We start from the raw sequence: 57671 nt of genomic DNA, 5'->3' as shown, positions 1-57671 counted from the left end.
CGGTCAAACGGCAGTTGGGTGCCGACAGTCACGAAGATCACAGCACACTCCCCCAGAAACGCGGACCGTTTTCCGATTCAAGGTGCTGCCACTGTGTCAGCCAGACATGGGCGATACGCTTGGCCTTGCGACCGGAGTTGGACAGGGCTTCGGAATTGGCGATGCTGTCGACCCATATCGTCTTGGCGCCGATCATCCGCCCGAACAGCAGCGCGGCAAATCCAGGCGCGGCGCCCGTTGAAATCACGACATCCGGTCGCACCCGCAGCACGACCCATGCGACCTGGGCGAACATCTTCAGCAGTTTGATTTTTTCCCAAAGGTTCGCGTCGGCCACCGCATATAATGGGCCGTCCACTTCCCGAGCGTAGTCCGAATTGGTGGTCACGTAACTGACCTCGCATCCGTCAAACGCCGGCCTCATGCGCAGCAGTTGCACCCAGTGTCCGCCTCCCGAGGCGACCGCAAGTATTCGTTTCTTTCCCACGTTTTCTTCGCTCCCTGTCATATGTCGGCGCCGGCCCCCGCGGCGCGCCCCCGATTTCGCTGAACTGCAGCGTTAAGTTAAGTTTAATCAAGTGTGTAGCATGGCAACATTATGTTGTTACTTTTGAGCGATCATTCCGTAAGAAAACAACACTTCCGGTAGCAATGGTTTACGTCCGCCGGTAGTCATCCTCGAAGCGCACGATGTCGTCCTCCCCCAGATAACTGCCCGACTGCACCTCGATCAGATGCAGCGGCAGCTTGCCGGGGTTTTCCAGCCGATGAGTGACCCCGATCGGGATGTACGTCGATTCGTTCTCGGTAAGCAGCTTGACCTCGTCGCCACGGGTGACCAGCGCGGTGCCGGAGACGACGATCCAGTGCTCTGCACGGTGATGGTGCATCTGGCTCGACAGCTTGGCGCCCGGTTTGACGACAATGCGCTTGACCTGATAGCGGTGGCCGGCATCGATGCTTTCGTAGCATCCCCATGGACGATGCACGACGGTATGGCTCTCGTGCTCGACCCGTCCGCGCGACTTCAGATCATCGACCACCTGCTTGATGCGCTGGGACTCGTTCTTGTGCGCCACCAGCACCGCGTCCCGCGTCTCCACGATGACCAGGTCCTGCACGCCGACGGCCGCGACCAGGCGGCTTTCCGAGCGAATCATGGAGCCGCTCACGTCCACCGTGTGGACGTCGCCGCGTACCACGTTACCGCTGCCGTCGGCCTGCCCCGCCTGGGCCAGGGACTGCCAGGAGCCGACGTCGCTCCAGCCGAGATCGGCGGGCACCACGACGGCCTTGGTCGTGCGTTCCATGACCGCGTAGTCGATCGAATCCGACGGACATTGCGCAAAAGCCTGCGCATCCAGGCGGCAGAAATCCAGATCGCGGGCCGCCGCGGCCAGCGCAGCCTCGCAAGCCTGGGCGATGTCGGGTCTGAACTGCCGTATCTCGGCCAGAAACGCGTCAGCCCGGAACATGAACATCCCGCTGTTCCACAGGTAGTCTCCGGCGTCGAGCATGCGCCTGGCTTCCTCGCGCACAGGCTTTTCAACGAAGCGGTCCACCAGGAAGCAACCGTCGGCCGCCCGCGCGGACTTCCCTTTGCGGATGTAGCCGTAACCGGTCTCCGGCGTATCCGGCTGGATTCCGAACAGCGCGAGCGCACCGTTGCGGGCGGCCTCAAAGGCGACCGCCACCGCCTGCTCGAAGGCCCGCAGGTTGCCGACCACGTGGTCAGCTGGCATCACGAGCATCACCGCATCGGGGTCGCGTGAGAGCAGATACTGCGCCGCCACGGTGACCGCCGGGGCCGTGTTCTTCCCCTGAGGCTCGAGAATGATGTCCAGCGGGGTCACACCGGCACGGCTCAACTGGTCAGCGGCGAGGAAACGATGCTCATTGGCGCAAACGAGCAGCGGCGCGCCCACCCCGGCAATGCCGGCGGTTCGCAGCACGGTCTCCTGGAGCATGGTCTTGTCCGATACCAGCGGCTGATACTGCTTGGGAAGCGCCGCGCGCGACAGCGGCCACAAACGGGTGCCGGAGCCGCCGGAGAGAATGACGGGATAGAGGGTAGTCATGGTGTCGAGGTCCTCTCGTGCTGTATTTCGGGCCTCAGAACGGGCCAAGGTTAAGGCGGCGCAACAGCGGTCGTCCGCGTGTCTGCAACCAGTGATCCCGCATCTCCGTACCGAACTTGTCGATCTCGGCGGCCAGTTCCTCCCGGCGCTCAAGGACTTGCGTGAAACCGGCCGCGATATCTTCCGCCCGGTCGGTGTCGACGAACACGGTCCCCTTCGGGAACAGACGGCGCAGCGTGGCCGTATTGGAGATCAGCATCGGCTTGCCGGCGCCGACGGCCTCGCCGCAGACGCTGAGCTGGATGCCGTCAAAACGCGTGAACGCGATCACCGCGTCGCACCCGATCATCAGTGCATCGAAATCCTGCCGCGACAGAAAGCCGACGAAGCGCACGTTGGCCGGAGCACGGCGGATCAGTTCCTGGTCCTTGCAGTTGGCGACATTGCCGGTGATGAGAACGGTGACGCCCGGTTGCATGCGGGCCGCCTCGAGCAGTTCGGCGATTGGCTCATCCTTGGCGAACGATGCGGGGAAGACGAACCAGGGACGTGGCACACCGGCACCCGGGTCGAACGAACCGGTGCCAAGGAAACTGGCCGGCGGGTCCTCGACCACCATCAGCCGCTCCGGATCGACCCCCAGGTCCAGCGCGGACTGGGCCACGTCGGCGTTATGGGCGAGCACCACGTCGCAGCGGGACAGCAGCGACAGTCCCAGCGGCACCCTGCTCCAGGGCGGGCGAAACATCGCATTGTGACAATCGGCTACCACCACCGCGTCGCGGCGCACGAGCGCGCGGTACAGCAGCGCCCACCAGAGAAGTGGCACCTGCGGCAACTGGACCCATACCGCCTGCGGCCGCTGGCGCAGCATCATCGACATCATGGCCAGGCTGTTGCGCAGGTAGTTACGCAACTTGGCGATCCTGCCCGCGCGGCGCTCAACCGGCAGAAATACCGTCTCGAACCCGCAGTGCGGCGCCATCGAGATCTGCCTGCGCTGGAACCCGATCCACGCAAAATACAACTGTCCACCCTGTTTTTTCATCGAACTCTCCCTGTTTGCCGCAGCATGCGACGGGCCTGTCGGCGTCATTCGAACATCTCGGCCGTCGCGAACGGCGTGCCGGCCGCGTCCTTGGCCGACAGTACCGGCGCGTCGGCCAGCGGCCAGTCGATCGCCAGTTGCGGATCATTCCACGCGATGCAGCGCTCGTGCTCGGGCGCGTAGTAATCGGTGGTCTTGTAAAGGAACTCGGCAACATCCGACAGCACCAGGAAGCCGTGCGCGAATCCCTCGGGCACCCACATCTGCCGCTTGTTGTCCGCACTGAGCACTGCGCTGACCCACTGACCAAACGTGGGCGAAGCGCGGCGCAGATCGACGGCGACATCCAGCACCTCGCCGGCCGTCACGCGTACCAATTTGCCCTGCGGTTGCGCGATCTGATAGTGCAGGCCGCGCAGGACGTTGCGCGCGGAGCGCGAATGGTTATCCTGCACGAACGCGACCTTGCGGCCGATCGCCTCTTCAAAGCGGCGCTGGTTGAAGCTCTCGAAAAAGAATCCGCGCTCGTCGCCGAAGACCTTGGGCTCAAGCAGCACCACATCGGGCACCGCCAGTCGTGTCGCCTCCATCAGAACACCCTTTCCCGCAGCACCTGCTGCAGATAGCGGCCATAGCCGTTCTTCGCCAGCGGCGCGATCAGACGCTCAAGCTGTCCGGCGTCGATCCATTTCTGGATGAACGCGATCTCTTCCGGGCACGCGACCTTCAGGCCCTGCCGCGCCTCCAGCGTGGCGATGAACTGGCTGGCGTCGAGCAGCGACTCGTGCGTACCGGTATCGAGCCATGCGTAGCCACGCCCCATGATCTCCACCGACAATGAACCCTGATCGAGGTAACGCTGGTTCAGGTCGGTGATTTCGAGCTCGCCGCGGGGCGACGGCTTCAGGCTGCGGGCGAAGTCGGCGACCTGGGCGTCATAGAAATACAGGCCGGTGACCGCGTAGTTGGATTTGGGCTGCGCCGGCTTTTCCTCGATCGACAGCGCGCGCCCGCCGCTGTCGAAGTCGACCACGCCGTAGCGCTGCGGGTCCTGTACGTGATACGCGAACACGGTGGCGCCTTCCTCCCTGGCCATCGCGCCGGCCAGCAGCGCGGGCAGGTCATTGCCATGGAAGATGTTGTCGCCGAGGATAAGGGCCGACGGGTCGCCGCCCACGAAGGACTCGCCGATCAGGAAGGCCTGCGCCAGCCCGTCCGGCGACGGTTGCACCGCGTAGGAGAGCGAAATGCCCCACTGACTGCCGTCCCCCAGCAGCTGCGCAAAACGCGGCGTATCCTGCGGCGTCGAAATCACGAGGATGTCGCGGATGCCGGCCAGCATGAACACGCTGAGCGGGTAGTAGATCATCGGCTTGTCAAAGACCGGCAGCAGCTGCTTGGAGACGGCCATCGTCGCCGGATACAGGCGCGTGCCGGAGCCGCCGGCCAGGATGATGCCTTTACGTTTCATAGGACTCCTTGTGAGGCGAGTTCATCGACCATGCGGTCCACATGGATTTGCCACGCGGGCATGACCACCCCGAACGCCTGCTCGATCTTGCCGCAGGCAAGGCGCGAATTGCGCGGCCGCACGGCGGCGGTCGGATACTCGGCGGACGGCACCGGAATCACCGCGTCGGCGCCTGCCCGCAAGACCGCGCCTTGCCGGGCAGCGCGGCTCAGCACGTGCCGGGCATAGCCATGCCAGGTAGTCTCGCCGGCCGCCGCCAGGTGGTAGACGCCGGCAAAACCTGCATCGGGCATTCGCAGCACCCGGTGCAGGGCCAGTGCCGTGATGTCGGCAATGAGCTCGGCACCGGTGGGCGCGCCGACCTGGTCGGCCACCACCTTGAGCACGTCGCGCTCGCGGGCCAGGCGCAGCATCGTCTTGGCGAAATTCGCACCCCGCGCCGCATGGACCCAGCTGGTGCGAAACACCAGGTGCCGGCTCGCCAGTTCGCGCACCGCGATCTCGCCGTCGAGTTTGGAGGCGCCGTACACCGACAGCGGGTTGGGCACGTCCTCCTCGGTATAGGGGCCTTGCGCGGTGCCGTCAAAAACGTAATCGGTCGAGTAGTGGACCAGCCAGGCGCCGATTTCCTGCGCCAGTACCGCCAGCGCCGCCGGCGTCTCCGCGTTCACGCGGCGCGCGCGCGCCTCATCGGTCTGCGCGCGGTCCACTGCGGTATAGCCGGCCGCATTAACAATCGCGTGCGGCATGACCTGGCGCACCAGCGCGAGCACCTGGTCGGGCTGCTCGAAGTCGGCCTGCCCGCGTCCGGCGGATACGACCTGCCCCAACGGCGCCAGCGCGCGTTGCAGCTCCCATCCGACCTGGCCATCCTTGCCCAGCAGCAGAATGCGCATCATGCGTACTGCTCCGCCACCCAGTTGCGGTAGGCACCGGAGGTCACGCTGCGCACCCACGCCTGATTGTCCAGGTACCAGCGCACGGTCTTCGCAATCCCGGTCTCGAACGTCTCCGCCGGACGCCACCCCAGTTCGCGTTCGATCTTGGAAGCATCGATTGCGTAGCGGCGGTCGTGCCCCGGGCGGTCCTTCACAAAGGTGATCTGCTCGGCATAGCTGCGGCCGTCGGCGCGAGGGCTTTCGCGGTCGAGCACCGCGCACAACGTCTGCACCACGGACAGGTTCGTCTTTTCGTTCCAGCCGCCGATGTTGTACGTTTCCCCCGGCACGCCGGCCTCCAGCACCCGGCGGATCGCCGCACAATGGTCGGTCACGTACAGCCAGTCGCGCACCTGGGCGCCGTCGCCGTAGATCGGCAGCGGCAGCCCGCCCAGCGCGTTGTGGATGACCAGCGGGATCAGTTTTTCGGGGAAATGTCGCGGCCCGTAATTGTTCGAGCAGTTCGTCGTCAGTACCGGCAAGCCATAGGTGTGGTGATAGGCGCGCACCAGGTGATCCGACGCGGCCTTGGTCGCCGAATAGGGACTATTGGGCAAATACCGGTGGGTTTCGCTAAAGGCCGGATCATTCTTCTCCAGCGTGCCGTACACCTCGTCGGTCGACACATGGAGAAAGCGGAAGGCGTCGCGCTCCGTACCGGCCAACTGGCCCCAGTATGCGCGCGCAGCCTCCAGCAACTCGAACGTACCGACAACATTGGTCTGCACAAACACGCCTGGCGAACCGATCGAGCGGTCCACGTGGCTCTCGGCGGCGAAGTTCACAATTGCGCGTATCCGGTGCCGCTGCAGCAGGTCCGACATCGTCGCGCGGTCGCCGATATCGGCCTGCACGAACACATGGCGCGCGTCGCCTTCCAGTGCGGCCAGGTTGCCCCGGTTGCCCGCATAGGTGAGCTTGTCGACGTTGACCACGGGGCCACAACCCTGGGCGATCCACTCGAGCACGAAATTGGAGCCGATAAATCCCGCTCCGCCTGTAACCAGTATCATCCTGTCGTCCATTTCAATTCGTTGCCGCACTCGCGGGCGCGGCGCCGCCCGCCCGTACGACGAAGTCCGCGAACTCGATCGTGGTGTCCACCGACGGTGCCCAGGTATCGTCGTTGCCGCCGTAGAAGACATCAAAGAACATGCCGTCCACCTTCAACGCATCGTCGGTGCGCACCACCAGTCCGGTCGCCTCGCCCACCGCGACGCCGTCAAACCACATCCGCACGACCCCATTGGCCTGCCCGGGGTCGTTGAGCACGACCTCCTGCACAACGCGGTGCCACACACCCTTCTTGAAGTGAAAACGGTGTCGCACCAGGGACGTGCCGTACTTCACGCTGGTGGGCAGGTATGCGTAGACGGAGCCGCGCCCGCCTTCGCCCCACATCAGGCGGAAACTGAACCCGTCGCGACCGTCAGGAATCTTGCCGCCGGAGTTGCCGGATCCGCCATACAGACCGGGCAACTTGCCGCCCCGCGCGAAATCGACGTTGTCGGCGAACCGCACCGAGTAGGACAGCAGCGCGTGGCGCTCGCCCGCGGGGAAGACCTGCGTCTTGAATCCTGCGCCGCCCGGCGGCAGGCCGCGCTTGCGCATGGACCCGGGGTCGATCGCTCCCTGAGGCACGAACACCCGCATGATCTTTCCCCGGCCATCGGGCCTGGGCACGAAGGTCAGGTTTTGCGCGCCCCACAGGTTCTTTATGCGCGGGAAGCTCTCGATGCCCGCCTCCAGGTCGCCAAACCGTTCCACGGGCGCCGCCGTTGCGCCGGGCACGATGGCGGTCATGCACAAAAACGCGCAGGCAAACCGTATCAATGGGCTGCGCATGCTTACCTCCCCGCCCCGAACGGACGCCCCAGCAACGCGCGGGCGCCCACCCGCGCGCGAGCGACATCGCGGCGCGCGAGCGCCTGCAGCATTTTCGCGACAGTAAACGCCAGCACCGTTGGTACAAACCACGGATAGAACCGGGCGGTAAACAGCAAGCGGCTGCGAGTCAGGTAATACTCCGAGAGCAGGCTGCGCTGCCCCTTCTTGGCGCTGGAGCCGATGGTGCCACCCTCCTTGTGATAGACGACCGCGTCCGGCGCGTACGCCAGCGTCAGGCCCGCGCGTCGCGCGCGGGTGGCCCAGTCGACTTCTTCGTAGTACAGGAAATACCGGTCTTCCATCAGGCCGATGCGATCGATGCACTCGCGGCTTACCATCAGTGCAGCACCGAGGATGTAGTCCAGTTCGGGCTCGACATCGCTCGGACCGCACGGCTGCCCGATCGGCGCGCCCGCGCCTAGATGACGCGCGCGTCCCAGCGCCGGCGAGTACCGTGCGCCACCCCATGCCTGCACCGTGTCGGGCGTGTGGTAGTAGACGACCTTGCAGCCCGCCATGCCGGCGCCGGTCTCGCTCATGCGGCGGGCCAGGGCGGCGATCGCGCCGGGCGTGAGCAGCGCATCATTGTTGAGAAGGAAGAGGTAATCGAAATCGGTATGGCGGCGCGCATACTCGATTCCGACATTGTTGCCTCCGGCAAAACCGAGGTTTGCGCCGGTATGGATCAGGCAGAAGGCCGGATGCGACGCCGTCGCACTGGCGCAGTGAATATCCGGCTCGCAACGACCGTCGCGCCAGTGCATTTCCGGCAGCGCGACGCCACGGCCGGCCGCCCATTGACGGATGACCGGCACCGAGTCGTCGCCGGAGGCGTTGTCGCAGACGACCACGCCCGCCACCTGCCCGCCGCCGTGCGCCAGGATCGACTCCAGACAGTCGACCGTGTCGCGGCCGTTGCGCCAGTTCAGCACGACAATCCAGACCGACTTATCCATGGCGCACCTCCACCGGTACCCCTGATGCGCCACCGGTCGTCCGGTCGCGGCGCGCATACTCGGCCAGGAAGATCGCCAGCGCGATCGAGCCGACGCCGTTGGCGGCCGCCATGTTCGGCTGCGTCATGGCGGTGACCACCATCGTGGCGAACGCGATCCAGAACGCGGCAAAACCGAGCGCGCGATCGCCGGCGCGGTCGCGCGCCGCACTCCACGTGCGGCGCAGCACGCTCACCACGAGCCACAGCAGCGCGGCCAGGCCCGGCAGACCCAGCTTGGTCGTGATGTTCACGTACGAATTGTGGATATAACGGGTATCGGCGATGAAATTCGCGTATTCCGCTTCTGGCGGCTTGTACGCGCCGCCCAGGCCCACCCCCAGCACCGGGTGCTGCGCGATCTTGGCCATTGCGTAGGCATTCTCCACCTTGCGCCTGCCGTAGGAGGCGCCGTGCTCGACCTCGTCTCCGACGCTCAGCAGACGATCCGATGCGGCGATCAGGTACTCCGGCTTGGCCACGGCGACCAGCCCACCCAGGACCAGCGCGCCGACCGACAGCACCATCAGCAACCGGATATACCGCTCGCCGCGTGTCTGCAGCGCCAGCAGGCCGACGCCGGCAATGACCGCAATCCACAGGCCGCGGCCGAAACCAACCAGCGTGCCGCCGGCGGCAAGGCCACCGAACACCATCATCCAGACGCCGAAGCGATGCCGCCCGTGTGCGTAAGCCGCCAGCAGGTAGATCAGTCCGCCCGCCATCAGAAACATGCCGGGGGTAGTGCTGCGCAGGACCTCGCCGCTGACACCGATACTCGACCAGACCCTGCCCTTGCCGAACAGTGCCACACCGGTCAGCGACTGCAGCACCATGCCGGCTGCCAGCACCACGGCCAGCGCAAACAGCCACTTCTTGAAACGTCGGGCGCGAACATCGTTATCGACCGCCAGGCAAAGTACCGGCAACAGCAGCCAGGTGAAATACGGCCGGGCCTCGTTGAGCACGTCCTTCGGGGCGGCCGTCTTGTAGAAAATGGCGATCACCGCCGAGACAACCGCCACGCCCAGAAACGCGACCAGCGCCGGCAAATGGCCGCCCACCGGCGCGATCAGCTCGCGCACCCGCCCGGAGCGCCTGATCAGGAGCAGCAGCAGCATGCCGACGATACCCAGGTCCTCGAGATTAACCCCGCCACCGGCGATCGGCAGGCGCGGCATCAGCGCCTCCGGCACCGCGCCAAACAGCATGGCCATGATGCCGACGACGGCGATCTCGGGATAATTCCACGCCACGAAAGCCAGGATGGGCAGCAGGAGCAGCGCGAACACGAACCACCATGGGAGGATCACGGTCGCCGCGCCAAGGACCACCGAGGCGGCGATACACATGGCCGTCACCCGCCATTCGGCGCGACGGCGGTTATATCCCGGCATGGCGGGCTGGTAATGCAGGTTATTCACCGCGCCCTCCCGGCACACCGCCGACGGTGTCACGCATGCGCTTCATGAGCACCTTCCACCTCGGCGAATATCCGGCCCAGCGTCGCCTTGTACTGGTCGAGCCGGCGTTGCGCGACGACGTTGCCCGCAGCTACCTGCTCGGCCAGTCGTGCCCGCTGGTTGCAGGCGTCGACGATGCGGGCCACCACCTGGTCGGTCGTCTCCCGCGTGCAGTCGGCCACGTGCGGGTAGCCCAGCGTGTTGAACAAGCCGGTGAACTTGCGGCTGTAGGCCATCGGCACGCATGGCACGCCCGACGAAAATGCCGCGATGCAGGCATGCATGCGCGCGCCGGTAAAGAAATCGAGGCCGGAAATGAAGCTTTTCGCCTCGACGGGACTAGCGAACGTCGGTGCGACCGTCACGCCTGGGCGCATGCGCGCGATCTCCTGCGACACCCGCAGATCGTCTTCAGCGGCGCGGTCGGCCGTAATCACGTGCGGCACCAGCACGATGTCGGCGTCGCCACCCGCGCTGACCTCGTCGATCACCCTGAGCACCGCGTCGCGGTAGTCGATCGTCAGCCCGAACTGGTTATTGCCGGTATACCCGCCCGACCACAACAGCCCCGACACATTGATCCCGACCCTGACGCGGCCGGCGGTGCGCGGCGCGCGCTCGAACGGCAGCGCAAAGGCGACGTCGATCGCTTCGTGAAACTCGACGTCCAGTCCGCGCCCCTGGAAATACTCGGTCGACAATCCGTCGCGCGAGAACACCGCACGCGAGTGCGCCATGACGAAATCGCCGATCCGGCGGGCCAGCGGATGCCTGAACGGCCCCAGCGTCTGCGGGCTCATGACCAGCGGCCGCTTGTGCAGGCGTGCCACGACCTTGGTCCCCGCCAGATAGGCCAGACGCTTCCAGCCGTAGATGTCGGAAAAACTGTCGCCTTCACCGATGTCAAGCACGATGTCGCACTGCTTCACGGCGCGGTGGAAATCTCCCTCCAGGCCCAGCAGTCGCTTGCCGTTGACGCGGCATGCGCGGGCCACGGCGCCTGCGGACGGCGAGGCGCCGTCCTGCACCCACCCGAGCAGCGAGAAGCGCGGCTCTATTCCCATCGACCGCGCGACTTCGCCGGCCAGATGCATTTGCGCGTGGGTGAGCGCAGCCACCCCGAGGTTCGGGGAATCAAGGCTGTGCCACAACAGGCCGATGTTTATTGTTCGCATCAGGTGCGCTCTCCAGTTCGTTGCGCGTCGCTCCGCCGTCAGCGGGGCGCGGAATGTTCAAAAACGTCCGGTCAGGATTCGCTTGCCGGTTCCGACAAATGCCTTGGCGTTCTGGACCGGGCTGTAGCGCAGCGCGCACTGCCCGATACCCATGTTCTTGAAGCGAGGCCACGGCTTTCGCAGGAACCAGGCAGCCATGCGCCGCGCGACCTGCTCGGACTTGCGGCGGTACTGGTACGGCTGGATGGCCACCAACTCGGTCTCGCTGAACGCCTGGGCCGACACGACCCCGCCCGCCTTGACCTCGCCCAGCAGCGCCTCGCCCGCGGCGGTGCGCGCAATGATCAGGCTGCGGCCCTCCTGCTCGGTGAAATCCGGATAACCATCCTTGCCGTGCCAGGCGTCGGCTCCCACGATGTCGGCAAACTCCCCGGTGCCGTCGGCGCACATCTTGCAGCGGGGTTGCAGATGCCGGTTCAGGATCCGCCCCCACGCCTCGTTATATTCCATGGTGCGCCTGGCGCCGTCGGCGCTTTCCGCGCAGGCCAGCCCCGGCCAGCCATCGCCGCGGTAGCGCAGCGCGGTGACCGCGGAAGGATCCATGTCCATCCGCTTTAACATCTCCATCGTCCCCTTCATGCTCGGCGTGCCCGCGCACATGAACGACAGCAGATAAGGGATGCGCGCGGCCACCGCTGGCTCGCGGTCCATGATCTTGCGCACGGCGGCCACGTCGCAGGGCTTGCCGACAAAGGCGAAACGGCCGGGCCGGTTCAAGGCCGCCGTCAGCGCCGACACCGGCGAGGCGGGCGCATAGCGCGAACCCGCGGCGTCGATGATCTCGCCCCTCGTCGCGCTGCACGCCGTTTCGTTCATCAGCGGCTGCGCTTTCGAGGCGCGGGTATGCACGACAAAATCGACCTTGCCCGACTCGACCAAATGAATCAGGATGGCCGACAGCACGCCGCCGGACGACCCCTTGTAACGAACCTCTTCGTCGGTCGCGTGCCCGGCCTCCATTCGGACGATCGGCCCCCAAACCGGGTGATACCGAGGCGACTGCCCGCCCTCCTTGCGCTCCAGCCCGATCCCCGGGCACACCGCGCGCACCGCATCCTGCTCGACGCCCGTGAGCGTGCGCAGCGCGACGGGCCGCAGGAAGCCGGAAGCGGACAGGCGCATCGATACGGCCTGTTCGCCGACAGCGTACTGACAGGCGCCGCATCCGGTGCACAGCCCGGCATTGACAATGGTTTCAAGCGTCATGCTGACCTTCGTTCCTTCAATGATTCGCGCAACATGCCGTGGTCGGCCGGCGCTCGTTTGGCGGCTTCCACCATAAACGCGCGTAGGCCGCGCCGATGGCGGCCATGGCGACGATGTAGGCGCCGATGAACGCACGCACCTCGAGCCCGGCGACCCACACGACCGCGACAAGCGCCAGGAAGGCGGCCATGCCGCCAATCTGCACGGCCACGCGTTTCTTCTGGAAGCCGCTCGCGGTGGCGACGATGCCGGTGCCCGCCGCGGCAAAGCGCACGATCAGCAAGGCCCCAAAGACCGGCAGCAGGTGGCCCACACCGGCGAACTCGGCACCGTACAGCAGGACCGCCAACGCGACCGGAAAGAGCAAAAGCGGCAGACCGAATACCACGCCGCACGCCGCCAGCGCCGCGACCGTGCGCAACATGGCGCCACGCATGCCCGGCGCGCCGCCGCCGACCATGCGCGACAGGCTCGGGATCATCACGTTGCCAATGACTGGAATCAGCGACGCGGCGCCCTGGACGATCTTTTGTCCTGCCGCGTACAGGCCCACGGCCTGCGCGCCGAAGAGCAGGCGCACCAGCACCACGTCGAGCTGGCTCCAGGCGGTCGTCAGCATGCCATCGACGCCGTACGGCCAGACCCGCGACAGCGTCTGCCACGCCGATGTGCCCGAGGGCACGGCCAGCGTAAAGCCGGCGACGGTCGCCGCTGCCGCGCGCCAGGCGATGACGAGATAGACCGCGCGAGCCGCAAGCAAGGCCCACGCAACCGCCTGCGGCGTGCCGTACGCGAGCGCCGCACCAGCCCCCAGCGCGAGCGCCATAACATTGCTGGAGGTAACGATTGCGGCTTCGCGCGCATACCGCGCCATGCCACGCAGGGGAGCGATGAAGAAATCGGCAAACGAAGCCAGGCCCGCGGCCACGAAAAGCGGCGCCGTCAGCGACAGCGGCATCGCATCACCGGCCAGCGGCAACAGGACGGCCGCCGACACCGCGTAGACGGCGGCGAGCCAGAGCTTTGCCCAGAAGCTGGTCTGCACCAGCGCTGCCGCGCGAGAGGCGTCCACGCCGACCTCCCGCAGCAGGAAACCGGCAAAACCGAAGTCGACGATCAGCGCGGCGAGTACCGATACCCCGAACGCAAACGTGAAGTGACCGAAATCGGTCGGACCCAGCAGGCGTGCCAGCAGCACGAACAGCACCAGGCTCGACAGCAGGCGGCTGCCGATCGAGACGGCGGTATGAACGAAATGCCTGGCCTTCATTGCCGCATCGTCCCGCCGGCGTCCTGGCCGCCGACCAGCAGCCAGCGTTCGCGCGCCGGCACGCTCGACAGCAGGTCTGTCACGAAACGGTCCTGCAACCGGTAGCCGTCTTCCGCGCTGGCACTGACCGACGACACCCGGAACAGCAGTCCGTCCGAAATGCGCCCGCCCAGGCCATCGGTGACCGTTGCCAGTTTCTGCTCGATTCCGCCGCGGACCACGCGCTCGCCGATGCGCACCCAATAGGTGACCGGCTCCAGGCGTGTTTGCCGCTGCGTGAGGATGCGCATGACGGGCAGCGACTGTGCGCCGCTTGCGATATTGTCCTTGGCACGGCGCAGTAACTGGAATCCTTGCGCGGGGTAGCAGATCTCCGGCAAGTGAACCTGCGATTGCTTGGTTTGCTCCTCGCCATACGCAATGGCCAGCATGACGACCTGACCGGTGACCGCATCCCGGTAGGAGCGAGTCACGACCTGCGAATAGATCCGGTCGAGGAATTCCTGCTGCCCCGGATCGGACACCGTGATCACGTCGGCCTCGACCATGCTCCATGAGCCGAATCGGCGGGGCACGACCTGTTCATAGTCCACCCGGCCGACCTCATCGGCCACGTGCCGCGTCGGCTTGAGACCGACGGCCGCGGCTGCCGCGAAGAACATGACCGCCATGATGACGAGATTGCGCAGCAGGGATACCCTCATGCGGCACTCCCGGCAGTGGCGCGTCGCACCACCGCGCGCAGCGCGCCGTCGGCTGCGATGATGAGGACCAGGGCGCTTACGAAGAGCACCATGCCGGCAAAGCCGTGGAGGAAACCCTGGCCCGCCTCATCGCCGAGATGGAAGGTGATCAGGGTCAGCACGATGACCCGAATCACGTTGGCCGCAAACGAGATTGGCACGATCAGGATGGCCAGCGCGATGTTGCGGGCGACCGATGCGTGCCGCACGAGGTTGAGGTACAGCAGGCCGATCGACTCGAGCGTGAACAACGTCTGCAGACCGGCACAGGCATCGGCCACCAGCAACTGGTAGAAGCCGATCTGAAGAATGACGCCGGTGCGGGCAATCGGGTAGCCGGCCCAGTACAACAGGAACTCGACGACGTTGGAGACCGCCAGTTTCATCGGCAGGGTCAGCGCGTCGACGACGGTGCCCGGCAGCGGCACCATGAACAGCATGAAGAAAAGCGGGAACCACTGCGTGGCCAGCGCCCTGCTGCCTAGCGTAAGCCACAGCGTGGCCGCCAGCGCCAGGACCAGGGATCCGACTTCGAATACCAGGATTTCCTGCGAGCGCCCGAGCACGTACATCAGCAGCGCAGCACCCAGCAGGACCCATGCCGCAGTATCCGACTGCGCAGGACGCGCGGCACCAATCATCGCGCGCCAGTTTCGCGCCATTAGCCAGACGGAAACGCCCAGGATCAGCGGCCCGTGAGCCTGGCTTTCGGTGCTCCAGGCGCCGGCAAACAGGCCAAACAAGGTGGGCACCCACAGCGCGAGACTTCCGGCCACCAGCGGCAGCCAAGGCGCGAGCGCGGCCGACGTGCGGCCGGACGCACTCGGCACTGGCTGCAGCGTTCCGGCCATGATCAGCGATCCACCAGGACGGTGCCGACCAGTTCGGCGCCGGCGGAGCGGATCTGCTGGCTGGCCGTGGCAACCTCGCTCCAGCGGGTCTGATTGCGGCGCACCACCAGCAGGACGCCGCCGACGGCAGCGGCCACCGACAACGCCGCAGGGCCGGACGCGAACGCCGGCACATCAAACAGCACGACATCGAAATGGGCCGAGACTTCCCTTGTCAGCGCCGGGAACGCGGGGCGGCTGATCAGTTCGTGGGGGTTCGGCGGCGGCGTGCCGGCACCCAGCACCGACAGGCTCTCAAACGCGGCGACCGGGGCGATCGCATCCAGGTCGGAACGATCGCCAAGCACGTCGGACAGGCCGGTACGGCTGTTCAGGTTGAACAGCGCCTGCTGGCGCCCGGCACGCAGGTTGGCGTCGACCAGCAGGGTTTTTTCGCCGAGCTGGGAAAACACCACGGCCAGGTTGGCGGCGCAATAGCTTGCGCCGTCACCGGGGTGGACGGCCGCAATTGCCAGCGCCTTGCGGCCGGCGCCGAACCAGCGCAGCATCAGCTGGCTGCGTACCGCGCGAAAGGTATCGACCTGCGGGCTGAACGGATTGTAGGCGGCGACGAGCTCGTTGGAAAAACCGCCCTGCCCGGGCAGCAGGTACGGGTAGGCGAACTGCTGCGACAGCACCTGCTGGATATCGGATTCGGTGACCAGGCCCAGATGCTTGGCCGCCTCCCCGAAACGCATGCCAAGCTCTTTCTGCGCGCGCAGCACCCGCTCGGCATCTTCCGGGGTGATCTTGCCCTGTTCGAGCAGGATACGCCCGATGCTGGTGTCGCGGGTCGCCTGCCGGCTGGCCGGGCGCTCTTCAATAACGTGGTCCATGAGTATTCCTATCGATGATCAGGCCAGGCGGGGCGCGCCGCCACGCTTGAAAAACCAGCGCCTGGAAGGCGCCACCGCTGCCGCGTCGGCGATGACGCCGAACATCGGAGCGCCTGCCGCCTGCACCAGATCGCTCTCGGAACGCACCCGGCGATCGACGAACTCGGCGAGCATGCCCAGGCCGAGGCCCAGCAGCGTGCCGAAGAAAATCGACAGCACGACGTTGAGCACCAGTTTCGGGCTGGTCGGCTCCATCGGCGGCAGCGCCGGGGTGAGCACGGCGACATCCGGCTGGTTGGCCTGCCCCTCCATGCTGGTCTGGTTGAAGCGGGCAACGGAAGTTTCGTAGGCACGCTGTGCGCTTTCGACTTCCTTGGACAGCACGTTCAGTTCATCGCGGGCGCGGTTGAGCTCGAGCACGCGGGTCTTCTGTGCCTGGAGGTTGGCACGCACCTCCGCCTCTCTTTGCTGGAGGATGGCGGCGCTGCTGGCGACGCTGCTGGAGGTCAGCCGGATGTGCTGGGCCAGTTCGCCACGCAGCTTGTCCAGCTCGGCCTTGGCGGCCAGGTATTGCGGATGGTTGACGCCCAGTTTCGACGAGACCTCGGAGAACTTCGCCTCGGCCTGCGCCAGCGATGCCTTCAGGTTCTGGATCAGCGGATTGGCGACCACATCCGGCGATTCATCGGCGCGCCCGTTCTTGACCTGGCGCTGGCGCGACATCGCCTCCGCGAGCTGGCCCTGCACGACGACCAGCTGGGTGGACAGATCGTTGAGGCGCGCCGATTCGACGTCGAGGCGGTTGTCGACGCTGACCAGCCCGTTCTCCTGCTGGTACTTCGACAGTTTCCCCTGGGCGGCCTCGAGATTTTCGCGCAGTGTCTTGATCTGCTCGTTGAAGAAGGTCGATGCCCGGCGCAGCGGCTCTACCTTCAGTTGCAGCGCGGTCTGCTGGTATTCCGCGGCGAACGCGTTGGCAACCAGCGCAGCGAATTCCGGGCTCTGGTTCTTGAACGTGATCTCGATGACGGTGCTTTCCCGGGACGGCACGACTTCCAGGCGCTTTTGCAGCAGGCCCGCCAGCCATACGCGGATGTCGCCGGCGCCGCCGGTGTCCTTCATGAAGTCTTCCCGTACGGCCGGGCTCTCGGTGAGCTTGAGCCGGTCGACTACCCGCAACGCGACGTTGAGGCTGTTGATGATGTCAACCTGGGTGGCGACATAACCCGGCATCAGCAACGACGGTTGCGTCTGTCCGGTCACGGCATCCACGCCCTTGTGATTAAGCACAAGCAGCGTTGAGGCGGTGTAGGTCTTGGGCAGCAGCAGGCTGACCACGATGGTGGTGATGACCGTGCACAGCAGGGTGATGACGATGGTCTTCATCCTGGCTTTGACGATGAGGAATAACTGCTCGAAGTTCATGGAAGGTTCCCGTGACTGATGTGGCTGCGACTGGCGTTTTTCGATGGTCCGTTCGGAGTCAGAACAGCGACTCCTTGACCTGCACGACATCGTCCGGCTGAACCAGGTCATCGTGCGCGGCGTTGATGACCTGCACGCGGCCATCCTCTGCACGGCGCTTGATGCGAATGCCGCGTTCGGTGCCACGCGGGGTGAGGCCGCCGCCCGTGGTCAGCGCCTGGATCACGGTCATGTTGCGCTCGAGGCGATAGACACCCGGGCGCTGCACCTCGCCGTAGATGTAGAACTTGCGCGCGCGCTCGACGTAGACGACATCGCCGGGCAGGATCTCGCTGTTGGCCTCGAGGGTGCCCGCGCCCATCATGCTGGGCAGGTCCACCATGGTCTTGGTGGTCTTGCCGCCCTCGGTACGCAGCACCTGCACGGTATCGCCGCCTTCGGCATTGATGCCACCGGCCACCGCCAGCACATCGACCAGCGTGCGCCTGGACTCCAGCGGATAGCGGCCGGGACGGTGCACGGCGCCGAGCACCGATACCTGGCGGCTTTGCAGCTGGACCACGGTCACGTTGACCTGCGGATTACGCACAAACCCGCCCGTCTCGAGCATGCCGGCCAGGCGCTTCTCGGCCGTGGCAGTGTTCATGCCAGCGACCTTGACGTCGCCCAGCAGCGGGTAGGAAATGCTGCCCCCCTCGCTCACGCGCGTCTCCAGCGTCAGGTCCGGATTCCCGAACACCTGTACCCGGATCACATCGCCCGCCCCCAGCACTGCGTCCTGCGCCAGCGCGGGCGCGCCAGCCAATACCAGCATCAGCGCCGCCAACCATCGAACCATCACCGTCATCATCTCGCTATCCAATCCGTCTTTGTGCAATAAGGGAAACCGTCGGCTATTTCAGCGCTGCGACGCCACGCTCGACGTGGCGCTGTGCGTCGCTCTCGCCGGGCACCGTCTGCCCGACGGGAGCCTGTGCGGCGGCCGGCAACGCAGCCGATGCTGGCGCGGCAGCAGCCGCCGGCGCTGCGGCGGCAGGCGCGCCGGCCTGCAGGTAGTCGATCTTGGACGACTGGCGCAACTGGGCGACGATATCGGCGACCGAGTCACGTGTCTTGCGGTTGGCGAGATAACGGGCAATCTGCTGCATGGCCACGTCGCGTCCGACCGGGTCATCCTTCACGAAGGTCAGCGAGGCCACGATCACCTGGGCCGCGTCGCGCATCACGAACGGCTTGCCATTGCCGATGGTGTCAAGGTTGGCCACGAGCTGCGGCGGCAGGTCCGCGGTAGTCCGCGCGTCCTGGGACTTGACCTGGGCTACCCCCTTGTTCTTGAGCCATGCCGCGACCTCCTCCACCGACCCGGCGCCGTCGACCATCTTCTTGACTTCATCGTTGAAGTCGGCGGCCGACAGGAGCACCTGGCGCATGTCGTACAGTCGACGCTTGGAGAACAGTTCGGGATGATCCTGGTAGTAGGCGAGGATGTCCTGCTCGGTCGGCTCCTGCACCGACGCCATGCGCTTGCGCAGGTACGCTTCGGCAAGCGCCTGGCTGCGCGCACGCTCGATCGCCTGCAGCACCTGGGGATCGCGATCGAGTTTTTCACGCAGCGCGCCATTGACCAGCACCTGCCTGTCGATCAGCGATTCCAGCGCCTGCTGCCGCACCTTCTCCGCATCCGCCGTCGGCGGCACGGCAAGCCCCTGCAGCTCGGCATTGAGCTGCAATGCGGTGATCTCGGCGTCGTCGACCCGTGCAAGAGCCTGCCCCGCCTTCTTTTCGCTGGCACCGCCGCATGCAGTCAGCACCGCGACACACATCAGCGCAAGCGCACCGCGCCCGGCCCATCCTCTACTTCTCATGACTACTCTTTCCTGTTTACGCGCCCACGGCTTGACATCACGCATTGATCAGGCCACGTGGAACACATGTTGATGTGAATAAACGGGTTTTAGTGTCGGAACACTCTTGGTTGTGTGTTAAATTTTTGGTCGCAAATCTGGCACCACCGCATTGTCTGTTCCCTGTCAGGGCCTCCGTTAGAAGGTGTGGCGCACGTTGAACGCAATGCCTTGACGCCGATAGGACGTTGTCAACGCCGAATCGGCGTCCTTGCTGCCGTAAAACGCCGTGGTCTCGAGCGATAGCGCCCGGTATGGCTGATACACCACCGACACCGACGCATTTCGGACGCGGTCACCGAAATCATCCGAGCCTCCTATCACGGTCAGGAAGCGGCGTCGCTCGTACCTGACCTCGCCGCGCAGCGTGACCTTCTCGGAAACCAGCCATTGCGGGGAGAACGACATGCCGCGGTTGACCGAGTGATTGACCAGCAAATCCTCGACAGAGCCGATCTCCCGCCAGATCGCCGCGTTCAGCAACAACTTGCCGCTGACCGCCCAGTCGGCTTCGACGCGCGCGCTGGCGCCGCTGTAATTCTTGTTCGACAGGGAGTCGTACTGGCGCTGGCTGCGCCCGGCCGACACCGTCAGATGCGTCTTTCCCGCCGCACGCCATTCTGCGCGCAGTAGCATGTCCTGCTGGCGAAAGTCGCGAAGCGGCGAGCCAGCGCGGACCGTCTGGTACTCGTTTTTGCCGCGGCGCCACAATACGCCGACCGAATTACCGGCGCGGGACACGTAGTCGATGCCCGCTTGGTATTGCGTTTCAATCCGATCCGCGCCTGACTGGCTCTCGAGCCGGTAGTCGAGGTCGCGACGAGCGACCTGGCCGGTGACGCGCCAGCTCGGGTGCAATCGCCACGCCGCGTCAAAGAAGTCGCGGCGCTGCGTACGTAGGCTGCGGGCGTACTGATGGAAATCGGTAAACGTCGACAGCGACTCGACATAGCTCGCCCCCAGATTACCCGATACGTAATCGCCGAATTCCCAGCCCCACTTCGCCAGCAGGTCCTTGCCGTCATGATCCAGCGCGGACAAGCGCGAGTACTTCGTCGTGCTGGCCGCGATTCGCGCGCTCAATGTCTGGCGACTCAGCTTCCAGTCCAGATCAATGCCGCCGGAGAACGTGCGGGAAGTGTCACCCAGGTCATCCTCCCCGGTCAGCGCCAGCGCCGCGTCCCGGTCGCGCAGACCGAGCACGTTGCTGTTATAGAGAACCGATGCGCCGACGAATGGACGAACGTTGTCGTTGGCCGAAGCAACGCCCGCCACGGCGGCAGCCGCAAGCACTGCAGTGCGCAGGGCTGGCATCGGGCGAAACGGCGGACGAGTAAAAGCCATGAAAATCTCGCAACGGAGACCACTTCCGCTATCAACATTGGAAGTGACTAGAGGTAACGGTTGCGTATTCTCAACCATTTCGTTCGGCGCCGCAATGGATTCCGGAACGATTGAGGATATTGCTGGTGAGCAAGAGTTCCGGCGATTCTCCCGTAGTTTGGGCAAGCGACTTCGGCGGCACCGAAAAATTGCGTTTTTTTTGGGAAAGTAAGTGTTACTATTGGTTGTCTTCAGAAAAAACTTTGCGCCATGCGCCTGTCGATTCCGCCCAAGGTCTATATCAGCGCTGCCATCGGTATTGGCGTCGTAACCGCTGTCGCTCACGCCGCCGTTACCAATGGGGCGATTTTTAACCGCGAGATCGGTGCCGAGGCGTCCTCTGGCACGAACGCCCTGCGCTCGGCAGGTTCAGGAGGCGCTTCGCGCAAGGCCTTTGCCAGTACCGACAACGGGCTAACCTACTTCTTCACGCCGCCAGGGCGCCGTGACGTCGCCGAGCCACCGTCGCTGGACCTGCGCCCGCTCGGGTATGCGCCAATCCCAACCGGCACCGACTCGGTCAACTATCCGACCTACGACACACCAAGCTTCAACGACGTCGTGCGCGGCGTCGAGGCAGGCACCGCACCGTTCCCGATGCGCGCTGGCCCTACCGATAGGGGGATTAATACCTTGGCGCTGCTCGGCAGTGGCAGCAGCGGTGGCGCATTCTCGGAAGTCGTCGGCGGCGCTTCGCGTGCGCCCGTGCCCGCCCGAGTCACCACACCGCCGGTAGACCTGACGCCCCCGCTCAACGTTACACCTGTGCCCGAACCCGGTATCTGGGCGATGCTACTGGCCGGCTTGGGCGTGATCACACTGGCCGGAGCTTCCCGGTCCAGGCAGACTCGGCTCTGATTCACCGGCGGCGTCGCCGCTTGCCGGTACACACACCGTCCGCGAGAAACTCTTACTTCAACTCGCGCTTTGCGGCGGATTAACAAATCTCACATTTCCGTAGCGGTTCCCCATTCTCAGCTTTGAGAGAATCATCAACTTTGTGATTTTTTTGCCGAAATTGATTGTCACTTCCTTTCTTCGCCGCTACCCTTAACTGTCGGAACTTCCGTTCTGACATCTTTTAAGAAAGGAAATTATGCACATCCTCCATAACTTCGCGAGGGCGGTACTCGCCACGTCCATCGCCATGACTGCGTCCACGGCTGGCGCCGTGACCACGTTCGACCAGAGCAACCTGAATTTCTCGGTTGACCAGGGTTTCAGCGCCACCATCGACGCTATCGTGACCTCGACCTATTCGGTGAAGAACAACATCGAGCGCAGCGGCTTCGACTTGACCGGCTTTAAGCTGATCAACGCGCTGACCAATGCGGAAGTCGTGCTGGGAGCCCCGACTGCAGGCTACCCAATCACCACCACCCGCACCGCGGGCCGCAACACGTTCTCCGACACAAAGGATTCCTGGTCTCTGGCCAGTACCGCACTGTCGTCCGGCAGCTACCGGTTCGTCGTCTCCGGCACCGGCACACAAGGGTTCTCGGGTTCGTACAACCTGAACCTGACGGCGCTGCCGCCGGTGTCGAGCCCGGTTCCGGAACCCTCGACCTACGCCATGCTGTTGCTAGGCTTGGGTGTGCTCGCCTTTGCGTCCCGCCGCGGTGGTGCCTCCCGCCACCCTGTTTAACGACACGCGCATCGCCCGGCTTGCCGGGCGATTTTTGACTTCCCATGAAGCCGTAGCAGGGGCGCGTAGCAGCAAAGGGACGAAAATCAGCCAAAGCTTTGTGGAGGATGAATTAGGCGGTTAGTCTAACCCATAGCTTGCATCTGCCATTTACCTCGCCCGGGTAACAGGTGCAGTGCGCGTGACTGCCAAGCTGCCAACTACTTCTGTTGCACTGATAGAGGAATTTGTAGCCAGTCCAAGGTTAGTCTTCGGGTTCAAGCAGTCTGATTTTTCCGTCGCATCTGGCGGACTGCGGCCGGGGTGCGATTGTCGAGCGCAGAATGCCGTCGCTCGTTGTTATAAAACTGTCGCCATTTCTCGATCACGGACTTCGCATGGCGGCGGTTGACGAACCACTGGCGGTTCAGGCACTCGTCGCGTAGTTTTCCGTTGAAGCTCTCGACAAATCCGTTCTGCCAAGGGCTGCGGCCCGGTGGGTTCGGTCACGGGTCTCGATCACAAACGTCACGCGGACAACTCTCAAAGCCGACCGATGCCCAGCGCAAGTTCGACTTCCGGATATGAATTAGCCATCAGTAGATCAGGGACTGGCGATACATCATGTTTTCGATCGCCACGTTATGACCACTGGCCGAAAAATCTAATGACTTAACGTTATTCCAACGGAATTTAACCATGCTGGGTACATCCCATGCGTTAATTCTTCTATATAGGCCGCGGCAAACTTCCCCCTTCCTCCGTCAATGTGATTATCTGCCCGTGCCCAGCGAGCAGCATAGGCCTGAGCCGCCTCGCGGAACTGCTGAATACGGAGCGCCGGACGATCGCGGCGCGAACGGGACTATCCGAATGGAGAGATCATCGACCTGTTGCTGTGCCATGTTTCACCCGTTGCAGTCAGTGCTGATGTAGCCTTCAGTATCGCAGACAGGGTCTCCACCTGACGTTCGTAACACCGCGCGTGATAGTTCCCGCCCCTCCCTAAGTCGTTGCTCGTTGCCTCATGCGGTGCTGATTGAACCCGGGCTCTTTTCGCGAACAGCCGGGCCGGCCGTACCCGGGCGCACGAAGCGGCGCTTGACGTACGCTTGGACCGGATCCACCACACGTTCCTGTAACGCGACAGACGCCGCAACGATAATCAGGAAGTAGAGCGGATACAGCAACGGGACCGGCGTGTAATCCGTCTGCGGAACGATGTGCGCCAAACCCTTACCGGTGATGAGTCTGGGTAGATAGTCCACCGCAAGGAATTCGATGCGCAGCAGGACGCGAAACAGCGGTAGATGCAGCGCAAACATGGAAAGGGAAGCCTTTCCTAGGCGCGACGCCCAATACGCCGACCGCGGATGGCCGCTTCCGGCCCAGTGCGCGGCCATCCAGACTGTGGCGAGCGCCGGCAGGTAGTAAAGGCCGGTATTGATGAATGCCGGCGGCACCACCGGTTTGCCTGCCAAAAGCACGCCAGCCGCTGTCAACGACACCACGAGAAGGATGGACAGACCAGCCGTCGCGCGCCAGTCGAGTGCGTCCTGCCCCGACCGGACACGAGCCACATACATGGAGCAAAGGATGATCCCCGCGAGAAACAATGGCAGACGCAGCAAGGGATTGCGGTGGAGTACACCAAAGATGATCGGGTCATACCATGCGAAGAGGGTTACCACCACCCCGGGGATTGCAAACAGGATCCCCAGGGCCAGCAGGACGGCGACATGCTGCTGTACCCGAAACAACCGGACCGCGATGAATGGGAACAGCAGGTAAAAGAACAGCAATGCCGAGATCGACCACGATGGCACGTTGAAAATTAGGTAAGCCGGGTTCCAGGCATGGGTGAGGGTCAGGTGGTTGACCACGTTGAACGTCGTCTCCAGCCCACCCAGCGTGCGGTACTCATCCGAGAAAGGCGAGACACGCGCAACGACCGCGCCCACGCCTGCCTTGTTGACGAATGCGATCAGAAAGGCCAGCGCAAACGTCAGCAGATGCAGCGGGTACAGCGCCGACAGCCGGTTGATCAGGAATGCGCGGCGCCCGATCGGCGCAGACGAACGCACCGCCACGTACACCCACGTCAGCAGAAAACCCGAGAGCACAAAAAAACAGGAGGTCGCAAAGTTCCCCAGCGAGAGGAGCCCAAAGAGGCCCGAGGGTCCTTCCACATAACTGCGCGCGGTATGGAACAGGATGAGATAACAGGCCAGTCCAAACCTCAGCCAGTCGAGTCCTTCAAACTGACGAGCGTTCATCATGCCCCAACCGCCTGCGGCACCTCAATGCTCAAATCCAGTTTCTGCCATTGGCCCCGCCGGCAATCCGAAGGCAGTCGTCGCGTGCTCGTGTATGGAGAGCGCAGCAACCCCGGTAATGGGCGCGTTGTCTCCAATGCATGTTGATTAAACTTCATAGCTACCTATCCAGCCGTACCATCTACCAATAACCAGGCGTACGTCTGTAGCGGTATCGAGCGAACCCGGCTCACCGCGCCGCTAGGGCGGGACCAGCGCGGACGCCGTGCGTCCACACGCAACATACAAACGGTATGGAAGTGTACTTGACTGTAGGAATTTTGCCAAACAGTCAGCAGTCGCGGGGCACTTTGGGCAGACGAACAATCACGGCATCGTCAGGCAGGGGTTTAAGGGGTTGTGGACTGGCCCATCTTTGCGCGCCTGACCGCCGCCCTCGATCAAAGCGCCACGGTGTGCACCGCTCCCCGGAACAAGCCGCTTCTCTCTTTCCCGCGCACGCCCTATTCTTGAGCGTCGAGGGCTTCACGGTCTGCCGCGCTCCCTGCGATTCGCCGGCCGGGCGACCAACCCGAAAGGCAGGCTTGCCATAAAAGCGCATCGACCGTGATAGCGTCAGAATCGCGTCCTGGTTACGGAGCGACTCTCCCACCTCAATAGCCAAGCGTTCCTCGTCCTGACGTGCTTCTTCCCCCGTGCTGCAGATACCGCGTCTTATCCGCTCCCCGTTTCCGCAGCTGGAAAAAACTCTCTGCCACTAAATTGGCAATTCCCACGCTCATGCTGCCTGCAGGTTGTGAGCCTTCATGAAGTCCTACCAGTCATAACTGCTGAACTGGCTGTCCTAGTCGAAATGTACCGTCACGGACTGCATTAGCTGACGACGCCATATCGCATCAGTATGCGTTCAATGCCAGCTCCCGGTCCATCCTGGCTTGTATTGACCAACCTACTACTCCTCGTGAGAATAAATCGATGACCGTAGCCAAGAAAAGCCAATGATCATGGGTACGGATGGGCGTGATATGGGTAACCCGTACGCAATTGAGCTCTGCCACATCGAATTGCTGCTGCATCCTAGGCAGCCTACCTAAAAGTATAGGGACAAGATGAGGCTGTCGGACGGCGCATAGGACACGAAACGCCACATCAAATCCCGCAACGCCGCATCCCATAAACACGGGATATTCACGCATTAGTCGAACGACTAAGCTTCATGATTCCTGTTCCAACAGCGAAAGAATAGGCCAACTCTTAATGCGATGCTTCTAGCTAGCAGCGGGGAATAGATACAAAAAGTAGAACAGCGTGAATGCCTGTCAGAAACACTGATGTTAATATATGAGAACACCTCCTCTTTCATCCACCGCTGACCATGAAAGCGCTTGCCGATTCCGACATCGTTGACCGTCTCCGAAGGATACGACTGCCTGCGGTGCCGCAAGTGCTTGCGAAGCTGCTGGAACTGTGTCGACAAGAGAACATGGGGCTGCCAGAACTTGCAACGCTGATCCGGCAGGATCCGGGCCTGACCGTCCGTATCCTGGAGGTCGCCTCCAGCGCCATGTTCCGACGGAGGGAGACTGCAATGAATCTTAAGCAGTCACTGATGGCGATTGGCACCAACATGGTCAAGACGATCGTGATCAGCGAGGCCGTGTTCCAGGCGTTTGGGCCGCTCGGACGTAACAGCGCAATCGACCTGCGTCATTTTTGGGCGCATTCGTTACACGCCGCGGTGGCAGCGCGCGAAATTGCGATGGCCATCGGCTATCAGCGCGTCGACGAGGCGTACCTGGCAGGGCTGCTGCACGATGTCGGCCGTCTCGCGCTACTGGCGGCTGCGCCAGAACAGTACAGCGACCACTTCCATCTTCCGGATGACGAGTCCCTGATACGAGACGAGACGGACAGCCTCGGGCTCACACATGCTGAAGCAGGCGCCTGGTTGGCAGAACAGTGGCGGCTGGAGTCATTTGTCGCCGACGCTATCCGCTATCACCATGAGCATGAAACCCGGCTGGTTTCCACCCATCCGCTGCTACGGATTGTCGCCCTTGCTCACCATATGCCACGGAAAAACCGTGGCGAGACCCGTGTCCTGGCAGCGGCTGCTCTGTTGGGTCTGAAGGCAGGCCCGATCGAGCAGATTGAACAGCAGACCCGCATACACGTCGATCAGCTCGCGCGGCACGTGGGGATCGATCCTGCGGCACTTGCCGACGCCTCCCCACGCCTTCCGCCGGTTTTCACGGCGCCCGACCCGGCCGTCACGATAATCCAGAATCAGATGCGCGACATGGCGCTGTCGCAAGAGCTGAGCCGGTGTCTGGGCCACGCTGAAGACTCAGCGGATGCACCGAGAGCGGTCACGCGTGCAGCCACGGTATTGTTCGGTTTCACTCGCGCCGCAATCCTGCAAATGGACAAGGCGGATCGCGTGTTGCGTTGTGTAAGTGCGACGGAGGCTGACCAACGCCTGGCCGAGTTTACGATGCCGTTGTCTGCCACGACGCGCCTGAACGAAACCCTGCTACGCCGGGAAGTAACCTACTTGGCGGCGGCCGAGGGCAGCCTCAGCATATTCGAGGACCAGCTTGTGCGCGTGTTGGACTGCACCCATTTGGTGACACTGCCCATCGTCGACGGTGAAGGTTATTACGGCATTCTGGTCGGCGCCGCCGACGCGGCGCTCGCGCTTTCACTCACCCACCGTGTCGAGCTGCTGCGCCTGTTCGGCGAACATGCCGGAGCGATGCTCCGAGAGAGAACGCGAGAGACAGTCTCCGCACCTGTGCCAAACACTCTCGAAGACCGCGAGATAGTAAGAGGGTTTCGACAGGCCGCCCGCGAGATTGCGCACGAGGTGAACAATCCGCTGTCGATCATCCGCAACTACTTGTCCGTTCTAGAACGCAAGATCGAGAAAAAACAGTCAGTGAGCCAGGAGATCGCAATCCTGCAGGAGGAAATCGATCGTGTCAGCGATCTGGTCGGGGGACTGTCCAACGTGGAGCCGGCGGCAAAGCAAGCCGGTGCGCATCCGGCCGCCATCGTTCACGATGTCGTTACAATGCTGCGCGAGTCGGAAATGGTACCGTCCGGAGTGCGGCTGCTGGCCGACACGATTGATCCAGCACTCCAGGTGGCGTGCGACAGGGGCATGCTCAAGCAGATCTTCCTGAATCTGCTTCGGAATGCTGTCGAGGCAATCGGCGAAGAGGGAACAGTGCAGGTATGCAACGATGGTTTCACCAGCAGGGAAAATATACTCTACCTGTCGATCACGGTAAGGGATGACGGAACGGGAATTCCGCCGCAAGTGTTGGAACGGCTTTTTCAGCCCGTGGAAACGACCAAGGGCAGCGAACACAGAGGTCTCGGCCTGAGCATTGTCCACGGCCTGATCAGAAAAATCGGCGGACAGATCTATTGCCAAAGCAGTAGAGAAGGAACGTCCTTTGAGTTGTTGTTGCCACTGTCGCCCCTCTCAGGGCGGCCCGCCACCGCGCTTACACAGGGCGCTTCATGACAACGATCCCTTTGACCAGTGCACCATACTCCGGCGCGCTGGCAAGCGCACTCGGCCTGCCCATTGTGCAGAAGGCCCGGAATGGGCGGCCGCGCATCATGATCACCGATGACGATGCACGGGTTGCATCAAGCATTCGAGCGCTGCTGACGACATTTGACTACGATGTCGAGGTCTCCAATTCTGCATTGGAGGCGGTCGGGCGGCTATCGGACAACTCCTATGATCTGATGCTACTGGATCTGCGTATGCCAGGTATCGACGGGCACCAGACGATGGATCTGCTCGCACACAGCGGGATCGAGGTGCCGGTGATCGTTGTCAGCGGCGAGAAGGATATCGATGCAGCCGTTGGCGCGCTCAAGCGCGGCGCCATCAACTACCTGCGCAAGCCTTTCCGATCGGAAGAACTGATCAACGCGGTCGGCCAAGCGCTGCAGAAGCGCCAACTGCAGATCGAGCAGGAGGAAATGCGCCATCGTCTCGAATGCTCGGAGCGCATGTACCGCTATCTCGTCGACAGCCTGCCCGACATCATCTACACGCTGGACCCCGACGGCCACTTCACCTATGTCAATGATCGGGCCCAGCACCTGCTGGGCTACACGCGTGACCAGCTAATCGGCGAGCATTACTCTTCGATCGTCCACGAAGAGGATCTGGACAGGGCGCGCTACGTCTTCCAGGAGCGTCGGGTGGGCGACCGGGCCTCTCGCAACGTCGAGCTACGTATGAAGTCATGCAACGCAATGGGCGAACAAATGGTCTTCGACAACACGTTGCTGACGATTTCGTTCAACTCGACCGCGCTGTACACAAAGGCTGCCACTGACAAAGAACCGCAGCTGTTCGGGACGTTCGGCGTCGCACGTGACATTACCGACCTCAAGCGCGCGGAACGCCGCATCCTGTACCAGGCATACCACGACGTGCTGACGGACCTTCCGAATCGCGCGCTGTTCAAGGATCGTCTGGACCTGGCGACCATCCACGCATCGCGTAACAACACGGGCATTGCCGTCATGTTCGTCGACCTGGATGGATTTAAGCTGGTCAACGACACGCTCGGACATCACATGGGAGACCAACTGCTTCAGCAAGTCGCACAACGTATGCGCAGTAACTTGCGCAAAGGCGATACGCTGGCGCGGGTGGGTGGCGATGAGTTCGCGTTACTGCTGCCCGAGGTCAAGCGGCGCGACGATGCTGCCACCATTGCTCAAAAATTCCTCTGGTCGTTGGAGCAGCCGTTCGAACTGGGCGGTCAGGTGGTGCACCTCTCCGCCAGCATTGGTATTGCACTCTTCCCCGAAGACGGCACAACGATGGAGGATCTGTTGCGCCACGCCGACATCGCAATGTATCAGGTCAAGGTCGCCGGCAAGAACGGCCATCAATTTTACGATGCACAGATGGAGGCCGCGGCCAATGAAAAGGTCTCGGTAGTTCACGCGCTGCATCGTGCCATCGAACTCAACCAGCTGGAGGTCTACTATCAGCCCCAAATCGCTGTCGGCACGCGCCGCATTGTGGGGGCAGAGGCCCTGTTGCGCTGGAACCATCCCGAGCGCGGCATTCTCGCGGCCGGCGAGTTTCTTCCGTTTGTGGAAGAAAACGGGTTGATGCGCCTTATGACCGCATGGCTCATCGACAACGTTTGCCGGGACCTCCAGAAGTGGAACAATTCCAATCACAGCATCGAGCGCATATCGATCAACCTCTCGCCGCAATGTTTTGATAGGGGCGATATCGGTACGCGGATCGCCCACGCGCTGCGTGCGCATGGCATCCCCTCCTCCCAGTTGGAGGTCGAGATTACAGAGAATGTGTTCATCTCCAATCCGCAGAATGCGGTGATGCAGTTGAGCGCCCTGGCTGATATCGGGGTCTCCATCGCGGTCGATGATTTCGGGACGGGCTATTCTTCGCTTGCGTATCTGCAGCGGTTTCCCGTCCATACGCTCAAGATCGACCGCTCGTTCGTGCGCGACATCGTCGATCCGGGTGGGCATTATCCGATGGTCCTCGCGGTAATCTCGATTGCCAACGCCATGTCTCTAAAGGTGATTGCCGAGGGCGTGGAGACCACCGAGCAGGCCGCTTACCTGGAGGCGGCCGGGTGTTCCCTGATGCAGGGCTTCTTGTTTGCGCCAGCACTTGCGTGCGACGCATTCACTGCCTCGCTACAAGTCGATGGTTAAAGGCGAAGCAAGAGGTTCGTCCAACAGCTGGCGAGGAGGACTTTGGCTATTGCGGCTGGATCGACGAGTCGGAGCTGGTGGGCGCCCGCAACCGCATTTCGTGTGTCGCTTCGTCAACTCAATACGTGGTCTCGGCCGGCGCCATCCTCGCCGGTCCGTCGCGCGATTCAAAGCTACCAGGCGGCGCTTCCGCAGTTCGCTAACGCGTCCATAGTGCTCACCGTAAGCGCAGCCTGCTACGCTTACTGGAAGACGATGACGGTGGCGACCGGCTTGGAGGACCAAGGCCAGCGCGATCGGCGGATCGAGCGCGTCAACGACACGTGGTATGACGGGTGGCGTGAGCCGCGAACAACCGGGTTCGCCTTGGGGGGTACGGAAAATCGTGATTCAGAAGTGGCGGCAGTTTAATAACAACGAGCGACCGCCCCTATCGTCGCCCATCGTAGCTCCGACGTTACGCGGCCGGCACAATGACAAGATCAGACGGCCTGACGCCGAAGGCTAAACCTGGGAACGATCATGAACTCTGCGCCGGTCCGGTGTTCTCATCGGTCTCAGCGCACTGCATCCCTAATCTAGGTCCGACTTCGCCCGCGCTACGGTGGTCGCTCCCTCTTAAGCTTGGCTACCACTCCGGTTGCCACTAGATTCACGCCAAGTGGTGTGATAACCCCGCCAGTAGTGGTTATCAAAGGACAAGGCTCGCCTCGACACGCCGCAAGCGGATATTCTGGTCTTCATCGCTAAACGTGATACTGAGGCGGCGTTTGGCGGCAACCCGGAGAGCACGCTCAATGAAGGCCCTATCTCCGAACAAAGAGAAATTCCCGTTCCCCCAATTCTTCTGGCACATGCGCAGGCAGAGTTCGATCGCATCATCGTCATCCTGTATGACATACACGGCACTGCCGGTATCGCGGAGCAGCTCTGCGCCGTCCGCCCAGTACACCGATAAGTCACCGTTTCTATGCACTCTATAGCTGAGGTCATCCAGTGGCTGGACGGCCTGCACGGCTATTCGCCCCCACAACAGTACTATTGCGCGGCCTCCTGCCTCCACGGCTTTCTCTGTCTCGAACCGCTGACGCCGCAACTCGGCAATAGCATCCCAATCCCCTGCTTCGGCCCGCTCGACCAGCCACCTCCGATACCTGAGGCGCCGTGGATCCGGACGATCAAGCTTGGCCAAGCGCAAACTGGCGGTCTGCAAGTCTTTCTGAAGGTCTTGCTCAGACTTCGCCAGCGCCAGCTTGAGCAGCTTGCGCTGAACCCGGAACACCGAATAAGGTAATCCGCACTGTGACAGGCGCGTTAGGTCGCCGCGGTACGACTCTCGCAGCGCTCTTTGGTGTTGCCTGCACTGCTCGATTATCGTCAGCTCCTTCTCGCGTCGCTTGGCACGCTCCTGCCACCACCATGCCTGATACATCTGCCAGTATTCCGCCTGAGGCGGTGGCGTGGGAGCCTGTCTCTGCTCACTGGATAACTGCCGGCTGTAACCGGCGCGCAGATAGCCTACTGCGTCTGCGAGATGCATATGGGAGCTAAGAAGATCGATCAGGCTCAGGTCGTCCGTGCTCTTCTTGAACCGAATGCGCGGCACACTATCCCTCCCCTGCGTGACCGTGTAATTGTCCGGACAGATACCATGACTGCTCGCCAAGTCGGCCAGCAAAACATGAGGATCGATATCGGCGCAAATCTCTCTTATGTCAGCGCGCTGACCGGTCTCCTGAATAGCTCGGGCCTCACGCTGGTCACGGAGCAGCTGGGAAAAGACAGTATCGGCTTCCCTGCCGGTTGCCGGGTTTATGGCGCGGAATGCGGCCCAGTCCCGCTCCCGAGCTCCTCCGCTGGAATCTCGTGCGCGTCGCAATGGGTCGTCGCTACTGGCTCCCGATCGTCCCAGACGATCTGAAACAGGCTTTTGCAGAAGCACCGTAGCTCGGTGGACGTTGCTATCCAGGTCGCGTGAATGCAGGTTTGGCAGATCGAAAATTCCTGTGGCTGGCGCTCCGCTGGCAGCGCGGCGAGCGTTCTGCTGCCAAGTGGCATGGACGGCTGCCTCGCTGGACCAGCCGGGTGCGGGACTGCGGGTTCGGTGTTGTTCTTCTCCATGCTGCCTCCTGTGGTTGTGACGTATGTAAAAGTCATCGGCGAGGTCATTCAGGATCAATTTCTGTGCCTCTGTATCGAGCGCGCGGTAAGCCTGATATTTCCTGCGATTGCCGGAATTGAGGTACTTGATTTCCATCGAGCGCCGGCTCACCCAGTCCTCCACGAGGACCGCTATGTCTTCCGGGTCCTTTTTACCGACACCGACGACGGGGCCCACTGGCTCAAGCGCGGCGTCGGCGTCCGCCCTTTCCACGATGTCGTGCCAGTCCCGGTAGATCGCCGGCGCGGGCGGGCGAGTGCAGTCAGCGAAGATTTCTTCGCGCAGGTTGATGAACGCCGTGTGTCCCGAAGGCTTCACCGCAAAATACTCATTCGATCTGCCGGCGTTACGCAGCTTCACCTCGCCGTATTCTCGCAACAGTTCATCCAACCCCACTTTCGTTCGGATGTCGCGCGTAACCATCTCATTGGCGACGCGTGCCTTGAAATCCCCGATCCGGCCCTTCTTGAACTGCGTAGGGCGGTTGCGGCCGATGATGTCGGCCCAGCTGACGGGTGCTGCGCGCGGGCGGTCCTTGGGCGACACCAGGCCGAATTCAAAATTAACCTGCTCCTGGATCGCGTCGAGCCAGGGAGCACTGCGCAGTGCCATCCCCATCGGGTCTAGCCGCCCGCCGGTCAGTAAATTCACTTTAGGCACCACAACATGCGCATGCAGGAGGCGGTCCACTGTGGCGCCCGTCGTGGCGTTCATGTAGCGCTTGATGCGCGGGCGATGTGCCTCTGCGTACCAGATGACCTCCTCCGGCTCGTAGGCTGCCAGCAGTAATTCCATGTAGCGCTCGGTAATGGCGGCGAGACGATCATTCGGCAGGTCGTCATGCTCGGCAAAACCCAAGCTGATATGAAGGTACCGTTCGCCCGCCGTTTCCATGGTCTGAATGACTTTATCGGTCGCGTCCAGATCGCCGTGCAACACTACGCGCTCGTCCAACTGGTCCCGCGCGTACGGTCGCCCACGCTTTTTCCCGTCGCGCAGATACTGGACCACCCCGGCCTTTCCGCCGCGCTGGCGCGCGATCATGGTGGCAACCTCGAACAAAGTATTCGGTTAATCAGATGCAGCTGCTCAAGCACGGCCTGATACGTGTCGTTCGTGACGAGTCCGTTCAAATGATCGAAATGCAAGCGCTTCGAGATTTGATTCATATTGTTCCCGAGCGCGCTATAAAGACTGAGCAATCGCCGATCGGCGTAGTTGAGACGGGGCGCGGCCCGGATGACCGTCTCGTTGCCGATGATCGTTCTGCGCAGATACTCGGACAGGCGGAGGTTCGCCGTCTGGCATTTTTGCAGCAGCGCGTCGTATTCGCCTTGGGTGAGTCGGCAAGCCACTGTCGCCTCCAGCTTGCGCTTGCTGCCTGCATCGTGTTTGGTGTCCATGGACGCCTCCTGCACCGCGATCGCGCCGCGCCCGTGCGTCAGCACGGATGGGGTTGGGATTCAAAGGGCCTGCCCTTTGGGACGCGATATGTAAATGGCCCGCCGGGCCGTTTACATATCTGTCGTGCCTGCCGTCGCTCCGGATTTGCCCCATTGAAATAGCGTACCAGCGGCGGGCCATCCGCACTCGCCAAAAACTCTTGAACGAGACAAGGCGGTGAGCAGCCGTGCAAAAGGACGAGGCAAGCGCGCTGCACGCCGCTTGGCGTCGAACTCGATCCAGCTGGCGTCAGCTGACCGCCACTTTCTGGGAAGAGGGCTGGGCCGAGACGGTACCGTGTCTTCTCGCGAAGCGAAGCTTGCGCGGGATGGGATCCTTGAATGCCTCTTCCGTGTCCGATGATGCGCACCACCCAGTCCGGCACCTTCTCAGCACTTTGATCCAGAGGCGGTGTGCCAGCTACGATTTCCTCATACGTTCTTCATGCCGCCCCCAGCAAAAATACCTTGGTCCCGTGACGGACAGGGAAAGCATGTCGACGAATGCCGGTTCGTCGCGACGCCCACGTAACGAGGAGAACGTGGCGTTTTTAATCTTCCAAGCGTCTTTACGGAGGCGCCTGGCTCCTGAGGGCCCTCAGAAGATTCTTTGGTAGTGTCGTTCAGCCAGAATGAAAGGAATCCCCGCCCCAGGAATAAGACTTGATCTCGACAACCATCCAGGAGGACGCTATGCAGGATAATCCGCAGGGCAAGGCTGCACATGGGCCGGTCGACCCGGACGACAAGTACGACCAGGTAGTCCGCAAATACCACCGCCGCTTGCACCAGGACAGGGTGGACGGGCTGGTGAGCAAAGACGTGCCACTTGAAATCCACATGGTGCATATCTACCGCGTCGAGAAAGAGAAGCTGTCAGCGGCGTCCTGCAGGGTGTACCGCAACGCGCTCTCGCGCTACTTTCTCGCCAGAGGCACCGCGCATGCGGTTCAGGCACTCGAGATCCTTAGCGGTTTGAGGCCGCACGACCCAACCTTACACCTCGTTCTGAAGGCCGCTCATGCAAAGCCGCCTCGCCCCTACGGCGATACGGATGACGCGAGAGGCGAGACGTGCCCGACTTTGCATCTCGCAAAATTACTCAGAGCATTGGTCGAGGCGAGGAGCAAGTGGGCAACTGCTGCCGCGGAGTTCTTCCTGGCCGGCGTTTTTACGGGACTGCGGCCGCGCGCCTGGCGGGGAGCGCGACGGGTCGATATCGCGGGTATCCCGGCCCTCGTACTGGCCTCGACGGGGACGTGCGACAGCGCGAACCCATCCGGCACCAATCTGGTGGTCTTGCATGATCTCACGCCAGCACAGCTCGCGCTTGTGGACCGCCACCTGACTCGCGTGCGGAAGTATGGTACGAAGGACCAGTTCGGTCGCCTGTTCGAGGGCTGTCGACAACTTATCCGCAACGTGGGCAGGCGCACCGTACCAGCCCCGTATAAGTTGCCGTCGCTTGACGGCGCACGTACTCTGTTTCGCACGCTGGCGGGTTTGGCCCTTTGGCAAATCCTTACGCTGCATACGCCTGGCCTCGGCAGCGCTACCCCGCGCCAGTCTCCGCCAGATGACGACGATGGTGGTGATGACGGCGCCCCCGTAGACTAGTTAGCGTCAGGTTGTGCGAGTACGACTCGCCCCGATCCTTTAGCCACGCTTGCAGGATTATTACCGGTTAATAATCCTGCGATCAGCTGATTACCAGCGGCCTTCGTTGACTGGGTCCTGAATCGGTTCCTCGGCATCGCCTGTCGGCGGACCATCCGCCGCCCCTTCCAGCGCGGCAGACCGCAGCGCCTGCAGGATCGCCTTCGCTGCCATCGTCATGCTGAAACCGGAATCCTCCACCTGCACTCGAATCACACGCTGTTCAACACTTGTCTCGACCACGAATGCGGGATCGCCGTTAGCGCCATTCCTGATGACGACGCGCTTCAGCCCAGTCGTACGAGCCGTCGCCGTCGGCGCTGCCGGTGCTGCCATTTGGGTCTCTTGAATTCGCTTCGCCATCCATGCTTTGAGCCCCTGCGGTTTCATCCCCTGCCGAAGCTGGTCCAATCCTTCAAGAAGGGTGGCCTCGTGCTCCGGGAACTCCCGGTAAAGCGTGCCGACATGCCGCGCGCACTTCGACGAAATCGCACGCGGGTGTCTTTCCAAAAACTGGCGCGCGGAAGCCGGCAAGTCCAGCATCGACAGGAGATTCGACACCGTCGGCTGAGAACAGCCGAACAACTTCGCCAGCTCTTGCTGGGACCGCACGATGCCCTGATCGAGGAGCTGCCGATACGCCTTTGCACGCTCGTAGTCCGAGAGTTCTGCCCGTGCAGAGTTCAGCAGGATCGCATCAAGCAAAGCAGCGTGATCCTCGCGCTCGATCACCAATGCCGGGACCTCGGCCTGTTGCAAATCCTGCAGCGCCCGCACCCGCCGCCCGCCATCGATGACTTGAAAGCGCCCGTTCCCCGTTGGCCGCACATGGATGGGATTCCGGACGCCGATGGCGGCGATGCTTGAGACGAGTTCGGCGTGTTCCTGCTCGTTGTAACCGCTGCGAAGCCGCAACCGGCCCCTATCGATGGCGGCAAGGGGGAGCCGCTCCACCCGGGTGGCAGCACTCGTCTGCTTTACGCTGCCACGCCCCTCCGAGTCAGAATTACCCGACCTAGCGAACACCGGCTCGGGATCGGGGGACCGCGTAGGCTCGAGGCAGCGGGCAGCGGCGAACAGCGACGACACGCGAAGCCACCGCGCGCGCTTGTCGCGCATGTCCTGGCGCGAGGCCCGCGAATCAGGCGTCCCCCGGGCCGCCTCTCGCGTGCAGCGGCGCTTGCAGCCGCGCCGTCGATGAAAGCGATGTATTGCTCGACGGCGACCAAACTGCGCGCGCCTGCCAGGGCTACATTGTTCGCGATCGTCATCGCCCGCGGCACGTAACCTCTCTTGGTCATGCATACACTCCCCCTTCGTTCCATCCTCACCGAGACATTTCGCTAAACATCATAACGGCAGGTGGAACGAGCACGAGTGGCGTCAGTGCCGGCGCACTGGTGCCTAAATGGACCGGTGCTTTGCAGGGTAAGCATGTCCCCCAAATGGCCTTTTTATGGTAGCGGGCCGCGTCAAGACGGCCAAGAATGCGGTGTAGGTTCTACTTCGGCAAACGCAATTGGCGAAGCCGTTGCCCTCTTCTTGCCATCTACCTGCTATTTGCCTTGAATCTTTGGCGGGATTGGATAAAACAATCGCTGTGCGAGCCGGGGTCTCATCGCGTCGCGGGTGTGGAATCTTGCGGAGGAGGTGCTCATGGAATGCCGGTCTTGGCGGATGCAGGTCGGTCCCTGTAACGGACACGACAACTGCTGGTGCGCAGGGATAAGCCGAGCGGGGAGAAACAGCCTCCCGTACCAGACTGCGATCGATTACGCTGAGGCCGATGCGACAGGTGCGTTCAGGCATCCGAACTCATTGACGATCGTCGAACTCGCGAAGTACGCGCGGCGGCCGCTCCGATTCGTCCGCCTCATGGAATCCCTCAAACCTTCGGACCTGTATGCGGCGCTGTCGCTCGCACGCGCTCTCGATCGGTCATCCCATCCAATGCGGCGCCACTGCGCGGGCATGCTGTACTGCTGGTGCACTCAGCAGCTCGTCATTGAGAGAAAAGGAGCAGACATGCACGAGCACGACCTGTTTGACGACGATCGGAACGGGGCGCTCAAGCGGCCGTGCGATGCCTCCGATGATCTGAACGAGGCTTCCGACACGCAGCGTGACAGCACGCGGTCGCGCGCGGCCCTTGGTCCACCGGCGCCACCCGCCTGGCCTGCCTCGGCGTCGGCGGGGCCGCTGATCGCCGTCTTTGATGCGCAACAGATCGATGCGTATGAGGCCGTATACAGCCGACGCCTGAAGGACCAGGAAGAGCGCGGCCAGGTAAGCCAGGTCATCGGGCACCTGCGCCGCTCCGGCGTGTACCGGTCGCTGCATATGATTCGCCCGAGCTGGCGACAGGAACTCGATGGCCTCCAGCAGCAGTTTCCGAACTGCGTCGACTACATCGATTACCTGCGCACGGCATTTGTGCTCGCCGAACGCGAAGGAAGTCCATTGCGCCTCGAACCGGTCTTGCTTAACGGCCCGCCGGGCGTAGGCAAGAGTCTCCTGGCCACGCGCGTAGCCCAGCTGCTCGGCACCGGTTGCCACACCGTGCACATCGCGTCTGCGCAGGACAACTCAGCCCTCGGCGGCAGCAGTGCGTTCTGGTCCAACGCGCGACCCGGCGCCGTGTTCAATGCACTCGTGTATGGCCCGCACGCCGACCCGATAATCATCCTCGACGAGATCGATAAGGTGAGTACGGACCGCTACGACCCATTGGGGCCGATGCTCACTCTGCTCGAGCGCGACTCCGCGTCACGGTTTCATGATGCTTGCCAGGATTGGCTAACAATTGACGCCTCGCGCCTGGTCTTCATAGCTACGAGCAATGATGCCGCTACGCTGCCGGCGCCGATCCGCAGTCGGCTGCGGCAGATCGACATCCCAGCGCCGACGTCAGAACAGTCCATCGCGATCGCACGCCGCCTGTGGGAAGACCTGTGCGCAGAGATGCCGATGGCGACGCGGGGGATCAGTCTGGTGGACGACGCTCTCAATGCCCTTGCCGAACATCCTCCGCGCCTGGTACGTCGCGCGTTGCGTGAGGCCGTCGGGCGTACGCTGTATGCGAGCCGTACACTGATCGACGTCCACGATCTGCTCGCGTGCCTGGGCCAGTCGCCCCGAAGCATCAAGTGTGGATTTGTGTGATGGCGAATCGAGGCTGCCAGCGCCTGGCGACGAAACGCACTCACCTTCTCAGCGGCATCGGGGTCACCGCCCGCCGCTTGCAACATTTGTCGGGTGAGCTCTGCTCGCCCAAAAACGCTCGTTTGCAAACCCCGGAAAAGATGCTTCGGGCGTCATATTCATGGATGAGCTGGCCGCAGCCCAGTGTACACGGCCGGCCCGACGCTACGACAGCAAATCTGTTGCATCGGTGCGACTAGATACTGCAGGCGCACCGAACGAGTCGTGCATGATTCTGCCTGTGCGCCGGGAAATATCTCTGCCCCTGCCTAGTGGAACATGCGGACTCGCAAGAGAAGGCATGAGGGGATACCCGGCTCGCATGTGGGCCAGTCCGTGCATGACAAGGCAATTGAAATGGATCAACTGACTCAAAACGGCTAGCCGTCGCGCCTGGCGCGACGGAGCGACGAAGGACTTAGGAGAGAACATCAATGACCACTGACAGCATCCAGTTGGAATGGATTCTGATCCCGCTGTTTTCCAAATTGACGGGTTACACGGAAAACGCCATTCGCTGCAAGATCCGCGACGGTGTTTGGCTGGAAGGCAAGCACTACCGTCGTGCCCAGGACGGCAGAATTACCATGAACCTGCGGGCGTACTACCGCTGGGTCGAGGAGAAAACATGACGCGCGCAAATTCGGGGAAAGGTATCGAGATTCACGGCAATCGCATCCGCATCACGTTCCGGTTTCAGGGACGGCGCTGCCGTGAGACGCTCAAGCTCGAGCCGACGGCAGCGAATTTGACGGAAGCAGCCAAGATCCGGGCCCGCATCCTCAAGAAGATTGAACTCGGCACCTTCGACTACGCCGAAGAATTCCCGAACTCCCACCGCATGCGGGGCAGTATGACGGTGGGAGGCACACGCGCCGCGACTACCCTGGCCGAATTCGGCCAGCTCTGGCACGACAGCAAGGGCCGCTTGGCTTCAGCGACCCAGTATCAGTACCGGCTGGCGCTGGAATTCTGGTACAAACATCTGGGTGGCAACAAACCGGTCGACCAGATCCGGCACTCAAGGATTGCCGCGTTCGTCGGCAGATACCCGTGGCCGTCGGCTGAGCTGTGCAACAACTACCTGATCGCGCTGCGCGGCATCTTCAAGGTAGCGTGCAAGGACTACAAGGCCCGTGGCATCCCGTTTCCCAACCCGATGGAGGATATCGAGAACAGCAAGAAGCAAAAGCAGCCGCCCGATCCGCTGTCGGTCGAGGAGATGGCGAAGATCCTGTCAGACATGGACAGGCACTACGACCGGAGGGTACACGCCTACTTCCAGTTCGCGTTCGCCAGCGGGCTGCGCCCGGAGGAAATCATCGCGCTGCGCTGGAGCGACATCGACTGGAGCCTGCAAACGATTCGAGTCCAACGAGCGAGGACGCACCGCGGCGAAATCAAGGCAGTCAAGACGTATCAGATCCGCGATGTGGATCTGACCGTCGCGGCGCTGGAGGCGCTGGCAACGATGAAGCCCCTGACGTTCGAGAAGAACGGCTTCATTTTCGAGAATCCGAACACCGACCAGCCGTGGCATGACGAGCGCAGCCAGCGCGAGACATTTTGGAAACCGTCACTGCGGCGATGTGGAATCCGGCAGCGGCGCCCGTACCAGGCGCGGCACACCTATGCGACGGTGGCGCTCATGGCAGGTGCGAACCCCGCGTATGTCTCCCGGCAGATGGGCCACAAGAACGCGAAGCAGTTTTTTGACACGTATTCGAAGTGGATCGACAAGGCCGATCGCGGGCGGGAGAAAGACAAGATCGAAGCGATGCTACTTCAGGCGCCCCTAGCCAACTCTGCTGCCCCAAGCCTGCCCCAAACCGAAGATGGCCGGGGCGACTCAGAGGGGAAAGTTGGTAGGCTCGATTGGACTCGAACCAACGACCCCTACCATGTCAAGGTAGTGCTCTAACCAGCTGAGCTACGAGCCTAAAGAAGCAAGATTATAGCGTCGGTTTTTTGAAATTGCCAGCCTTTTTTCCCGCAGCCATCAAAGCGCCCTCCCCGATGATGAAGGACGGACCTGCGGCATCCTGTACACTCGCGAAAAAACAGTCACCTGCCTCGTCGATCCGCTATGCAGCACCGCAATCCCTCCCCTGAATCCCTCCACGCCCACAAGCATGGCGATGCCGCGCACCGGCATGTGATCGAGGGCCGCAATCCGCGGATACTGATGATGGCAGTGCTGCTGACGCTCGGCTTTGCCGGGGTGGAAGCGGTTGCGGGCTACTGGGCCAATTCGCTGGCGCTGATCTCGGACGCGGGCCACATGCTGACGGACAGTACCGCACTCGCGCTGGCCCTGCTGGCGCAGCACATCGCACGCCGCCCGCCTTCGCCCCGCCACTCCTTCGGCTTTGGCCGAGCCGAGGCGCTGGCCGCCTTCATCAACGCGCTTGCCATGCTGGTGCTGGTCGCATGGATCGTCTATGAAGCCGTGCAGCGCTTCTCGGCACCGCCCCAGGTCGCGGGCGAAGCGGTTTTCGTCGTGGCCCTGATCGGAATGACGGTCAACATCCTGGTCGCCTGGGTGTTGTCGCGCGACAGGGACAGCGTCAATACCCGCGCCGCGCTGGTGCATGTACTCGGCGACCTGCTCGGCTCCGTCGCGGCGCTCGCGGCCGGCATCGTCATCTACTTCACCGGCTGGTATCCGATCGATCCGCTGCTGTCGGTATTCGTATCGATGCTCATCCTGCGGTCGACGCTCGCCGTTCTCAAGGAGGCATATCACTTCCTGATGGAAGGCGTGCCGAAGAACGTCGACTATCTTCAGGTCGGCGCGGACCTGGCAGCGGTCGCCGGCGTGCAGTCGGTGCATGACCTGCATGTATGGGAAATGACGCCGGGCCAGCCGGCGCTCATCGGCCATGTCGAGATCGGCCGGCTGGAGGAGTGGCCGGCGGTGCTGCAGCGGATCAAGGGCATGCTGCTGGAAAAACACGGGATCGACCATATCACGCTGCAGCCGGAACTGCCGTCGATGAACGACGACCGCTAGCGGGTAAGCGCCACCCTACTGACGCTGCACTTCCAGCACCCCGGTGACATCACGCAGCACGCCGAGCGCCCGCTGCAACTGCGCGGTGGACGATACTTCGGCGGTGAAGGACATTTTGGCATGCCCCTTGGCGCTCTGCGTGCTCACGCCGATCACGTTGATTTTTTCCCGGGAAAAGACTTCCGAGATGTCGCGCAGCAGGCCCTGGCGGTCGGCTGCATAAATGAAGATATCGACCGGATAGACGGTCTCCTTGCCGTGTTCGCCCCAGGCGGTCTCGATCACGCGCTCCATCGCGTTCATCCGCATCTGCGCGAGGTTCTTGCAATTGGCGCGGTGGATCGACACTCCCTTGCCGCGCGTGACGAAGCCGACGATTTCATCCGGCGGCGCCGGCTTGCAGCAGCGCGCGAGCTGGGTCATCAGACCCTCGGTGCCGACCACCAGCACGCCCGATCTTGCCCCCTGCGTCACGCTGGACGCGCGGCTCTTGTTGGGGATGACCGCATCGGTCACCGGCGCGGGCTTCTGTTCGTCGGCATGCAGCGCGAGTTCAATATTGCGCATCTTGAACTCATCCTTGCCCGCCGCGAGAAAGAGATCGTCGACCTTGGCGAAGCCGAGCTTGTGCGCCAGCTCTTCAAGATTGATGGCGGTCTTGCCCTCGCGCTGCAGGGTCTTTTCAACCAGCACCCGGCCATGCGCAAGCACCTCCTGCTGCTCGATCGCATTGAACCAGGCACGGACCTTCGCGCGCGTGCGAGAACTGACGACGTAGCCGGGACTGAGCCAGTCGCGCGAGGGGCCGGCGGAGGCCGCGGTGCTGCCGCGTGCGGAGATGATCTCCACGGTCTGGCCATTCTTGAGCGGCGTGTTGAGCGGCACCATGACGCCGTCGACCCGGGCGCCGCGGCAGCGGTGTCCGATGTTGGTATGCAGATGGTAGGCGAAGTCGATGGGCGTGGCGCCCGCCGGCAGCTCGATCACGCGCGCCTGCGGCGTCAGGACATAGATGCGGTCGTCGAGCGAGGCGGACTTGAGTTTCTCCACCCATTCGCGCTGAGCATCGCCGTGCTCGACGACGGCGTCGGTGACCTCGCTCTTCCAGGCCAGGAGCTGGCGCAGCCAGGCGATCTTCTCGTCATATTTCTGCGCCGAGAAGCTCGATCCGCCGGTCTCCTTGTAGCGCCAGTGCGCGGCCACGCCGTACTCGGCGAAACGGTGCATCTCGTGCGTACGGATCTGGATCTCGATCGCCCGCCCGTCCTCCGCCATGACCACGGTGTGCAGCGACTGGTAGCCGTTGGGCTTGGGGCGCGAGATATAGTCGTCGAACTCTTCCGGAATCGGCGTCCAGATGTCATGCACGAGACCGAGCACGGCATAGCAGGTCTTGACGTCGTCGACGATGACCCGAAATGCGCGCACGTCGTAGAGCTCGGAAAAATCGAGCGACTTGCCGCGCATCTTGTTCCAGATGCTGAAGATATGCTTGGGCCGGCCGCTGACGTCCGCCTTGATGCCCGCCTCCGCGAGCACGGATCTCAGGCGCGCGATGGCGGCGTCGACGAAGCCTTCACGTTCGATGCGCTTCTCTTCCAGCATCTTCGCGATGCGCTTGTACACCGGCGGCTCGAGAAAGCGGAAAGCGAGGTCTTCCAGCTCCCACTTGAGCTGCCAGACGCCGAGCCGGTTGGCGAGGGGCGCATACAGGTCGAGCGTCTCCCGCGCGTACTCGCGCGTCTTGTCGTCTTCGAGCTTGAGTTCGGCGAAATAGCGCAGCGTGGTGACGCGCGAGGCAAGCCGTACCAGCACGACCCGCATGTCGGAGGCCATCGCCAGCAGCATCTTGCGCAGCGTCTCCAGCTGCTCGGCCGCCTGCTGCGAGGCGTTCTTCCCGCGCGGCGTGTCCTGGTGGCCGAAGGTCTGCTCATGCAGACGCATCAGCTGCCGGATGTTGCCGACGAGCGCCGCGATGTCCGCACCGAAGCGCGTCTCGATGGTCTCGGCCGCAGCCGGATCGAAGACCTGCACTTCGAACAGCAGGCCCGCGATGCGGGTGTCGACATCGGTATTGAGCGCAGCGAGCGTGGCGGCCGCGCCGCGCGAAAAGTCGAACGCGTCCTGCCCGGTAATGACGCACTTTCCGCGGTAGAGCGGCTCGACGAACGCGAGCGCGTCCCGCACCCGGCCGGCGTCCTGCGCGGACAGTCCGGCCACGAGGAGCTCGTCGGCTTCGTTGCGGGTGGCTGCGATGGAAACCATGGGGTTACTTCAGCGCGGCGGTCACCACCATCTCGACCAGCCACTCGGGCTTGACCAGGCTGGCCTGCACGGTCGCCCGCGGAGGTGAATTGCCTTCCGCGACCCATTCATTCCAGACGGCGTTCATGCCTTCGAAATCCTTGAGGTCGGCAATGAATATCTGGCACATCAGGATGCGCGACTTGTCGCTGCCCGCCTCGGCAAGCAGCCGGTCGATGTGTCTGAGGACTTCCCTGGTCTGCCCCTCGATGTTCTGGGTAAGGTCTTCCGCAATCTGTCCGGCGAGATAGACGACGCCATTGTGGATCGCTGCTTCCGAGAGGGTCCTGCCGACGTGCAAACGCTTGATATCCATCGTGAACTTAATGAGTAAAAGTCTTATTCCAACAAAAATTCCCGGACCGCCGCCACCTGGTCGTCCTGCAGCAGCGTGGGCGCATGGCCGACGCCGGGAAACTCGACCAGCCGCGCCCGCGGTCCGCGCTGCGTCATGGCCTGGGCGGTCTGCGGCAAGAGCAGGTCGGATTCGGCCCCGCGCAGCAGCAGGGTCGGACAGGCAATGGCGTCATAGGCGCGCCAGGACGCTTCTTCCGCCTGCCGGACGGTCTCCGGCGTGAGCGCGCGGAAGGCGCCCGCGATGCGCAGGTCGTAATGCTTCATCCACTTGCCCTGCCCGTCGCGGCGCAGCACATCCGCCGCGAGCTTGCGCCATTGTTGCTCCGAGTGAGGACCGAAAGGCGCGGAAATCTCGCGGATATGCCGCGCCCCGTCCTCGAAGGAATCGAAACGCAGGTCCTGCCCCACATACGATCCGATGCGTTCCAGGGATTGCATGCTGATCGCCGGCCCCACATCGTTGAGCACCAGCCTGCCCACGGGCGTATCCGGCAGCGATGCAAGCGCCATGCCGATCAATCCCCCCATCGAGGTGCCGACCCAGTGTACGGTGTCCGCGTCGGCGCGCGCGAGCAGCGTGACCATGTCGCTCACGTACTGCGGCACCTGGTAATGCTGGGGTGCGGGCAACGGGTCCGACCGGCCACGCCCCGCGACGTCCGGGCAGATCACGCGATAAACCGGAGCAAGCTCGGCGGCAAGGCGATCGAAGTCGTCGCTGACGCGGGTCAGGCCATGCACGCACACAAGCACCCGGCGGTTGTGCGGGTCGCCCCACTCCTTGTACGCCATCCGGTGCAGGCCAGCGGGGGACAGGCACTGGACGGATTTGATGCGAGCTTGCGTCATTTCGGTGAATCGCGTTTATCGTTGGTTTTTCCGCTTGCTATTCTCACATTTTAGGGGCGGTTCCGCTTAAAATCCCAAGCAAATAAATTCAACACAAACCCCATTCATTTCGGAGAGGACACCATGCAAGGCAGCATGCTTCAAGGGAAGACCGCGCTCGTCACCGGCTCGACGTCGGGTATCGGCCTCGGCATTGCGAGGGCGCTCGCCGCCCAGGGCGCCAATGTCGTTTTCAACGGCTTCGGCGACAGCACGGAGATCGAAGCAGTGCAGAACAGGGTCCGGTCCGAATTCGGCGTGCAGGCCGCCTATCATAACGCGGACATGTCCAAGCCCGCCGAGATCGAGGCGATGATGGCATACGCGGCGGAGCGTTTCGGCGCTGTCGATATCCTGGTGAACAACGCCGGCATTCAGCACGTGGCCAGCGTGGAGGACTTCCCCGTCGAGAGATGGGACGCCATCATCGCGATCAACCTGAGTTCCGCCTTTCACACCACCCGGCTCGCCCTGCCGGCGATGAAGGCGAGGAACTGGGGACGCATCATCAACGTCGCCTCCGTGCACGGACTGGTCGGCTCCGCGCAAAAGTCGGCGTATGTGGCAGCCAAGCACGGCGTCGTCGGCTTCACCAAGGTTACCGCGCTCGAGAACGCCGGCACCGGCATCACCTGCAATGCGATCTGCCCCGGATGGGTGTTGACGCCGCTGGTGCAGAAGCAGGTCGATGCGCGCGCCAGCGAAAGGGGTCTGTCGAACGAAGAGGCCAAGCGTAGCCTGCTGTCGGAAAAGCAGCCCTCGGGCGAGTTCGTGACGCCGGAACAGCTGGGTGAACTCGCGGTATTCTTCTGCAGCCCCGCGGCCAGCCAGGTGCGCGGAGTAGCCTGGAACATGGACGGCGGCTGGGCCGCCCAGTAAACACGGGGCGGCAACGGCTGCCCTTTTCGATCCCTTGCGCACAATGAAAAACGGCGCCCTTCGACGAAGGGCGCCGTTTGTTTTGGAGGGATGCTGATCAGGCCGCGACGCTGCTCGTATCCAGCTCCGCGCCGGTCTTCTCGCGGATTTCATCGAGCGTGACGCCGGGCGCGAGTTCGACCAGCTTCAGACCGGACGGAGTGACATCGATCACGCCGAGATCGGTGATGATGCGGTTGACCACGCCGACACCGGTCAGCGGCAGGTCGCATTGCTTGAGGATCTTGTGCGAGGTGGAACCATCCTTGGCCTTGGCCACGTGCTCCATCAGCACCACCACCCGGCCGACGCCCGCCACCAGGTCCATCGCGCCGCCCATGCCCTTGACCATCTTCCCCGGGATCATCCAGTTGGCGAGGTCGCCCTTTTCGCTGACCTGCATCGCGCCGAGAATGGCGATGTTGATCTTGCCGCCGCGGATCATCGCGAACGAATCGGCGGAGCTGAAGAAGGACGAACCGCGCAGCGCGGTGACCGTCTGCTTGCCGGCGTTGATGAGGTCGGCGTCGACTTCCTCCTCGGTCGGGAACGGGCCGATCCCGAGCAGGCCGTTTTCGGACTGCAGCCACACTTCGATATCCTGCGGCACGTAGTTGGCCACCAGCGTGGGCAGGCCGATGCCGAGGTTCACGTAAAAACCGTCCTGCAGTTCCCTGGCCGCGCGCGCAGCCATTTCATCACGAGTCCATGCCATGTTCGTTCTCCCTTACTTTGCACGCACGGTGCGTTGTTCGATGCGCTTCTCCGGTGCCGCATTGACGACGATGCGATGCACGAAGATGCCCGGGAGGTGAACCTGGTCGGGATCGAGTTCACCGGTCTCGACCAGCTTCTCGACTTCGACCACGGTGATCTTGCCTGCCATGGCGACATTGGGATTGAAGTTGCGCGCGGTCTTGCGGAAGACGAGGTTGCCGACGCGGTCGGCCATGTAGGCCTTGACGAGGGAGACATCGGCGACCAGGGAGCGCTCCATCACATAACGTTCGCCGTCGAACTCGCGCACTTCCTTGCCTTCCGCGACCATGGTGCCGACGCCGGTCTTGGTGAAGAAGGCGGGAATGCCCGCGCCGCCCGCGCGCAGCTTCTCGGCGAGCGTGCCCTGGGGCGTGAATTCCAGCTCGAGTTCGCCCGACAGGTACTGGCGCTCGAATTCCTTGTTCTCGCCCACGTAGGACGAGATCATCTTCCTGATCTGGCGGGTGGTCAGCAACTGGCCGAGTCCGAAGCCGTCGACACCGGCATTGTTCGAGATCGCGGTCAGGTTCTTGACGCCGGAGTCGCGCAGCGCCGCGATCAGCGCCTCGGGAATGCCGCACAGGCCGAACCCGCCGACGGCGATGGTCTGCCCGTCCCTGACGATGCCGGCCAGGGCGCTGGCGGCGTCCGGATAAACTTTGTTCATACCGTTCCTCTTCTTGAGTTGAATAGTCTCCGGCTGGCCGCATGGGTGAAAACGGCGCCAGGACGCTCTTGTAATGTGCCCGCCAGCATAAGATGGTGGACGTTACGGCTGCAATACCGTAAAAATACGAACTTTCGGGACAATCCTTCCGGACAACTGGCGCCGCCAAAACATGAGCGCACTGACAATAGACTACGAGACCATCTTCCGGAACGCACCAGTCGGCATGTGCGTTTCCCAGCACCGCGTCATCCATGCCTGCAACGATGCGCTGGCGACGATGTTCGGCTACCGAGCGGAAGAACTCGTCGGGCAGTCGCTCAGCGTGCTGTATCCGAGCTTTGACGAATTCGAGCGCACCGGCGCGCGCATCGTCCCGATCATGAGCGCGAAGGGGCGCTACTCCGACGAGCGCATCATGAAGCGCGCCAACCAGGATTTATTCTGGTGCCATGTGAGCGGACGCTCCTTGATCCATGACGACCCGCATGCGGCGGGCATCTGGACTTTCGAGGACCTCAGCGCCAAGCGGCCGGTCACCGCCCAGCTCACGCCGCGCGAGCGGGAAATCGCCGCCCTGCTGGTGGAGGGCAAGACCAGCAAGCTGATCGCGCGCCAGGTCGGTCTGAGCCCTCGCACCGTCGAGATGCACAGGGCCAAGCTGATGCGCAAGTTTTCCGCGGCGACGTCGAGCGAACTGGTGCACCGCCTGGTCGGCGTCGCCGGCTGAGCGGCACCTCCGGTCAGCCGGGCGCGGCCGCCAGCAGCGCCCTGACGCGCTCGGGCAGCGGCGCCGACTTCTCCTTCGGAAAATCGACCCAGACCACTTTGGCTCCGCCCTCTGCCGCGAGCACGTCGGGCGTATCCACGCGACGGATCTCATGCCAGGTCTCGAAGCTGCTGCGGCCCGGCGCGCCGACGTAGGTCAGCACCTCGATCTCGCCCGGGTATTTCAGCTGCCGGATGAAGCTGCACCGGGCATTGACGATGACCGGTCCCTCGCCCGCCGGGTCCGGCTCGATTCCGGCGGAGGTGAACCACTCGATCCGCGCCTGTTCCAGGTAGCGGAAGTAGACCGTGTTGTTGACATGGCCCATGGCATCCATGTCGCCCCAGCGGATCTGCATCCGCGTCGCATGCACCAGCTTGCGCTCTTCCATCAGTAGGCCGCCATGCCGTCGTCTGCGGTGATGATGGCGCCGTTCATGAACCGCGACTCGTCGGCAGCCAGAAGCAGCAGCAGGCCGTCGAGATCTTCCGGCTCGCCGAGGCGTTTGCGCGGCAGCATGTTGATCAGTTGCTGACCCTGCTCGCTGTCGAAATGGGACTCGTTGATCTCGGTCTTGATATAGCCGGGGCAGATGGCATTGACGTTGATGCCGTAGCGGCCCCACTCCACCGCCATCGACTTGGTCATGTGGACGACCGCCGCCTTGCTCACGCAATAGATACCGATCTGCGGCAGCACGCGCAGGCCGGCGACCGAGGCGATATTGATGATCCGGTGCTGCTTGCCGGGATCGCCCTTGGCGCGGGCGATCATGCGCTTGGCGGTTTCCTGGGCGACGAAGAACGCGCCGCGCTGATTGGTATCCATCACGAACGCATAGTCCTCGGGGGTGACGTCGATCAGCCTCTGGGTCGTGGACACGCCGGAGTTGTTGACGAGGATATCGATCGGACCGGCTTCGGTCTCGGCATGGGCAATCGCGGACTTGATGCTGGCGTAGTCGGTGACGTCGAGCGCGACGACATGCGCGGCGCCGCCGCCGGCCTCGATTTCGGCGCGCAGTTCCTTGAGCCGCTCGACGCGGCGGGAAGCCAGCACGACCTGCGCGCCTGCCTTGGCGAGCACCTTCGCGAAACGATTGCCGAGACCGCTCGATGCCCCGGTAACCAGGGCGATCTTGCCCTCGAGATTGAATTCGATGCCCACGACTCCTCCTTGTGTTTGGTATGGAAATAAAAGATGGTGCCCCTCGTACGGGAAGCTATGATGCCACTATTCGGCGGCCTGTTAGAGGGCTTGTTCTACTAGCATTCTCCCCGAAAATCCACGACAATTAGCACGTTCGTTCGAAAATTATTCTAACCTTGGTGAGACCATGACGCAGACCCAGAATCTGGTAGAGCAATACGGCCCGCGTGAAGCGATGGAATACGATGTGGTGATCGTCGGCGGCGGCCCGGCCGGGTTGTCGGCGGCGATCCGCCTCAAGCAGCTGGCGTCCGAGCAGGGCCGCGAGGTGTCGGTGTGCGTGCTGGAAAAAGGCAGCGAGGTCGGCGCCCATATCCTGTCGGGCGCGGTGATGGATCCGATCGCGATCAACGAGCTGTTTCCGAACTGGAAGGAGCTCGGCGCGCCGCTCAATACCGAGGTCACCGAAGACCGCTTCCTGTTCCTGTCCGAGACCAGGGCGATCAGGACCCCGGGCTGGGCGCTGCCGGGCTGCTTCCAGAACCACGGCAACTATGTGATCTCGCTGGGCAACGTGGTGCGCTGGCTGGGCCAGCAGGCGGAAAACCTGGGCGTGGAAATCTTCCCGGGCTTTCCGGCCGCCGAGGTGCTGTACAACGACGACGGCTCGGTCAAGGGCGTGGCCACCGGCAACATGGGCGTGGACCGCCACGGCAATCCGACCGACGCCTTCCAGCTCGGCATGGAGCTGCATGCGAAGTACACGCTGTTCGCCGAAGGCGCGCGCGGCCATCTCGGCCGCGGCCTGATGGAGAAGTTCGACCTCAACAAGGGCCGCGATCCGCAGACCTACGCGATCGGCATCAAGGAGCTGTGGGAGATCGATCCGAAGATGCACCAGCCCGGCCTGGTGATCCACACCGCCGGCTGGCCGCTGGACGCCGACACCTATGGCGGCTCCTTCCTCTATCACCTGGAAAACAACCAGGTCGCGGTGGGCTACGTGGTGGGGCTGGCCTACCAGAACCCCTACCTGTCGCCGTACGAGGAATTCCAGCGCTACAAGACGCATCCGGAGATCCGCAAGTTCTTCGAGGGCGGCAAGCGCATTTCCTACGGCGCGCGGGCGATCGTCGCCGGCGGCCTGCAGTCGCTGCCCAAGCTGGTGTTCCCGGGCGGCGCCCTGCTCGGCTGCGACGCGGGCTTCCTCAATGCCTCGCGCATCAAGGGCAGCCATGCGGCGATGAAGACCGGCATGCTGGCCGCGGAAGCGGCGTTCGCGGCACTGGGCGAGAACCGCCAGCATGACGAGCTGAGCGCCTATCCGCAGGGCTTCGAGAAATCCTGGCTGTACGAAGAGCTGTACAAGGCACGCAACTTCAAGCCCTTCATGTCGCGCGGCCTCTACAGCGGCACGCTGATGGTCGGCATCGACCAGGTGCTGTTCAAGGGGAAGGCGCCATGGACCGTCAAGCACAAGCATGCGGACCATGAATGCCTGCGCCCGGCGTCCGAATTCAAGCCCATCGTCTATCCCAAGCCGGACGGCAAGCTGACGTTCGACCGCCTGTCGTCGGTGTTCATCTCCAACACCAACCATGCGGAAGAGCAGCCGGTGCACCTGACGCTGAAGGACCCGACGGTGCCGGTCAACATCAACCTGCACAAGTATGCGGGACCGGAGCAGCGCTACTGCCCTGCCGGCGTGTACGAGTACGTGAGCAACGATGCCGGCGAGGAGCGCCTGCAGATCAACGCGCAGAACTGCGTGCACTGCAAGACCTGCGACATCAAGGACCCGACCCAGAACATCGTCTGGGTCACGCCGGAAGGCGGCGGCGGTCCCAACTATCCGAACATGTGATCCCGGTCGCCCGGACAAAAAGAGCCGCATATGCGGCTCTTTTTTTGCTGTTTTAGCTGCGAGCCGCAGTCAGAGCTTCCATTCGCCCGCCAGCATTTTCTCCAGCCAGAAGGTGCCGATCACGGTCTTGACGTCGGTGATCTTCCCTTCCCTCACCCACTGCAGCATTTCCGGCACGGTGGCGGTGAAAATGTCGAGGAATTCTCCCTCGTCGAGCTTGCGCTCGCCGGCGGTAAGGCCGCGCGCCACATACAGGTCGAGATGCTCGTCCGAATAAGCGATCGCATTGTGGATGGTGCAGGCGAATTGCCACTCGCGCGCGGTATAGCCGGTCTCTTCCTGCAGTTCGCGCTTGGCGCATTGGAGCGGGTCTTCACCGGGATCGATTTTCCCGGCCGGGAATTCGATGAACACGGCATGCAGCGGATAGCGGAACTGCCGTTCGAGCAGCACGCGGCCGTCGTCGAAGAGCGGAAGAATCGCCACCGCGCCGGGGTGCTTGATGTATTCGCGCTGGGTCAGACTGCCGTCCGGCAGCCGCACGCCGTCGCGCTGGACCTTCAGGAAGTTGCCGTCAAAGGCGACTTCGCTGTCGAGCTGGGTTTCTTTCAAATGCAAATCCACGTCGAATCTCCGCAAGGCAACCGGCGTATTGTAAGCCGCGAAGCCCCTGCCGGCTTACAGCAGATCAAGCGTGCCTTTTACGCAGGTAGCGGTAGACGAAACCGGGATAGGCGGCCACCAGGAACAGGCAAACGGTGATGGCGTAGAACTCCCAGCGCTGGGGGAAGGCATTGCCGATCCGCGCCTCGAGCAGCCAGGCGATGGCGAGCACCGCGAAGTACAGCACGCTCAGCTCGAGCACGCGCAGCCACAGGCTCTTGGCCGGGCCGCGCAGGGGAATCATGAGGAACAGCCGTTCGTTCAGGAAGGGAATGTTGGCGGCAATGACCGCCAACATGATGACGAACCAGCTCGACAGCGAAACGTCCACGCGCGCCGATCAGGCCGCGAGGGTACGCACGATGGCGTCCGCGCACAGGGCCATCAGCGGGCCCGGCAGGATGCCGAGGGCCAGCACCGCCACGCCGTTGAGGCCGAGGGTGACGCGCATGTCGGTGGTCGCGGCGATACGGGTCTCGTCGGTCGGTTCGTCGAAGTACATGACCTTCACCACACGCAGGTAGTAGAAGGCGCCGATCAGCGACAGCAGCACCGCGACTACCGCCAGCCACACCTGGCCGGTGCTGAGAACCGCCTGCAGGACGGCGAGCTTGGCGTAGAAGCCGACCGTCGGCGGAATGCCGGTGAGCGAGAACATCAGGACCAGCATCACGAAGGCGAACCACGGGCTGCGCTGGTTCAGGCCCTTGAGGTCGTCGATGTTTTCCGCCTCGAAGCCGGCACGGGCAAGGAGCATGATGATGCCGAAGGTGCCGAGCGTGGTGAGGACATAGGCGACCACGTAGAACATTGCGGAGCTGTAGCCGTTGGCGGCCATCGCGGTATTGCCATTGACGACGCCGGTCAGCATGCCGAGCAGCATGAAGCCGAGCTGGCCGATGGTCGAATACGCCAGCATGCGCTTGAGGTTGGTCTGGACGATGGCCGTGATGTTACCGACCGCCATCGAGAGCACTGCGAGCAGCAGGAGCATCTGCTGCCAGTCGACGGCCAGCGAGAACAGGCCCTCCACCAGCAGGCGGATGGTGATGCCGAAGGCGGCAAGCTTGGGCATGGCCGCGATCAGCAGCGTGACCGCGGTCGGCGCGCCGGTGTAGACGTCGGGCACCCACATGTGGAAAGGCGCGACGCTCAGCTTGAATGCCAGGCCAGCCACCAGGAATACCAGGCCGAACACCAGTACCGTGCGGTTGCCGCTGCCCTTGGCGACTTCGGTCGCGACTTCATTGAGGTTGAGCGAGCCGGTGGCGCCGTAGAGCATCGAGATGCCGTAGAGGAGGAAGCCGGAAGCCATCGCGCCGAGCACGAAATACTTCATCGCGGCTTCGGTGGACACCGGATTGCCCCGACGCAGAGCGACGAGCGCATACAGCGCCAGCGTCATCAACTCCAGGCCGAGATAGATGATCAGGAAGTTGTTGCCCGAGACCATGACCATCGCGCCCAGGAGCGAGAACAGTGCCATGACGTAGAACTCGCCACCGATGGTGTTGCCGAGCATGCCGCGATCGGTCGCATACTGCCGGGAGTAGATCAGCGTCACCGCGACCGACACGTAGCAGAAGATCTTGAGCAGGTTCGACATCGGATCCGACACGAACATGTTGTTGAACGTGTAGGTATTGGGCTCGCCGAACTGCGACGCGGTCAGCAGGCCGCACACCAGCAGCGCACCGAGCGTGAGCAGGAACGTGACATGCCGTTTCGCGTCCGACAGGAACATGTCGATCAGCAGGATCGCCGAGGTGGCGATCACGAGGAATATCTCCGGATAAACCGGCGCGAAGTTCATGTTGTCCATGTTGTTTTCTTCAGTATGTCGTTCTGTGCCGGGTTACGGCAGTTTCGATACGGCGACATGCTTGAGCAGGTCGCTGACCGAAACCTGAATCAGGTCGGTTACCGGGGCGGGATACAGGCCCATGGCGAGCACCGCGATGGCGAGCAGGCCGAGCATGAAGAACTCGCGTCCGTTCAGGTCCTCCAGTTCGGCCACGTGCTTGTTGCCGATCTCGCCGAACACCACGCGCTTGACCAGCCACAGCGAGTAGGCTGCGCCCAGGATCAGCGCGGTCGCGGCCAGCATGCCGATCCAGAAGTTGTACTGGACCGAGCCCAGGATGACCATGAATTCGCCGATGAAGCCGGAGGTCGCGGGCAGACCTGCATTGGCCAGCGAGAACAGCACGAAGAACGCGGCAAAGCGCGGCATGCGGTTGATCACGCCGCCGTAGTCGGCGATCTGGCGCGAATGCATGCGGTCGTACAGCACGCCGATGCAGAGGAACATGGCGCCCGACACGAAGCCGTGGGAGATCATCTGCACGATGCCGCCCTGCACCGCCATGTCGTTGAACAGGAAGAAGCCGAGCGTGACGAAGCCCATGTGCGCGATCGACGAGTAGGCGACCAGCTTCTTCATGTCGGCCTGCACCAGCGCGACCAGGCCGATGTAGATGACCGCGATCAGCGACAGGGTGATGATGAAGCCGGACAGTTCATGGCTGGCGTCAGGTGCGATCGGCAGCGAGAAACGCAGGAAGCCATAGGCGCCGAGCTTGAGCATGATCGCCGCCAGCACGACCGAACCGCCGGTGGGCGCTTCGACGTGGGCATCCGGCAGCCAGGTGTGAACCGGCCACATCGGGACCTTGACCGCGAACGCCATGAAGAATGCGAGGAAGATCAGGACCTGCGCATCCAGCGGCAGCGGCAGCTTGTGCCAGGCCAGGATCTCGAAGCTGCCGCCGGAGGCGAAGTACAGGTAGACCAGCGCGACCAGGGTCAGCAGCGAGCCGAGCAGCGTGTAGAGGAAGAACTTGATCGCCGCGTAGACGCGGTTTGGCCCGCCCCAGACGCCGATGATGATGAACATCGGGATCAGGGTGGCTTCGAAGAACACGTAGAACAGCAGGCCGTCGAGCGCGCAGAACACGCCGATCATCAGGCCGGACAGGATGAGGAAGGCACCCATGTACTGGGCTACCCGCTTCTCGATCACTTCCCAGCCGGCGATCACCACGATGACCGTGATGAACGCGGTCAGCAGCACGAACCAGACGGAAATGCCGTCGACGCCGAGGAAGTAGTTGACGTTGAAGCGCTCGATCCAGCCCGCCTTTTCGACGAACTGCATGCCGTGCGCCGCCTTGTCGAACTGCTGGAACAGCGGAATCGTGACCAGGAAGCTGACAATGGATCCGATCAGCGAGACCACGCGGGTCAGGCCCGGATTATTGTCGCGTCCTATCGCCAGGACGATGAGGCCGAACGCGATCGGGCACCAGATCGCGAGGCTAAGGAGAGGAAAAGTTGACTGCATCATGGTTGTTATTTGCTCCTACCTCGCCAGCTCATTTGCCAAACGACGGAAACGGCATGAAATAGAACAGGAAGAACAGCACGCCGATAATCATTACGAATGCGTAGTGGTAGAGATAACCCGTCTGCAGGTGACGGATCACCGCCGAGAACCAGCCCACCACCCGCGCGCTGCCGTTGACGACGAGACCGTCGATCAGCGTGCGGTCGCCGACCGTCGACAGGCCGCCGCCGAGCACGCGCGCGCCCTTGGCGAACACCGCGTCGTTGATCTTGTCCATGTAGTACTTGTTGTCCAGGAGTGCGTACACCGCGCGGAACTTGCTGTAGAACCAGGCCGGGACGCGCGGATTGACCATGTAGCAGTAGTAGGCCGCCACCACGCCGGCGAGCGCCAGCCAGAACGGCGCAGTCATGAAGCCGTGCAGGCCCATCGCTGCCGCGCCGTGGAAGGCTTCGTTCAGCGCCTTCATCGCGCCATGGTTCTCGCCCACGAAAATCACGTTTCTGAAGAAGTCGCCATGCAGCATCGGACCGATCGCCAGGTAGCCGATCACCACCGACGGAATCGCCAGCAGAATCAGCGGCAGCGTCACCACCAGCGGCGCCTCGTGCGGCTTCTCGCCGGGGGCAAGGCCGTGATGATGGTCGTCGTGGCCGCCGTCGTCATGGTCCTCATGCGCGTCGTGGTGGGCATGGTGCGCGTCGTGCGCCTTGCCGAAGCGCTCTTCCCCGTGGAACACCAGGAAATACATGCGGAAGGAGTAGAACGCCGTCACGAACACGCCGGCCAGCACCGCGAAGTTGGCGAAGCCGGCGCCCCAGATATGGGTGTCGTGCACCGCTTCGATGATGCTGTCCTTGGAATAGAAGCCCGAGAAGAACGGCGTGCCGATCAGCGCCAGCGAGCCGAGCAGCGAGGTGATCCAGGTGATCGGCATGTACTTGCGCAGGCCGCCCATGTTGCGGATGTCCTGGTCGTGGTGCATGCCGATGATGACCGCGCCGGCGCCGAGGAACAGCAGCGCCTTGAAGAAGGCGTGGGTCATCAGGTGGAACACCGCGACCGAGTATGCGGAGGCGCCGAGCGCGACAGTCATGTAGCCGAGCTGGGACAGCGTCGAATACGCGACCACGCGCTTGATGTCGTTCTGGATGATGCCGAGGAAACCCATGAACAGCGCGGTGATGGAACCGATCACGAGAATGAAGGACAGCGCGGTGTCGGACAGCTCGAACAGCGGCGACATGCGGGCGACCATGAAGATGCCCGCGGTAACCATCGTGGCGGCGTGGATCAGCGCGGAAATCGGCGTCGGACCTTCCATCGAATCCGGCAGCCAGACGTGCAGCGGGAACTGCGCCGACTTGCCCATGGCGCCGATGAACAGGCAGATGCAGGCAACGGTCAGCATCATCCAGTCAGTGCCGGGGAACACCACGGCGGCCAGGTCGCCGCGCTTGGCGAAGACTTCGCCGTAGTTCAGCGAACCGGCGTAGGCCAGCAGCAGACCGATGCCGAGAATGAAGCCGAAGTCGCCCACGCGGTTGACCAGGAAGGCCTTCATGTTGGCGTAGATCGCCGACGGACGCTTGTACCAGAAGCCGATCAGCAGGTACGACACGAGACCCACCGCTTCCCAGCCGAAGAACAGCTGCAGGAAGTTGTTGCTCATGACGAGCATCAGCATCGAGAAAGTGAACAGCGAGATGTAGGAGAAGAAGCGGTTGTAGCCTTCGTCATCCCGCATGTAGCCGATGGTGTAGATGTGCACCATCAGCGACACGAAGGTCACCACGCACATCATCATCGCGGTCAGGCTGTCGACCAGGAAGCCGACTTCGAGCTTGAGGCCCATCACCGTCATCCAGGTGTAGACGGTACCCTCGTAGGTGGCGCCGTCCATTACCGCGAGCAGCGTCTGGAACGAGATGATGAAGGCGATCAGCACGCCGAGGATCGTCGCAGAATGCGACGCGCCCCGGCCGATCTTGTTGCCGAAGAACTTGGTGCCGAGCAGGCCGGCGATCGCCGAGCCCGCCAGAGGTGCCAGCGGCACAGCCAGAAGAATGTTAGGGTTGAGTTGCCCCGCCATGATTGGACCCTGTCCTTG

48 protein-coding genes, 1 tRNA gene and 2 pseudogenes (1 of these 51 cut by a window edge) are annotated in these 57671 nt (G+C 62.9%); 12 read left to right on the top strand and 39 right to left on the bottom strand.

Annotation, left to right across the window (positions count from 1 at the left end):
- From NCCP691_RS12875 to epsL, 21 genes are all read right to left on the bottom strand, one after another.
- On the bottom strand, positions 1-41 hold the beginning of the coding sequence (locus NCCP691_RS12875) for a glycosyltransferase (protein ID WP_220808883.1). It extends 439 nt beyond the left edge of the window; 41 of the gene's 480 nt are visible here — the first part of the coding sequence; it begins with the start codon at positions 39-41; its stop codon lies beyond the left edge, outside the window.
- Positions 38-439 (bottom strand): glycosyltransferase family protein, encoded by a 402-nt coding sequence (locus tag NCCP691_RS12870; protein WP_220808881.1) that lies wholly within the window; start codon positions 437-439, stop codon positions 38-40. Before NCCP691_RS12870 ends, NCCP691_RS12875 begins: the two co-directional genes overlap by 4 nt.
- 217 nt (positions 440-656) lie before the next feature.
- On the bottom strand, positions 657-2078 hold the full coding sequence (locus NCCP691_RS12865; protein WP_220808879.1) for a mannose-1-phosphate guanylyltransferase/mannose-6-phosphate isomerase: 1422 nt from the start codon (positions 2076-2078) through the stop codon (positions 657-659).
- 34 nt (positions 2079-2112) lie between these two features.
- Complete coding sequence (locus NCCP691_RS12860) at positions 2113-3126, bottom strand: glycosyltransferase family 4 protein (protein ID WP_220808877.1); 1014 nt, start codon at positions 3124-3126, stop codon at positions 2113-2115.
- Positions 3127-3170: 44 nt separating this feature from the next.
- Complete coding sequence (gene rfbC / locus NCCP691_RS12855; RefSeq protein ID WP_220808875.1) at positions 3171-3716, bottom strand: dTDP-4-dehydrorhamnose 3,5-epimerase; 546 nt, start codon at positions 3714-3716, stop codon at positions 3171-3173.
- Entirely contained in the window at positions 3716-4597 is an 882-nt protein-coding gene (rfbA, locus tag NCCP691_RS12850; RefSeq protein ID WP_220808873.1) for a glucose-1-phosphate thymidylyltransferase RfbA, read from the bottom strand. Before rfbA ends, rfbC begins: the two co-directional genes overlap by 1 nt.
- Entirely contained in the window at positions 4594-5493 is a 900-nt protein-coding gene (gene rfbD, locus NCCP691_RS12845; RefSeq protein WP_220808944.1) for a dTDP-4-dehydrorhamnose reductase, read from the bottom strand. Before rfbD ends, rfbA begins: the two co-directional genes overlap by 4 nt.
- Positions 5493-6548: a dTDP-glucose 4,6-dehydratase gene (rfbB, locus tag NCCP691_RS12840; RefSeq protein ID WP_220808942.1), complete on the bottom strand. Its 1056-nt coding sequence runs from the start codon at positions 6546-6548 to the stop codon at positions 5493-5495. Before rfbB ends, rfbD begins: the two co-directional genes overlap by 1 nt.
- A gap of 13 nt (positions 6549-6561) precedes the next feature.
- Positions 6562-7380 carry a polysaccharide lyase gene (locus NCCP691_RS12835; RefSeq protein WP_220808871.1) on the bottom strand — a complete coding sequence of 273 codons (819 nt, stop codon included), beginning with the start codon at positions 7378-7380 and terminating at the stop codon, positions 6562-6564.
- A gap of 2 nt (positions 7381-7382) precedes the next feature.
- Entirely contained in the window at positions 7383-8378 is a 996-nt protein-coding gene (locus NCCP691_RS12830; protein ID WP_220808869.1) for a glycosyltransferase family 2 protein, read from the bottom strand.
- Complete coding sequence (locus NCCP691_RS12825) at positions 8371-9840, bottom strand: O-antigen ligase family protein (RefSeq protein ID WP_220808867.1); 1470 nt, start codon at positions 9838-9840, stop codon at positions 8371-8373. Before NCCP691_RS12825 ends, NCCP691_RS12830 begins: the two co-directional genes overlap by 8 nt.
- Before the next feature lie 29 nt (positions 9841-9869).
- Positions 9870-11054: a polysaccharide pyruvyl transferase family protein gene (locus NCCP691_RS12820; RefSeq protein ID WP_220808865.1), complete on the bottom strand. Its 1185-nt coding sequence runs from the start codon at positions 11052-11054 to the stop codon at positions 9870-9872.
- 57 nt (positions 11055-11111) lie between these two features.
- Positions 11112-12320: a Coenzyme F420 hydrogenase/dehydrogenase, beta subunit C-terminal domain gene (locus NCCP691_RS12815; RefSeq protein ID WP_220808864.1), complete on the bottom strand. Its 1209-nt coding sequence runs from the start codon at positions 12318-12320 to the stop codon at positions 11112-11114.
- Positions 12321-12336: 16 nt separating this feature from the next.
- Entirely contained in the window at positions 12337-13590 is a 1254-nt protein-coding gene (locus tag NCCP691_RS12810) for a lipopolysaccharide biosynthesis protein (RefSeq protein ID WP_220808862.1), read from the bottom strand.
- A complete protein-coding gene (epsI, locus tag NCCP691_RS12805; protein WP_220808860.1) occupies positions 13587-14294 on the bottom strand; it encodes an exosortase-associated protein EpsI, B-type in 708 nt (235 codons plus the stop codon). The genes NCCP691_RS12810 and epsI overlap by 4 nt, the downstream gene beginning before the upstream one ends.
- Positions 14291-15184 carry an exosortase B gene (gene xrtB, locus NCCP691_RS12800; RefSeq protein WP_220808858.1) on the bottom strand — a complete coding sequence of 298 codons (894 nt, stop codon included), beginning with the start codon at positions 15182-15184 and terminating at the stop codon, positions 14291-14293. The genes epsI and xrtB overlap by 4 nt, the downstream gene beginning before the upstream one ends.
- Before the next feature lie 2 nt (positions 15185-15186).
- On the bottom strand, positions 15187-16059 hold the full coding sequence (gene epsG / locus NCCP691_RS12795) for a chain length determinant protein tyrosine kinase EpsG (RefSeq protein ID WP_220808856.1): 873 nt from the start codon (positions 16057-16059) through the stop codon (positions 15187-15189).
- Positions 16060-16077: 18 nt separating this feature from the next.
- On the bottom strand, positions 16078-17484 hold the full coding sequence (epsF, locus tag NCCP691_RS12790; protein WP_220808854.1) for a chain length determinant protein EpsF: 1407 nt from the start codon (positions 17482-17484) through the stop codon (positions 16078-16080).
- 58 nt (positions 17485-17542) lie between these two features.
- The gene (gene epsE, locus NCCP691_RS12785; protein ID WP_238482415.1) at positions 17543-18322 is read right to left on the bottom strand and encodes a polysaccharide export protein EpsE; all 780 of its coding nucleotides are present in this window, start codon (positions 18320-18322) and stop codon (positions 17543-17545) included.
- 55 nt (positions 18323-18377) lie between these two features.
- Positions 18378-19349 (bottom strand): EpsD family peptidyl-prolyl cis-trans isomerase, encoded by a 972-nt coding sequence (locus NCCP691_RS12780; protein ID WP_220808852.1) that lies wholly within the window; start codon positions 19347-19349, stop codon positions 18378-18380.
- 177 nt (positions 19350-19526) lie between these two features.
- A complete protein-coding gene (gene epsL, locus NCCP691_RS12775; RefSeq protein ID WP_220808850.1) occupies positions 19527-20732 on the bottom strand; it encodes an XrtB/PEP-CTERM-associated polysaccharide biosynthesis outer membrane protein EpsL in 1206 nt (401 codons plus the stop codon).
- Positions 20733-20981: 249 nt separating this feature from the next.
- Between epsL and NCCP691_RS12770 the strand changes: the two genes are divergently transcribed.
- Both NCCP691_RS12770 and NCCP691_RS12765 read left to right on the top strand, forming a co-directional pair.
- A complete protein-coding gene (locus NCCP691_RS12770; protein WP_220808848.1) occupies positions 20982-21629 on the top strand; it encodes a PEP-CTERM sorting domain-containing protein in 648 nt (215 codons plus the stop codon).
- Between the two features lie 238 nt (positions 21630-21867).
- Complete coding sequence (locus tag NCCP691_RS12765; RefSeq protein WP_220808846.1) at positions 21868-22416, top strand: FxDxF family PEP-CTERM protein; 549 nt, start codon at positions 21868-21870, stop codon at positions 22414-22416.
- Positions 22417-22673: 257 nt separating this feature from the next.
- Here the strand turns inward: NCCP691_RS12765 and NCCP691_RS12760 are convergent.
- Positions 22674-22892: pseudogene (locus NCCP691_RS12760) on the bottom strand (integrase core domain-containing protein); the annotation flags it as partial.
- A 528-nt stretch (positions 22893-23420) separates the two neighbouring features.
- Positions 23421-24674 carry an acyltransferase family protein gene (locus NCCP691_RS12755; RefSeq protein ID WP_220808844.1) on the bottom strand — a complete coding sequence of 418 codons (1254 nt, stop codon included), beginning with the start codon at positions 24672-24674 and terminating at the stop codon, positions 23421-23423.
- 1372 nt (positions 24675-26046) lie between these two features.
- Between NCCP691_RS12755 and NCCP691_RS12750 the strand changes: the two genes are divergently transcribed.
- Together NCCP691_RS12750 and NCCP691_RS12745 are read left to right on the top strand one after the other, a co-directional pair.
- Positions 26047-28203 carry an HDOD domain-containing protein gene (locus tag NCCP691_RS12750; protein ID WP_220808843.1) on the top strand — a complete coding sequence of 719 codons (2157 nt, stop codon included), beginning with the start codon at positions 26047-26049 and terminating at the stop codon, positions 28201-28203.
- Positions 28200-30404, top strand: coding sequence for a putative bifunctional diguanylate cyclase/phosphodiesterase (locus NCCP691_RS12745; protein ID WP_220808840.1), 2205 nt, complete (start codon positions 28200-28202; stop codon positions 30402-30404). The genes NCCP691_RS12750 and NCCP691_RS12745 overlap by 4 nt, the downstream gene beginning before the upstream one ends.
- Before the next feature lie 691 nt (positions 30405-31095).
- Here NCCP691_RS12745 and NCCP691_RS12740 read toward each other — a convergent pair.
- Together NCCP691_RS12740 and NCCP691_RS12735 are read right to left on the bottom strand one after the other, a co-directional pair.
- Positions 31096-33609: an LPD7 domain-containing protein gene (locus NCCP691_RS12740; RefSeq protein WP_220808839.1), complete on the bottom strand. Its 2514-nt coding sequence runs from the start codon at positions 33607-33609 to the stop codon at positions 31096-31098.
- Positions 33606-33968, bottom strand: coding sequence for a plasmid mobilization protein (locus NCCP691_RS12735; protein WP_220808837.1), 363 nt, complete (start codon positions 33966-33968; stop codon positions 33606-33608). The genes NCCP691_RS12740 and NCCP691_RS12735 overlap by 4 nt, the downstream gene beginning before the upstream one ends.
- A 702-nt stretch (positions 33969-34670) precedes the next feature.
- Here NCCP691_RS12735 and NCCP691_RS12730 point away from each other — a divergent pair.
- Positions 34671-35624, top strand: a complete 954-nt coding sequence (locus NCCP691_RS12730) for a hypothetical protein (RefSeq protein WP_220808836.1) — start codon at positions 34671-34673, stop codon at positions 35622-35624.
- A 90-nt stretch (positions 35625-35714) separates the two neighbouring features.
- Here NCCP691_RS12730 and NCCP691_RS12725 read toward each other — a convergent pair whose 3' ends face one another.
- Complete coding sequence (locus tag NCCP691_RS12725) at positions 35715-36782, bottom strand: ParB/RepB/Spo0J family partition protein (protein ID WP_220808834.1); 1068 nt, start codon at positions 36780-36782, stop codon at positions 35715-35717.
- A gap of 699 nt (positions 36783-37481) precedes the next feature.
- Between NCCP691_RS12725 and NCCP691_RS12720 the strand changes: the two genes are divergently transcribed.
- From NCCP691_RS12720 to NCCP691_RS21630, 3 genes and pseudogenes are all read left to right on the top strand, one after another.
- Positions 37482-38825 (top strand): AAA family ATPase, encoded by a 1344-nt coding sequence (locus NCCP691_RS12720; RefSeq protein ID WP_220808832.1) that lies wholly within the window; start codon positions 37482-37484, stop codon positions 38823-38825.
- 473 nt (positions 38826-39298) lie between these two features.
- A complete protein-coding gene (gene xisR / locus NCCP691_RS12715; RefSeq protein ID WP_220808830.1) occupies positions 39299-39496 on the top strand; it encodes an excisionase family protein in 198 nt (65 codons plus the stop codon).
- Positions 39493-40515: pseudogene (locus tag NCCP691_RS21630) on the top strand (site-specific integrase); the annotation flags it as partial. The gene xisR and the pseudogene NCCP691_RS21630, both read left to right, overlap by 4 nt.
- 212 nt (positions 40516-40727) lie before the next feature.
- Here the strand turns inward: NCCP691_RS21630 and NCCP691_RS12700 are convergent.
- Positions 40728-40804: transfer RNA gene (locus NCCP691_RS12700), tRNA-Val, on the bottom strand.
- Between the two features lie 146 nt (positions 40805-40950).
- Here NCCP691_RS12700 and NCCP691_RS12695 point away from each other — a divergent pair.
- Positions 40951-41877 carry a cation diffusion facilitator family transporter gene (locus NCCP691_RS12695; RefSeq protein WP_220808829.1) on the top strand — a complete coding sequence of 309 codons (927 nt, stop codon included), beginning with the start codon at positions 40951-40953 and terminating at the stop codon, positions 41875-41877.
- 15 nt (positions 41878-41892) lie between these two features.
- Here the strand turns inward: NCCP691_RS12695 and NCCP691_RS12690 are convergent, their stop codons facing one another.
- Genes NCCP691_RS12690 through NCCP691_RS12680 form a run of 3 tightly spaced genes read right to left on the bottom strand, consistent with a single transcriptional unit; the run spans position 41893 to position 45387 of the window.
- Positions 41893-44142: a RelA/SpoT family protein gene (locus tag NCCP691_RS12690; protein ID WP_220808827.1), complete on the bottom strand. Its 2250-nt coding sequence runs from the start codon at positions 44140-44142 to the stop codon at positions 41893-41895.
- Between the two features lie 4 nt (positions 44143-44146).
- The gene (locus NCCP691_RS12685; RefSeq protein ID WP_220808825.1) at positions 44147-44497 is read right to left on the bottom strand and encodes a RidA family protein; all 351 of its coding nucleotides are present in this window, start codon (positions 44495-44497) and stop codon (positions 44147-44149) included.
- A gap of 23 nt (positions 44498-44520) precedes the next feature.
- A complete protein-coding gene (locus NCCP691_RS12680) occupies positions 44521-45387 on the bottom strand; it encodes an alpha/beta fold hydrolase (protein ID WP_220808823.1) in 867 nt (288 codons plus the stop codon).
- A gap of 135 nt (positions 45388-45522) precedes the next feature.
- Here NCCP691_RS12680 and NCCP691_RS12675 point away from each other — a divergent pair, with 135 nt between their 5' ends.
- A complete protein-coding gene (locus NCCP691_RS12675) occupies positions 45523-46305 on the top strand; it encodes a 3-hydroxybutyrate dehydrogenase (RefSeq protein ID WP_220808821.1) in 783 nt (260 codons plus the stop codon).
- Between the two features lie 97 nt (positions 46306-46402).
- Here NCCP691_RS12675 and NCCP691_RS12670 read toward each other — a convergent pair whose 3' ends face one another.
- Positions 46403-47059, bottom strand: coding sequence for a 3-oxoacid CoA-transferase subunit B (locus tag NCCP691_RS12670; RefSeq protein WP_220808819.1), 657 nt, complete (start codon positions 47057-47059; stop codon positions 46403-46405).
- Between the two features lie 12 nt (positions 47060-47071).
- Positions 47072-47770 (bottom strand): CoA transferase subunit A, encoded by a 699-nt coding sequence (locus NCCP691_RS12665; RefSeq protein WP_220808817.1) that lies wholly within the window; start codon positions 47768-47770, stop codon positions 47072-47074.
- A gap of 172 nt (positions 47771-47942) precedes the next feature.
- Between NCCP691_RS12665 and NCCP691_RS12660 the strand changes: the two genes are divergently transcribed.
- Complete coding sequence (locus tag NCCP691_RS12660) at positions 47943-48500, top strand: LuxR C-terminal-related transcriptional regulator (RefSeq protein ID WP_220808815.1); 558 nt, start codon at positions 47943-47945, stop codon at positions 48498-48500.
- Positions 48501-48513: 13 nt separating this feature from the next.
- Here NCCP691_RS12660 and NCCP691_RS12655 read toward each other — a convergent pair whose 3' ends face one another.
- A complete protein-coding gene (locus NCCP691_RS12655) occupies positions 48514-48930 on the bottom strand; it encodes an acyl-CoA thioesterase (protein ID WP_220808813.1) in 417 nt (138 codons plus the stop codon).
- On the bottom strand, positions 48930-49706 hold the full coding sequence (locus NCCP691_RS12650; RefSeq protein WP_220808812.1) for an SDR family oxidoreductase: 777 nt from the start codon (positions 49704-49706) through the stop codon (positions 48930-48932). The genes NCCP691_RS12655 and NCCP691_RS12650 overlap by 1 nt, the downstream gene beginning before the upstream one ends.
- Before the next feature lie 169 nt (positions 49707-49875).
- On the opposite strand from NCCP691_RS12650, the gene NCCP691_RS12645 reads away from it, so the two are divergent.
- Positions 49876-51552 carry an electron transfer flavoprotein-ubiquinone oxidoreductase gene (locus NCCP691_RS12645; RefSeq protein WP_220808811.1) on the top strand — a complete coding sequence of 559 codons (1677 nt, stop codon included), beginning with the start codon at positions 49876-49878 and terminating at the stop codon, positions 51550-51552.
- Positions 51553-51621: 69 nt separating this feature from the next.
- Here the strand turns inward: NCCP691_RS12645 and NCCP691_RS12640 are convergent, their stop codons facing one another.
- The 5 genes from NCCP691_RS12640 to nuoL all read right to left on the bottom strand — a co-directional run bounded on the left by NCCP691_RS12640 (position 51622) and on the right by nuoL (position 57653).
- Entirely contained in the window at positions 51622-52176 is a 555-nt protein-coding gene (locus tag NCCP691_RS12640) for an NUDIX domain-containing protein (RefSeq protein ID WP_220808808.1), read from the bottom strand.
- 64 nt (positions 52177-52240) lie between these two features.
- Positions 52241-52546, bottom strand: a complete 306-nt coding sequence (locus NCCP691_RS12635) for a DUF2818 family protein (RefSeq protein WP_220808806.1) — start codon at positions 52544-52546, stop codon at positions 52241-52243.
- Between the two features lie 9 nt (positions 52547-52555).
- Positions 52556-54037, bottom strand: a complete 1482-nt coding sequence (gene nuoN / locus NCCP691_RS12630; protein ID WP_220808804.1) for an NADH-quinone oxidoreductase subunit NuoN — start codon at positions 54035-54037, stop codon at positions 52556-52558.
- A gap of 33 nt (positions 54038-54070) precedes the next feature.
- Positions 54071-55561, bottom strand: a complete 1491-nt coding sequence (locus NCCP691_RS12625) for an NADH-quinone oxidoreductase subunit M (protein ID WP_220808802.1) — start codon at positions 55559-55561, stop codon at positions 54071-54073.
- A gap of 28 nt (positions 55562-55589) precedes the next feature.
- Positions 55590-57653 (bottom strand): NADH-quinone oxidoreductase subunit L, encoded by a 2064-nt coding sequence (gene nuoL / locus NCCP691_RS12620; protein ID WP_220808800.1) that lies wholly within the window; start codon positions 57651-57653, stop codon positions 55590-55592.
- Positions 57654-57671: the final 18 nt, after the last annotated feature.

The sequence above is a fragment of the Noviherbaspirillum aridicola genome (assembly GCF_019656455.1).
GTDB lineage: Bacteria > Pseudomonadota > Gammaproteobacteria > Burkholderiales > Burkholderiaceae_D > Noviherbaspirillum > Noviherbaspirillum aridicola.
The sequence above is the reverse complement of the archived record's forward strand: the minus strand, read 5'-3'. Positions and strand labels throughout refer to the sequence as shown.

Excerpts from the sequence above, each read along its gene's own strand:
- NCCP691_RS12820 (WP_220808865.1), bottom strand. The coding sequence starts at position 11,054 with ATGCGAACAATAAACATCGGCCTGTTGTGGCACAGCCTTGATTCCCCG.
- NCCP691_RS12735 (WP_220808837.1), bottom strand. The coding sequence starts at position 33,968 with ATGGACACCAAACACGATGCAGGCAGCAAGCGCAAGCTGGAGGCGACA.
- rfbD (WP_220808944.1), bottom strand. The coding sequence starts at position 5,493 with ATGCGCATTCTGCTGCTGGGCAAGGATGGCCAGGTCGGATGGGAGCTG.
- nuoN (WP_220808804.1), bottom strand. The coding sequence starts at position 54,037 with ATGGACAACATGAACTTCGCGCCGGTTTATCCGGAGATATTCCTCGTG.
- NCCP691_RS12780 (WP_220808852.1), bottom strand. The coding sequence starts at position 19,349 with ATGAGAAGTAGAGGATGGGCCGGGCGCGGTGCGCTTGCGCTGATGTGT.
- NCCP691_RS12625 (WP_220808802.1), bottom strand. The coding sequence starts at position 55,561 with ATGATGCAGTCAACTTTTCCTCTCCTTAGCCTCGCGATCTGGTGCCCG.
- NCCP691_RS12655 (WP_220808813.1), bottom strand. The coding sequence starts at position 48,930 with ATGGAAGAGCGCAAGCTGGTGCATGCGACGCGGATGCAGATCCGCTGG.
- NCCP691_RS12770 (WP_220808848.1), top strand. The coding sequence starts at position 20,982 with ATGCGCCTGTCGATTCCGCCCAAGGTCTATATCAGCGCTGCCATCGGT.
- NCCP691_RS12835 (WP_220808871.1), bottom strand. The coding sequence starts at position 7,380 with ATGCGCAGCCCATTGATACGGTTTGCCTGCGCGTTTTTGTGCATGACC.
- NCCP691_RS12860 (WP_220808877.1), bottom strand. The coding sequence starts at position 3,126 with ATGAAAAAACAGGGTGGACAGTTGTATTTTGCGTGGATCGGGTTCCAG.
- epsG (WP_220808856.1), bottom strand. The coding sequence starts at position 16,059 with ATGGACCACGTTATTGAAGAGCGCCCGGCCAGCCGGCAGGCGACCCGC.
- NCCP691_RS12725 (WP_220808834.1), bottom strand. The coding sequence starts at position 36,782 with ATGCGCGACAAGCGCGCGCGGTGGCTTCGCGTGTCGTCGCTGTTCGCC.
- NCCP691_RS12645 (WP_220808811.1), top strand. The coding sequence starts at position 49,876 with ATGACGCAGACCCAGAATCTGGTAGAGCAATACGGCCCGCGTGAAGCG.
- NCCP691_RS12670 (WP_220808819.1), bottom strand. The coding sequence starts at position 47,059 with ATGGCATGGACTCGTGATGAAATGGCTGCGCGCGCGGCCAGGGAACTG.
- NCCP691_RS12665 (WP_220808817.1), bottom strand. The coding sequence starts at position 47,770 with ATGAACAAAGTTTATCCGGACGCCGCCAGCGCCCTGGCCGGCATCGTC.
- NCCP691_RS12755 (WP_220808844.1), bottom strand. The coding sequence starts at position 24,674 with ATGATGAACGCTCGTCAGTTTGAAGGACTCGACTGGCTGAGGTTTGGA.
- NCCP691_RS12740 (WP_220808839.1), bottom strand. The coding sequence starts at position 33,609 with ATGATCGCGCGCCAGCGCGGCGGAAAGGCCGGGGTGGTCCAGTATCTG.
- rfbA (WP_220808873.1), bottom strand. The coding sequence starts at position 4,597 with ATGAAACGTAAAGGCATCATCCTGGCCGGCGGCTCCGGCACGCGCCTG.
- NCCP691_RS12660 (WP_220808815.1), top strand. The coding sequence starts at position 47,943 with ATGAGCGCACTGACAATAGACTACGAGACCATCTTCCGGAACGCACCA.
- NCCP691_RS12685 (WP_220808825.1), bottom strand. The coding sequence starts at position 44,497 with ATGGATATCAAGCGTTTGCACGTCGGCAGGACCCTCTCGGAAGCAGCG.
- NCCP691_RS12830 (WP_220808869.1), bottom strand. The coding sequence starts at position 8,378 with ATGGATAAGTCGGTCTGGATTGTCGTGCTGAACTGGCGCAACGGCCGC.
- xisR (WP_220808830.1), top strand. The coding sequence starts at position 39,299 with ATGACCACTGACAGCATCCAGTTGGAATGGATTCTGATCCCGCTGTTT.
- rfbC (WP_220808875.1), bottom strand. The coding sequence starts at position 3,716 with ATGGAGGCGACACGACTGGCGGTGCCCGATGTGGTGCTGCTTGAGCCC.
- NCCP691_RS12815 (WP_220808864.1), bottom strand. The coding sequence starts at position 12,320 with ATGACGCTTGAAACCATTGTCAATGCCGGGCTGTGCACCGGATGCGGC.
- NCCP691_RS12675 (WP_220808821.1), top strand. The coding sequence starts at position 45,523 with ATGCTTCAAGGGAAGACCGCGCTCGTCACCGGCTCGACGTCGGGTATC.
- NCCP691_RS12765 (WP_220808846.1), top strand. The coding sequence starts at position 21,868 with ATGCACATCCTCCATAACTTCGCGAGGGCGGTACTCGCCACGTCCATC.
- epsE (WP_238482415.1), bottom strand. The coding sequence starts at position 18,322 with ATGGTTCGATGGTTGGCGGCGCTGATGCTGGTATTGGCTGGCGCGCCC.
- NCCP691_RS12745 (WP_220808840.1), top strand. The coding sequence starts at position 28,200 with ATGACAACGATCCCTTTGACCAGTGCACCATACTCCGGCGCGCTGGCA.
- epsL (WP_220808850.1), bottom strand. The coding sequence starts at position 20,732 with ATGGCTTTTACTCGTCCGCCGTTTCGCCCGATGCCAGCCCTGCGCACT.
- xrtB (WP_220808858.1), bottom strand. The coding sequence starts at position 15,184 with ATGGCCGGAACGCTGCAGCCAGTGCCGAGTGCGTCCGGCCGCACGTCG.
- NCCP691_RS12750 (WP_220808843.1), top strand. The coding sequence starts at position 26,047 with ATGAAAGCGCTTGCCGATTCCGACATCGTTGACCGTCTCCGAAGGATA.
- NCCP691_RS12690 (WP_220808827.1), bottom strand. The coding sequence starts at position 44,142 with ATGGTTTCCATCGCAGCCACCCGCAACGAAGCCGACGAGCTCCTCGTG.
- NCCP691_RS12680 (WP_220808823.1), bottom strand. The coding sequence starts at position 45,387 with ATGACGCAAGCTCGCATCAAATCCGTCCAGTGCCTGTCCCCCGCTGGC.
- epsF (WP_220808854.1), bottom strand. The coding sequence starts at position 17,484 with ATGAACTTCGAGCAGTTATTCCTCATCGTCAAAGCCAGGATGAAGACC.
- epsI (WP_220808860.1), bottom strand. The coding sequence starts at position 14,294 with ATGAGGGTATCCCTGCTGCGCAATCTCGTCATCATGGCGGTCATGTTC.
- rfbB (WP_220808942.1), bottom strand. The coding sequence starts at position 6,548 with ATGATACTGGTTACAGGCGGAGCGGGATTTATCGGCTCCAATTTCGTG.
- NCCP691_RS12865 (WP_220808879.1), bottom strand. The coding sequence starts at position 2,078 with ATGACTACCCTCTATCCCGTCATTCTCTCCGGCGGCTCCGGCACCCGT.
- nuoL (WP_220808800.1), bottom strand. The coding sequence starts at position 57,653 with ATGGCGGGGCAACTCAACCCTAACATTCTTCTGGCTGTGCCGCTGGCA.
- NCCP691_RS12695 (WP_220808829.1), top strand. The coding sequence starts at position 40,951 with ATGCAGCACCGCAATCCCTCCCCTGAATCCCTCCACGCCCACAAGCAT.
- NCCP691_RS12810 (WP_220808862.1), bottom strand. The coding sequence starts at position 13,590 with ATGAAGGCCAGGCATTTCGTTCATACCGCCGTCTCGATCGGCAGCCGC.